The sequence below is a fragment of the Polaromonas sp. UBA4122 genome (genome assembly GCA_002381615.1).
Classification (GTDB): domain Bacteria; phylum Pseudomonadota; class Gammaproteobacteria; order Burkholderiales; family Burkholderiaceae_C; genus Polaromonas.
The window spans coordinates 7,750-56,323 of record DFWY01000082.1 but is presented as its reverse complement, the minus strand read 5'-3'; the positions used below and the strand labels follow the sequence as shown (position 1 = coordinate 56,323).

At 58.8% G+C, this 48,574-nt stretch carries 45 protein-coding genes and 1 pseudogene; 9 read left to right on the top strand and 37 right to left on the bottom strand.

From position 1 onward, the window contains the following. Together B3F77_RS11260 and dsbD are read right to left on the bottom strand one after the other, a co-directional pair. Nucleotides 1-278 (bottom strand): annotated as a pseudogene (locus tag B3F77_RS11260) (TlpA family protein disulfide reductase); the annotation flags it as partial. A 2-nt stretch (nt 279-280) separates the two neighbouring features. Then, on the bottom strand, nt 281-2,068 hold the full coding sequence (dsbD, locus tag B3F77_RS11255) for a protein-disulfide reductase DsbD (protein ID WP_293605043.1): 1,788 nt from the start codon (nt 2,066-2,068) through the stop codon (nt 281-283). Between the two features lie 110 nt (nt 2,069-2,178). Between dsbD and B3F77_RS11250 the strand changes: the two genes are divergently transcribed. Continuing rightward, nucleotides 2,179-2,844 (top strand): response regulator, encoded by a 666-nt coding sequence (locus tag B3F77_RS11250; RefSeq protein ID WP_293605042.1) that lies wholly within the window; start codon nt 2,179-2,181, stop codon nt 2,842-2,844. Beyond that, nucleotides 2,841-4,205 carry an ATP-binding protein gene (locus B3F77_RS11245; RefSeq protein ID WP_293605041.1) on the top strand — a complete coding sequence of 455 codons (1,365 nt, stop codon included), beginning with the start codon at nt 2,841-2,843 and terminating at the stop codon, nt 4,203-4,205. The genes B3F77_RS11250 and B3F77_RS11245 overlap by 4 nt, the downstream gene beginning before the upstream one ends. 83 nt (nt 4,206-4,288) lie before the next feature. Here the strand turns inward: B3F77_RS11245 and B3F77_RS11240 are convergent, their stop codons facing one another. From B3F77_RS11240 to B3F77_RS11230, 3 genes are all read right to left on the bottom strand, one after another. Beyond that, nucleotides 4,289-4,552 (bottom strand): hypothetical protein, encoded by a 264-nt coding sequence (locus tag B3F77_RS11240; RefSeq protein WP_293605048.1) that lies wholly within the window; start codon nt 4,550-4,552, stop codon nt 4,289-4,291. A 53-nt stretch (nt 4,553-4,605) separates the two neighbouring features. Continuing rightward, the gene (rlmB, locus tag B3F77_RS11235) at nt 4,606-5,355 is read right to left on the bottom strand and encodes a 23S rRNA (guanosine(2251)-2'-O)-methyltransferase RlmB (RefSeq protein ID WP_293605040.1); all 750 of its coding nucleotides are present in this window, start codon (nt 5,353-5,355) and stop codon (nt 4,606-4,608) included. 132 nt (nt 5,356-5,487) lie between these two features. Continuing rightward, a complete protein-coding gene (locus B3F77_RS11230) occupies nt 5,488-6,210 on the bottom strand; it encodes an ABC transporter ATP-binding protein (protein ID WP_293605039.1) in 723 nt (240 codons plus the stop codon). Nucleotides 6,211-6,304: 94 nt separating this feature from the next. On the opposite strand from B3F77_RS11230, the gene B3F77_RS11225 reads away from it, so the two are divergent. Further along, on the top strand, nt 6,305-6,964 hold the full coding sequence (locus B3F77_RS11225) for an arylesterase (protein ID WP_293605038.1): 660 nt from the start codon (nt 6,305-6,307) through the stop codon (nt 6,962-6,964). After that, nucleotides 6,961-8,019 carry a tRNA 2-selenouridine(34) synthase MnmH gene (mnmH, locus tag B3F77_RS11220; RefSeq protein WP_293605037.1) on the top strand — a complete coding sequence of 353 codons (1,059 nt, stop codon included), beginning with the start codon at nt 6,961-6,963 and terminating at the stop codon, nt 8,017-8,019. Before B3F77_RS11225 ends, mnmH begins: the two co-directional genes overlap by 4 nt. Nucleotides 8,020-8,153: 134 nt before the next feature. Here mnmH and B3F77_RS11215 read toward each other — a convergent pair whose 3' ends face one another. From B3F77_RS11215 to B3F77_RS11110, 22 genes are all read right to left on the bottom strand, one after another. After that, nucleotides 8,154-8,399: a hypothetical protein gene (locus tag B3F77_RS11215; protein ID WP_414703000.1), complete on the bottom strand. Its 246-nt coding sequence runs from the start codon at nt 8,397-8,399 to the stop codon at nt 8,154-8,156. After that, nucleotides 8,396-9,580, bottom strand: a complete 1,185-nt coding sequence (locus B3F77_RS11210; RefSeq protein ID WP_293605036.1) for a PLP-dependent transferase — start codon at nt 9,578-9,580, stop codon at nt 8,396-8,398. Before B3F77_RS11210 ends, B3F77_RS11215 begins: the two co-directional genes overlap by 4 nt. 96 nt (nt 9,581-9,676) lie before the next feature. Continuing rightward, nucleotides 9,677-10,201, bottom strand: a complete 525-nt coding sequence (locus tag B3F77_RS11205) for a phosphoribosyltransferase (protein ID WP_293605035.1) — start codon at nt 10,199-10,201, stop codon at nt 9,677-9,679. Nucleotides 10,202-10,279: 78 nt separating this feature from the next. After that, the gene (locus B3F77_RS11200; RefSeq protein ID WP_293605034.1) at nt 10,280-11,620 is read right to left on the bottom strand and encodes an adenylosuccinate synthase; all 1,341 of its coding nucleotides are present in this window, start codon (nt 11,618-11,620) and stop codon (nt 10,280-10,282) included. A 79-nt stretch (nt 11,621-11,699) separates the two neighbouring features. Further along, a complete protein-coding gene (locus tag B3F77_RS11195; RefSeq protein WP_293605033.1) occupies nt 11,700-12,878 on the bottom strand; it encodes an ATP phosphoribosyltransferase regulatory subunit in 1,179 nt (392 codons plus the stop codon). A gap of 141 nt (nt 12,879-13,019) precedes the next feature. Beyond that, on the bottom strand, nt 13,020-13,208 hold the full coding sequence (locus B3F77_RS11190; protein ID WP_293605032.1) for a DUF2065 domain-containing protein: 189 nt from the start codon (nt 13,206-13,208) through the stop codon (nt 13,020-13,022). Nucleotides 13,209-13,214: 6 nt separating this feature from the next. After that, nucleotides 13,215-14,117 carry a protease modulator HflC gene (hflC, locus tag B3F77_RS11185; RefSeq protein ID WP_293605031.1) on the bottom strand — a complete coding sequence of 301 codons (903 nt, stop codon included), beginning with the start codon at nt 14,115-14,117 and terminating at the stop codon, nt 13,215-13,217. A gap of 11 nt (nt 14,118-14,128) precedes the next feature. Then, on the bottom strand, nt 14,129-15,550 hold the full coding sequence (gene hflK / locus B3F77_RS11180; protein WP_293605030.1) for an FtsH protease activity modulator HflK: 1,422 nt from the start codon (nt 15,548-15,550) through the stop codon (nt 14,129-14,131). 56 nt (nt 15,551-15,606) lie between these two features. After that, nucleotides 15,607-16,767 (bottom strand): GTPase HflX, encoded by a 1,161-nt coding sequence (gene hflX, locus B3F77_RS11175; RefSeq protein ID WP_293605029.1) that lies wholly within the window; start codon nt 16,765-16,767, stop codon nt 15,607-15,609. Nucleotides 16,768-16,774: 7 nt separating this feature from the next. After that, nucleotides 16,775-17,053 carry an RNA chaperone Hfq gene (gene hfq / locus B3F77_RS11170; RefSeq protein WP_293605028.1) on the bottom strand — a complete coding sequence of 93 codons (279 nt, stop codon included), beginning with the start codon at nt 17,051-17,053 and terminating at the stop codon, nt 16,775-16,777. A 50-nt stretch (nt 17,054-17,103) separates the two neighbouring features. Next, the gene (gene der, locus B3F77_RS11165) at nt 17,104-18,447 is read right to left on the bottom strand and encodes a ribosome biogenesis GTPase Der (protein WP_293605027.1); all 1,344 of its coding nucleotides are present in this window, start codon (nt 18,445-18,447) and stop codon (nt 17,104-17,106) included. A gap of 26 nt (nt 18,448-18,473) precedes the next feature. Beyond that, the gene (gene bamB / locus B3F77_RS11160) at nt 18,474-19,619 is read right to left on the bottom strand and encodes an outer membrane protein assembly factor BamB (RefSeq protein WP_293605026.1); all 1,146 of its coding nucleotides are present in this window, start codon (nt 19,617-19,619) and stop codon (nt 18,474-18,476) included. Further along, nucleotides 19,616-20,311 (bottom strand): YfgM family protein, encoded by a 696-nt coding sequence (locus B3F77_RS11155; RefSeq protein ID WP_293605025.1) that lies wholly within the window; start codon nt 20,309-20,311, stop codon nt 19,616-19,618. The genes bamB and B3F77_RS11155 overlap by 4 nt, the downstream gene beginning before the upstream one ends. A gap of 83 nt (nt 20,312-20,394) precedes the next feature. Further along, a complete protein-coding gene (gene hisS / locus B3F77_RS11150; protein ID WP_293605024.1) occupies nt 20,395-21,753 on the bottom strand; it encodes a histidine--tRNA ligase in 1,359 nt (452 codons plus the stop codon). A 13-nt stretch (nt 21,754-21,766) separates the two neighbouring features. Next, the gene (gene ispG, locus B3F77_RS11145) at nt 21,767-23,041 is read right to left on the bottom strand and encodes a flavodoxin-dependent (E)-4-hydroxy-3-methylbut-2-enyl-diphosphate synthase (RefSeq protein WP_293605023.1); all 1,275 of its coding nucleotides are present in this window, start codon (nt 23,039-23,041) and stop codon (nt 21,767-21,769) included. Beyond that, the gene (locus B3F77_RS11140) at nt 23,041-24,048 is read right to left on the bottom strand and encodes a helix-turn-helix domain-containing protein (protein WP_293605022.1); all 1,008 of its coding nucleotides are present in this window, start codon (nt 24,046-24,048) and stop codon (nt 23,041-23,043) included. Before B3F77_RS11140 ends, ispG begins: the two co-directional genes overlap by 1 nt. Next, on the bottom strand, nt 24,041-24,850 hold the full coding sequence (gene pilW, locus B3F77_RS11135; RefSeq protein ID WP_293605021.1) for a type IV pilus biogenesis/stability protein PilW: 810 nt from the start codon (nt 24,848-24,850) through the stop codon (nt 24,041-24,043). The genes B3F77_RS11140 and pilW overlap by 8 nt, the downstream gene beginning before the upstream one ends. Then, complete coding sequence (gene rlmN, locus B3F77_RS11130) at nt 24,847-26,004, bottom strand: 23S rRNA (adenine(2503)-C(2))-methyltransferase RlmN (protein ID WP_293605020.1); 1,158 nt, start codon at nt 26,002-26,004, stop codon at nt 24,847-24,849. The genes pilW and rlmN overlap by 4 nt, the downstream gene beginning before the upstream one ends. Before the next feature lie 79 nt (nt 26,005-26,083). Continuing rightward, nucleotides 26,084-26,509, bottom strand: coding sequence for a nucleoside-diphosphate kinase (ndk, locus tag B3F77_RS11125; protein WP_293605019.1), 426 nt, complete (start codon nt 26,507-26,509; stop codon nt 26,084-26,086). A 118-nt stretch (nt 26,510-26,627) separates the two neighbouring features. Beyond that, nucleotides 26,628-28,232 carry a pseudouridine synthase gene (locus tag B3F77_RS11120; protein ID WP_293605018.1) on the bottom strand — a complete coding sequence of 535 codons (1,605 nt, stop codon included), beginning with the start codon at nt 28,230-28,232 and terminating at the stop codon, nt 26,628-26,630. A gap of 4 nt (nt 28,233-28,236) precedes the next feature. Further along, entirely contained in the window at nt 28,237-28,977 is a 741-nt protein-coding gene (gene scpB / locus B3F77_RS11115) for an SMC-Scp complex subunit ScpB (protein ID WP_293605046.1), read from the bottom strand. 113 nt (nt 28,978-29,090) lie between these two features. Then, nucleotides 29,091-30,125, bottom strand: coding sequence for an RluA family pseudouridine synthase (locus B3F77_RS11110; protein WP_293605017.1), 1,035 nt, complete (start codon nt 30,123-30,125; stop codon nt 29,091-29,093). A 17-nt stretch (nt 30,126-30,142) separates the two neighbouring features. On the opposite strand from B3F77_RS11110, the gene B3F77_RS11105 reads away from it, so the two are divergent. Continuing rightward, a complete protein-coding gene (locus tag B3F77_RS11105; RefSeq protein WP_293605016.1) occupies nt 30,143-30,967 on the top strand; it encodes an outer membrane protein assembly factor BamD in 825 nt (274 codons plus the stop codon). Here the strand turns inward: B3F77_RS11105 and B3F77_RS11100 are convergent. Beyond that, nucleotides 30,930-32,936 carry an ATP-dependent DNA helicase gene (locus B3F77_RS11100; protein WP_293605015.1) on the bottom strand — a complete coding sequence of 669 codons (2,007 nt, stop codon included), beginning with the start codon at nt 32,934-32,936 and terminating at the stop codon, nt 30,930-30,932. The two genes, B3F77_RS11105 and B3F77_RS11100, sit on opposite strands and share 38 nt — an antisense overlap. Then, nucleotides 32,936-33,139 (bottom strand): DUF465 domain-containing protein, encoded by a 204-nt coding sequence (locus tag B3F77_RS11095; protein ID WP_293605014.1) that lies wholly within the window; start codon nt 33,137-33,139, stop codon nt 32,936-32,938. Before B3F77_RS11095 ends, B3F77_RS11100 begins: the two co-directional genes overlap by 1 nt. A gap of 86 nt (nt 33,140-33,225) precedes the next feature. Here B3F77_RS11095 and B3F77_RS11090 point away from each other — a divergent pair, with 86 nt between their 5' ends. After that, the gene (locus tag B3F77_RS11090) at nt 33,226-33,984 is read left to right on the top strand and encodes a PP2C family protein-serine/threonine phosphatase (RefSeq protein ID WP_293605013.1); all 759 of its coding nucleotides are present in this window, start codon (nt 33,226-33,228) and stop codon (nt 33,982-33,984) included. 11 nt (nt 33,985-33,995) lie between these two features. Here B3F77_RS11090 and B3F77_RS11085 read toward each other — a convergent pair whose 3' ends face one another. The 7 genes from B3F77_RS11085 to B3F77_RS11055 form a co-directional block, all read right to left on the bottom strand. Further along, nucleotides 33,996-34,415, bottom strand: coding sequence for a hypothetical protein (locus tag B3F77_RS11085; protein WP_293605012.1), 420 nt, complete (start codon nt 34,413-34,415; stop codon nt 33,996-33,998). Nucleotides 34,416-34,651: 236 nt separating this feature from the next. Further along, the gene (gene zapE / locus B3F77_RS11080; RefSeq protein WP_293605045.1) at nt 34,652-35,728 is read right to left on the bottom strand and encodes a cell division protein ZapE; all 1,077 of its coding nucleotides are present in this window, start codon (nt 35,726-35,728) and stop codon (nt 34,652-34,654) included. A 46-nt stretch (nt 35,729-35,774) separates the two neighbouring features. After that, complete coding sequence (gene lpdA / locus B3F77_RS11075; RefSeq protein WP_293605011.1) at nt 35,775-37,202, bottom strand: dihydrolipoyl dehydrogenase; 1,428 nt, start codon at nt 37,200-37,202, stop codon at nt 35,775-35,777. Nucleotides 37,203-37,265: 63 nt separating this feature from the next. Beyond that, nucleotides 37,266-38,543 (bottom strand): 2-oxoglutarate dehydrogenase complex dihydrolipoyllysine-residue succinyltransferase, encoded by a 1,278-nt coding sequence (odhB, locus tag B3F77_RS11070; RefSeq protein ID WP_293605010.1) that lies wholly within the window; start codon nt 38,541-38,543, stop codon nt 37,266-37,268. 48 nt (nt 38,544-38,591) lie between these two features. Beyond that, the gene (locus B3F77_RS11065) at nt 38,592-41,492 is read right to left on the bottom strand and encodes a 2-oxoglutarate dehydrogenase E1 component (protein ID WP_293605009.1); all 2,901 of its coding nucleotides are present in this window, start codon (nt 41,490-41,492) and stop codon (nt 38,592-38,594) included. Nucleotides 41,493-41,696: 204 nt separating this feature from the next. Continuing rightward, nucleotides 41,697-43,622: a propionate--CoA ligase gene (locus B3F77_RS11060; protein WP_293605008.1), complete on the bottom strand. Its 1,926-nt coding sequence runs from the start codon at nt 43,620-43,622 to the stop codon at nt 41,697-41,699. 38 nt (nt 43,623-43,660) lie between these two features. Continuing rightward, nucleotides 43,661-44,641, bottom strand: a complete 981-nt coding sequence (locus tag B3F77_RS11055; RefSeq protein ID WP_293605007.1) for an MDR family oxidoreductase — start codon at nt 44,639-44,641, stop codon at nt 43,661-43,663. A gap of 402 nt (nt 44,642-45,043) precedes the next feature. Between B3F77_RS11055 and B3F77_RS11050 the strand changes: the two genes are divergently transcribed. Then, a complete protein-coding gene (locus tag B3F77_RS11050; RefSeq protein WP_293605006.1) occupies nt 45,044-46,777 on the top strand; it encodes an ABC transporter ATP-binding protein/permease in 1,734 nt (577 codons plus the stop codon). A gap of 155 nt (nt 46,778-46,932) precedes the next feature. On the opposite strand, the gene B3F77_RS11045 is transcribed toward B3F77_RS11050, so the two are convergent. Further along, a complete protein-coding gene (locus B3F77_RS11045) occupies nt 46,933-47,556 on the bottom strand; it encodes an isochorismatase family protein (RefSeq protein ID WP_293605005.1) in 624 nt (207 codons plus the stop codon). A 124-nt stretch (nt 47,557-47,680) separates the two neighbouring features. Here B3F77_RS11045 and B3F77_RS20770 point away from each other — a divergent pair, with 124 nt between their 5' ends. Together B3F77_RS20770 and B3F77_RS11035 are read left to right on the top strand one after the other, a co-directional pair. After that, a complete protein-coding gene (locus tag B3F77_RS20770) occupies nt 47,681-47,899 on the top strand; it encodes a hypothetical protein (RefSeq protein ID WP_349678409.1) in 219 nt (72 codons plus the stop codon). 394 nt (nt 47,900-48,293) lie between these two features. Next, a partial coding sequence (locus B3F77_RS11035; RefSeq protein WP_293605044.1) for a redoxin family protein occupies nt 48,294-48,574 on the top strand: 281 nt, incomplete at its 3' end.

Here is a 48,574-nt window from a genome sequence, read left to right as displayed (position 1 = left end):
AACGCCGCCACCATCCCGGCCCAGGGTGTGAAACCACCGTCGCGGATATCGAGAATGGACCACAGAGAGTTGCGGTAGGTGTCGAACCAGATGGCCACGAAGGCGATGCGTGCCACCAGCAACGCCACGAGCAGCATGTCGGACAGGATATGGCCTATGCCACCCGTTTGCTGGCGACGCCCGACCAGGTGGCCCGCCCCCAGCGCAACAAGCAGAGCAATCATCAGTACCAATTGGCTGATCGGTATGGCAAAGGGACCCAGATTCACTGTCAGCATGATCAACCTCCCTGCCTTGCCCGCGCCAGGCGGGAAAGGAATTCGTCGGCTCTGAGTTCACCGATGACGCGCTCGGCACGACGTTCCTTGCCGTCCGGGCCGATCAGCAGCATGGTCGGCGGCCCGAGAATCTGGTGGACACTCATCAGCGCCCGATCGTCCGCATTATTGGCGGTCATATCCGGGCGCAGTAACTGCATGTTGGCCAGCGCCTGCTGCACACGCGGGTCGGCAAAAACCTCGCGCTCGATCATTTTGCATGAGACGCACCAGTCCGCATAGAAATCCACCAGCGTCCACTGGCCGCGCTGCCCGGCCTCGGCGACACGTGCGTCGAGCGCTTGCTGTGTCTTGACCGATGCGAAGCGGGCCATGAAATCTTTCGCTACAGCAGCCTGAGCGGGCGCGGCGCCTCCCGCAACGAAGGCCAGCGGCTGGAAGGGGTCCTGTGCGCCACCGGCCGCACCCACCACCATGGCCCCGCCCCACAGGCCAAGCAGCAGCGCCAGATAGCGCGACATCAAACGCCCGGCGTCGACATCGACCTTCTTGGCCAATGCCAGCAGGCCGAGTGCGATGGCCAGCAGCCAGGCTCCCCACAGTCCCAGCGTCAAAGCTGGCGGCAGCACCCGTGCCACAAACAGAATCGCGGTGCCAAGCAGGATAAAACCAAACATCACCTTGACCCGGTTCATCCAGCAGCCAGGTCGCGGCAGCAGCCGTGCTCCGAGCGTGCCCACCAGCAGCAGCGGCACCCCCATGCCCAGCCCCATGGACAAGAGCGCCAGGCCACCGGTCAGCACATCGCCGGTCTTGGCGATATAGAGCAGCGCACCGGCCAACGGTGCCGTCATGCAAGGGCCCACCAGCAGCGCCGACAGAACGCCCATCGCAGCAGCCCCTGCCACGGTGCCGCCGCGCTGGCCCTGGCTGGCGCTGTTCAGGCGGTTGCGCAGCACAGCGGGCAATTGCAGCTCGTAAAATCCGAACATGGACAGCGCCAGCACCACGAACATCAGGCCGAAACTACCGAGCACCCAGGGGTTCTGCAGCGTCGCCTGCAGATTGGCGCCAGCCAGCGCCGCGCCAGCGCCCAGTACTGCGTAGGTCAGCGCCATCGGCAGCACGAAGGCCAGCGAGAGGATAAAACCGCGCTTGGGGGTTGCCCCGCTGCCCGCGATCAGGCTGGACAGAATCGGCAGCATCGGCAGCACGCAGGGCGTGAACGTCATCAGCAGCCCCAAGCCGAAGAACACGACAAGCATCCAGCCCAGATTGACGCGTGAGAGGCGATCAGCCAGGTCCTGATCATCGCCGAATGCGCCAATCCCTGCTTGACTCGCGTTGGCAGCGGCCACGCCCGGGTTGGTGCTCGGCGTTGCGGTAACGTCGGCTAAATTCACTCGCCGGGTTTGCGGCGGGTAGCAAAGACCCGCATCGGCGCATCCTTGCCAACCAATAGTCAGTGCCTGGGCATCAGGCGCCGTGACCAGTACCGCTACCTTGTCGTGATAGACCTCGCTTTCGCCGAAGGTCTCATCGGTCTTGAGTGTGCCGGCAGGCCACCTTACTTGTTGCACACTACCGACGGGATCCCCTTCGACCTTCATTTGCTTGCGATAGAGGTAGTATCCCCTGCTGATCTCCCAGTTCAGACGCAGCTGACCATCGGCCTGCTTGATAATGTTCAGGCGAAAAGCCTGTTCCGGCTGCAGAAAATCCTGCTGGGCATGCGCCGGCAGCGCCCACCACATTGTCAACATCACGATCGACCACAACAAACGCAGCATAAGCGCCTCTAAATCAAATGAAGCGCACATCTTTGCGTGGCCAGATTAAGGCTGCGTTAACGGTGAGACAATTTAAGGCCTAAATACTAGCCGGCAAGGTCGGACAGACTATGCGCGTGTTACTGATTGAAGACGACGAACTGATTGCCCACGGCATCCTGGCCGGTCTGCGTGCGCACGGCCTGACGGTAGATGGTGTGGCTACCGCAGCGCAGGCCGAGGCCACGCTGTCGATGGTGCATTGCGATGTGGTGATTCTTGATCTTGGACTGCCCGACGAGGATGGAATGAGCCTGTTGCATCGCTTGCGGGCGGACGGCATGGCCCTGCCTGTGCTGGTGTTGACCGCGCGCGACGCAGTGGAGGATCGCGTTGCCGGGCTGCGTGCCGGTGCGGACGACTATCTGCTCAAGCCCTTCGATCTCAACGAATTGGTCGCGCGTCTGCACGCCCTGCTGCGCCGCGCCGCCGGGCGCAGCGTGAATGTCATTGAGCATGGCCCATTGCGCCTGGACCCGGCAAGCGGGGAAGTCTCGCTGCACGGACGGACCGTCGTTTTATCGCGCCGCGAATTGGCCCTGCTGGCCGCACTGCTGCAGGCGCGCGGACGCATCCTGAGCGCCGACCAGCTCAAAGACAGCCTTTACAGTTTTAGTGAGGAGATCGAAAGCAATGCACTCAATGTGCATATCCATCATCTGCGGCGCAAACTGGGTACCGACATTATCGAGACGGTACGCGGCGTGGGCTACCGTTTCAGCATGGTGAGCGCATGAGTCTGCGACTACGCTTGTTGCTGATGATAGGCGTATCGCTATTACTGCTGTGGGGCGGGGTAGCGCTCTGGATGCTGCGTGATCTGGACAATGAAATGCGCCGCACCCTGGATCAGCGCCTCGCGATGTCGGCGCAAATGGTGGCCGGGCTGATGTCGCAAAACCCTGCCGCGTGGGATGGCAGCACAGGAAAAGCGGGCGCATCGACGTTGACCATGCCCCCTGAGGGAAAAGGATTGGCCTGCCAGGTCAGATCTCTGCGCGGCGAGGTGTTCGCGAGCACCCCAGGCGCAACGCCCGAGACCATGATGACAACGGCCCTCGGTTTTGCCGACCGCGAAATCAAGGGCGAGCGCTGGCGCAGCTATACCTTTGAAGCACACGGTTTGCGCGTAACCACGGCCGATCGCCTGGCGGAGCGAAACACGCTGCAGCGCGATGTGATGGTTGCCGCTGCAGTTCCCTTTATCGTTGCCCTGATCGGCAGCCTGATGGTGCTGTGGCTCGGGGTGAGAAGCGGTTTGCTGCCGCTGGAACGCCTGCGGCAGGCGCTGGCAAGCCGGGCACCGGATGCACTGACCCCGATTCCCAGCACCCCCATGTCCCGCGACTTGCTACCGCTGGTCAATACGCTGAACCAGTTGCTGCATCGGATGAGCGTGACCATCAGCCGTGAACGTCGCTTTACCAGCGATGCTGCCCATGAATTGCGAACACCGCTTACCGCGATCAAGACCCACCTGCAAATCGTGCGCATCACACGCGGCAAGGAGGCCGAAGTGGCATTGGATTACGCAGAAGAAGGGGTGGCACGACTGCAGCGCACGCTGATGCAGCTGCTGACACTGTCGCAAGTGGAAGGTCCCTTTTCCTGGGATGACGGGTGTATCACCCATGCCGACGAAGTAGCCCGCCTGGCGATATGCGATGCGACACCCAATGCGCTCGGTCGCATCGTACTGGACAGCGACGGCAACCCTGCCGAGCTGGTGCTGCCCCAAGCCCTCGCAGTCACTGCGTTGCGTAACCTGCTCGACAACGCCCTGCGTCACTCCCCAGCAGAAAACAGCGTCAGGCTGGAACTACGGTCCTCGAAGGACGCAATCTGTTTCAGCGTGTGCGACAGCGGGCCGGGACTCAGCGCCGAGGAGTTGGCTCTGGCTACGCATCGCTTCTGGCGGCGCGGCTCAGCTCGAGGCAGCGGGCTGGGGCTGTCCATCGTAGTCGCCATCACCGAGCGTTTCGGTGGATCTCTCGAATTGGTGCAGCGCCCTGAGGGCGGGCTGGAAGCAAAATTGACGCTGCCAAGTATTCACGGCAGGCCAACACGACCTGTTCAGCCGCTCGAAAAAAAACAATAACAGGCACAAATTCGGAGGCAAGCCTTTGGAGGTTTAGTCCACTTTAGTGCTGCAAATCCCCCTGCCACGCTACATCGTATTTTCTAGCGCGGATTTTCAAAAAAGATGTAGTTCGAGCCGAAGTCGCTGACTTCGAAATACATTTTTTTCTCGTCCGGATCGGCGATCATGTTGAAGTTTTCTTCCAGCACGCCATAACCAAAGCGGTAGGAGTGTGGCTTTCCATCGTCAGTGCCCATGGCGGTGCTGAGCTTGTCGATCTTGATGAAGCGGCGCACCAGCTTGTCGCCTGCATAAAACTCCAGCACACCGTTGCTACCGGTCCAGTTCTGGATGTCACGGCTGATTTTGTTTTTCTGCTCCTGGGTTCAGGATGCCAGCACCACGACAGCACCAAGCTTCAGCGGCGCTGCCGCAGGGCTTCATACAGGCAGACGCCGCTGGCGACCGAGACGTTGAGGCTTTCCACCGCGCCATGCATCGGGATGCTCACCAGTTCGTCGCAGGTTTTGCGGGTGAACTGGCGCATGCCCTCGCCTTCAGCGCCCAGCACCAGCGCCACCGGGCCTTTGAGGTCCACGTCGTAAATCGTTTTGGGTGCATCGTCGCTGGTACCTATGCACCAGATAGCGCGCTCCTTGAGCTCGCCCAGGGTGCGGGCCAGGTTGGTCACCATGAAATAGGGCACGGTCTCGGCCGCCCCGCTGGCGACCTTGGCCACGGTGGCGTTGATGCCTGCCGCGTGGTCCTTGGGCGCAATCACGGCATGAGCGCCCGCACCGTCGGCCACCCGCAGGCAGGCGCCCAGGTTGTGCGGATCGGTCACACCGTCGAGCACCAGCAGCAGCGGTTGCTCGGTGCCGGCCACTTCCAACTGCTCCAGCAGCTCATCGAGCGACTTGACCTGGGCCACCGCATCCACGCGGGCAACCACGCCCTGATGGCCGTGGCTGCCGCACATTTTGGCCAGGCGCAGGCCGTCGGACTCAATCAGCCGCACACCGGCTTCGCGGGTACGGTCGGTGAACTGGCGCATGCGGGCGTCGCGACGCGAGGCGTCATAAAAAACTTCCAGCACCGACTTGGGGGCAGTTTTAAGACGCACACCCACGGCATGAAAGCCAAAAAGAACTTTAGGGGAAGAAGACATTCTGGGATTATCACTGCTGGCGTCACGGTGGCGGCTCATCAGTGGTACGGGATGACCCGGACCGCATTGCCACCAACTATGTTTTTGATAGCTGCTTGCTCCCGCCATATATAGGCAAAAGTCATTTTTATCTCAAGAATCACTGATTTTCCCGGCCTCGATGGTGATGCGCCGCTGGCAGCGCGCAGCAATCGCCGGATCGTGTGTGACCAGCACCAGCGTGGTACCCAATTCCTGGTTGAGCTCAAACATCAGCGTCATCACGGTTTCGCCGGTGGCAAAGTCCAGGCTGCCTGTCGGCTCATCGGCCAGTAGCACGGCAGGCTGCACCACAAAGGCCCGAGCCAACGCCACGCGCTGCTGCTCGCCGCCCGACAGCACTTTGGGGTAATGGCCCAGCCGCTCGCCCAAACCCACCCGTTTGAGCATGTCGGTCGCCAGCGAGCGGGCGCCTTTAGCACCCGACAATTCCAGCGGCAGCATGACGTTTTCCAGCGCCGTCAAATTGCCCATGAGCTGAAAGCTCTGGAACACAAACCCGACTTTCTGGGCACGCAAGGCGGCACGGTCATCTTCGCTGAGGGCAAACAGGTCAACCCCCGCCAGCCGCACCGTGCCCTGGGTCGGCGTATCCAGCCCGGCAATGATGGACAGCAGCGTGCTTTTACCGGAGCCGGACGCGCCCACAATGGCAACGGTTTCGCGTGCTGCAAGCGCAAAGTTAATATCGCGCAAAATGGTCAGGGTACCGGTGGAGTCGGTCACCGACTTGAAAACATGCTCAACGGAAATAATTGGAGAGCTTGGGGGCGTTGAAGAAGCATCGCTAACGACAGAAACCACGGGTTCAAACATGTCAGCCTTATCAGAAAACTTGAAATTTACGCTTCCAGACTGTAGCAAGCTTGGCCCTGCCACGCGAAACCGCTGGGTAAGACCATTCGGCGCGATGCTGATCGCTGCGTTGCTGGGCGCGCCGTGGCTCGCCCCGGCACAGGCTCAGGCGCAAATCCTGCCTGCCGCGACCAAAGCCAAAAACCCCGCCAACACCATTCTGGTCCTTGGTGATTCGCTGAGCGCCGAATACGGCCTCAAGCGCGGCACCGGCTGGGTGGCTTTGCTGGAAAAGCAGTTGGCCAGCGAAAAGAAAAACACGAAGCTCGCCCAGGTGATCAACGCCAGCATCAGCGGCGAGACCACCTCCGGTGGGCGCTCACGCCTGCCAGCCCTGCTGACGCAGCACCGGCCCACCACGGTAGTGATCGAGTTGGGCGGCAACGACGCGCTGCGCGGTTTGCCCCTGGACATGACGGAGAGCAACCTGAGCGCCATGACGCAGGCTTCCAAAAAGGCAGGTGCCAAAGTGCTGCTGGTCGGGATGCAGGTGCCGCCCAACTACGGCGACGCTTATGGCACCGGCTTTGCAAACCTCTTTCCCAAAGTGGCCAAGGCCGAACGGGTGGCGCTGGTGCCCTTCCTTCTCAAAGGCATTGCCGATGTGGAAGACTCGGCCGCCCACTTCCAGGCTGATCGCATTCATCCCAACGAGCCGTCACAAGCCAGCATGCTGGCCAATGTGTGGCCGGAATTAAGGAAACTTCTCAAGTGAGCCTTGACCGCATTTCCGCTGAGGACGCACTCAGCAAACTGAGCAGTTTTTCCGACGTGATTGACACCAGATCCGAGGGCGAATACGCCGAAGACCACCTCCCCGGTGCCGTGAACTGGCCCAGCCTGCATGATGATGAGCGAAAAATCGTCGGTACCCAGTACAAGCAGATCAACGCGTTCGAAGCCAAAAAACTGGGCGCGGCGCTGGTGGCCAAAAACATCGCCGCGCATATTCAGCGCGACGTGCTGGACAAGCCCCGAGAATGGCAGCCGCTGGTGTATTGCTGGCGCGGCGGCAAGCGCAGCGGCTCGCTGGCGCTGATCCTCGACCAGATCGGTTTCAGGGTCACGCTGGTTGACGGTGGCTACAAGGCCTTCAGGGCCGCCCTGGTGGCCGATTTACCGCAGCTCGCTGCGCGGCACAGCTACCAGGTCGTTTGCGGCACCACCGGCTCGGGCAAGACCCGGCTGCTGCAGGCGCTGGCGGCAGAGGGCGCGCAGGTGCTGGACCTGGAGGCGCTGGCCCATCACCGCAGCTCGGTGCTGGGCATGATTCCGGGTGTGCCGCAGCCCAGCCAGAAAGCCTTTGACAGCCGCATCTGGGCCACCTTGCGCAGCTTCAACCCGGCACGTCCCGTCTATATTGAAAGCGAAAGCAAAAAAGTCGGCAATGTGGCCGTGCCCGAAGGACTGATCGCGGCCATGCGCATTAGCCCTTGCCTGCAGTTGGAGTTGCCCGAAGACGAACGAGTCGCGCTGCTGCTGGAAGATTACGATTTTTTTGTCAAGGACATTGCATTTTTCTGCGACCGGCTGGGTGCCCTGACCGAAGCACGCGGCAAGGCCACCGTGCAGGACTGGCAGGCGCGCGCGAGCAGCGGTGACGTGGTTTCAGTCGTTCACGAATTGCTGGTGAAGCACTACGACCCGGTCTACCTGCAGTCGATGCGGCGCAACTTTGAGCAGTACGAAACGGCCCGGGTGATTTCGCCACGCGACCATACGGTGGCAGCCATGGCAGCGCTGGCGCAAACCCTGCTGGCAAATCCCTGAAGCAAAAACCCGACATCACCAATGAACAGTGAGGTCGGGTTGGATGGCGGGCTACTTGCTATTAAATTAATAGCATGTTACGCGCGTTGTTAAAGGGCTAAACCCTTTTGTCTTATGTATAAATATCCGCCATTTCAGGATGCTGACTCGGTCGGCGGCAATCCTGTCTGAGTGTCAGCGGGGGTGCCGGGCGTGTCGGCACTGTCATCGGCCACCTCATCCGGCTTGCCTTCGACTTTGCGCTTGAGTTTGTCTTCTTTCTTACGTTTTTTCGCAAGCTCTTTCTGGCGCTTTTCGTAGGAATAATTGGGAGTTGCCACTGCATGCTTTCGTGAATAATTAGCCCTTACTGTACTGCATTGCCAGCAGGCCTTGGTCAAGCCTCGTCCAGCGCCTGGGCCAAGTCTGCCTGAAGGTCGGCAACGGCCTCAAGGCCGATTGAAAAACGCACCAGCATGCCCTTATGCGGCCAGGTTGGCCCGCGCATCGACGCCATGTTGTACGGAATCACCAGGCTGACCGGGCCGCCCCAGCTGTAGCCCAGCTTGAACAACTTGAGCCTGTCGCAGAAATGCTCCACCTGGGCCACGCTGTAGCGCTCGTGAAACACCACGCTGAACAGGCCGGCAGCCTGGCCGGTGCGGCACACCGCTTTCCAGTGTGCATGGCCGGGCGAATCCTCTAGCGCAGGATGGAGCACCTGTGCAATTTCCGGCCGCGACTGGAACCACCGGGCCAGCTCGCGACCGGTGCGGTCATGGGCCGCGTAGCGCAGCGCAATGCTCGGCAGCGAGCGCAGCACGGTTTCAGCGTCGTTGGCGCCCACGCCCACACCCATGCGCATGTGCGTGCCCTGGATACGCGCATGCAGGGCCTCATCGCGCGTGATGATGCTACCCATCAAAACGTCGCCGCCGCCGCTCGGGTATTTGGTCAGGGCCTGGACGGAAATATCCACCCCCACACCGCCCTGGGCGTCCATGTCGAAGGCGTTGAACGCGAGGCCCGCGCCCCAGGTGTTGTCCAGGGCGCAGATAAGCCCGCGGGTACGGCAGATGCGCACCATCTCCGCCAGGTCAGGGAACTCCATCGACACCGAGCCTGGCGCTTCCAGCCACACCAGCCGGGTCTTGCTGCTGATCTTCGAGGCCAGATCAGCGGGACTCATGGCATCGTAGAGCTGGTGGCTGATGCCCCAAGCGAGCAACTCACCCTCGGCCAGCGCCTTGCTAGGGCCGTAAACGTTGTCCGGAATCAGCACCTCGTCGCCCGTTTTGAGCAGTGCCATATCCACCAGCGCAATGGCACTCAAGCCGCTGGAGGCCAGCACGCACTGCAGGCCGCCCTCCAGCATGCAGAGGCGCTCTTCCAGCATGAAGGTGGTCGGCGTGCCATGCAGACCATAGGTGTAGCCCGATTTATTTCGCCAGTCGCGGGTGTGCATGGTCGCGACATTGGGAAAGATGACGGTGGACGCCTTGAACACGCCCGGCTGCGGTGCAGCAAATTCCGCGGGGGGTTGGTAGGGGTGGTGGATCAGATCGGTGGTTTTTTCGCTCATGACCCAATGGTAGCAAGTGGCAGTCGCCCTGCTCTTTCCGGAGTGGCGCGCTCGGGCAGATTACGCCTTAATTTTTTTGCCGGGCGGACCGAAAAATCAAACCGTCCACTTGGCCTTGAGCTGCTCCGGGCGCAGGCTGTCATAGCTCTCAAACGGCTGGTGAATCCAGGGATTGGTAGGCAGCAACTCCACCGAATAGTCGGCCTGGAAGCCTGACACGCCCTTGGTCCAGATCACCGCGCTGCGCAGCTCGGTAATGGGCTTGTAGTTGTTACGCAGTTGATGAATCACCGCGTTCAAGGTATGTCCCGAATCAGCCAGGTCGTCCACCAGCAGGACTTTACCGGCAATCTCACCCTTGGGTGTAGTGATGAAGCGCGCGATGTCGAGGTTGCCCTGCACCGTGCCGGAATCGGCGCGGTAGGAGCTGGTTGACATGATGGCCAGCGGCTTGTCAAAAATGCGCGAAAGAATGTCACCCGGACGCATGCCGCCGCGCGCGAGGCACAAAATGGTGTCGAACTTCCAATCGGACTGGTGAATCTTGATCGCCAGTTTTTCAATCAGGTTGTGGTACTCGTCATAGCTGACATAGAGATGTTTGCCGTCTTCGGTCAACATGAGGTTGCTCCTGATTTTATAGCTTGTTACGCTAGTCCAGCATGGGCTAGACACATTTTTTACTAAAATTTAGGCAACTCAGACGGCGTAGGGATTACGCAGGAGAATGGTGTGGTCCCGGTCTGGACTGGTCGAAATCATGTGGATAGGCACGCCCGTGACCGCTTCAATCCGCCGGAGGTAATGCTGCGCCGCAGCGGGCAAGTGCTCGTATTGCGTGACGCCCACCGTACTTTGGCTCCAGCCCGGCAGCGTTTCGTAAATCGGCTTGCAGCGGGCGATGTCATCGGCGCCCATGGGCAGGATGTCGGTGATGCGGCCGTCCAGTTCATAACCGGTGCACAGCTTCAATTCATCAATACCATCGAGCACGTCGAGCTTGGTGATACACAGACCCGATAGGCCATTGACCTGGGCCGAGCGCTTGAGCAAGGCCCCATCAAACCAGCCGCAGCGGCGACTGCGTCCCGTGGTCACCCCTGTTTCAGCGCCCACAGTGCTGAGGTGATAGCCGACGGTTCCCGGTTGTTCCCAGTCCAGTTCGGTCGGGAACGGCCCGCCACCGACGCGCGTGCAGTAGGCCTTGGTAATGCCCAGAATGTAGTGCAACATGCCCGGACCCACACCCGAACCGGCGGCGGCATTGCCGGCCACGCAGTTGCTGGAGGTCACAAACGGGTAGGTGCCGTGGTCCACGTCGAGCAAGGTGCCCTGCGCGCCCTCAAACAGCAAGTTGGCGCCGCCCTGGTTCGCATCGTTGAGTTCGCGTGAGACGTCGGCCATCATGGGCTTGAGCAGTTCGGCGTGCCGCATGGCTTCGGCATACACCGTGTCAAAGTCAATCGCTGGCGCGTGCAGATAGCCGGTCAGCACAAAGTTGTGCAGGTCCAGCAGTTCGCGCAGCTTGGTGGCAAAGCGCTCAGGGTATTTGAGGTCCTGCACACGCAAGGCGCGACGGGCAATTTTGTCTTCGTAGGCTGGGCCGATGCCGCGGCCGGTCGTGCCAATCTTCGCGGTTCCACCCTTTTCTCGGTAAGCCTCGCGGGCAATGTCGAGCGCTGTGTGGAACGGCAGAATCAGCGGACAGGCTTCGCTGATGCGCAGGCGTGAGCGCACTTCCACACCGGCCTTCTCAAGCCCTTCAATTTCCTCGAACAGTTTGGCTGCCGACAGCACCACCCCGTTGCCAATATAGCATTTGACGCCCGGGTGCATGATGCCGCTGGGGATCAGGTGCAAGGCCGTCTTGATGCCGTTGATCACCAGCGTATGGCCGGCATTGTGGCCACCTTGAAAGCGCACCACTCCCTGCGACATTTCAGTCAGCCAGTCGACCAGCTTGCCCTTGCCTTCGTCGCCCCACTGGGTGCCCACGACCACGACATTGCGACCCACAGCTGCGGTTTGTTTGTTTGTCATCTTCAGTTTCTCGTTAAGGTTCGATGGGATAAAGCCGGCCTGGGGGTCTGGCTCTTCTTGCAGCTTTTTGCGTAGCTCTTCATGCGGCTTTTTTCAGGGGTTGGACCAGCCATTGACCGGCAGCCTTTACCAGCTCACGGTCGCAGTCAAATTCATTGACTTTATGCTCGTGACCAGGCAGTACACAGGCCACGGTCTCGCCGCCGACGCGCAGGCGGGTGATGGCTGCGCGCAGGCCTGCATCTTCCCCCCAGGGCGCGCAAATGGCGGCCTTCAAGGGTCGGGGCGGCAGTACGCGGACCAGTTCCTTTAAATCCAGGCTGAAACCAACGGCCGGACGGTTGCGGCCAAACACCGCACCGACCTCGTCGTAACGGCCGCCACGGGCCAGCTCAGCGCCTTGCCCGTAAATGGCGAAGCGGGTACCACTGTAATAGGCGTAACCGCTCAGGTCCGCCAGGTCAAAGCTGACCTTGACATCGCCCACATGGGATGCGAGCCATTTCAAATTTTGTAGCGCATCGCGCACACCCGGCGCAGGCGGCAGGATTTTTTCAGCTTCGGCCAGGACTTTGTTATCGCCGTAGAGCTGTAACAGCGCTTTCAGACCTTCGCGCGCTGCCGAAGAAATGCCGCCATTGAGATGGGCTGTGAGGCTGTCGAGCTCGCTCGCGTCCTTGGCCGCCAGTGCGGCATGAATGAGCGCCAGGGTTGAGGCACTGATGGTCGCGCCTTTGAGCAGGCTGCTGACGATGCGGACGTCCGCCATGTCAACAGCCAATTCGGTCACGCCGGCAGCTCTCAGGCCTTCCAGCGCGAGCAGCTGGACTTCGAGATCGGCTTCCAGCCCGGCATGGCCGTAAATTTCCGCGCCGAACTGCAAGGGCTCACGCGTGGCGTGCGGGCGGTCTGCACGGGTATGCAGCACGGGGCCGCAGTAGCAAAGACGGGCCACGCCGCTGCGGTTCAGCAGGTGCGCGTCAATACGGGCAACTTGTGGCGTGGTGTCCGCACGCAAGCCCAGGGTGCGGCCTGACAGCTGGTCGACCAGCTTGAAGGTCTGCAGGTCCAGCGCTTCGCCGGTACCGGTAAGCAGCGACTCCAGGTGCTCCAGCAAGGGCGGCATGACCAGTTCGTAGCCATAGCTGCGGGCGGTATCCAGAAACTGGCGGCGCAGCTCTTCGATATGACGCGCCTCGGAGGGCAGGACATCGGCAATTTGATCGGGCAATTGCCATGATGACGAGCAGGCGGACATTGTAATTTTCGTGAGCTATTAAAAACCGGATTTTACCGGGCTTGGGGCCGCTTTTTGAGCTGCCGGCGGCAGGATGCGGGAGTCAGACGCAAATACGGGTGTCAGCCGTGGCTTGTGAGTGACACTTCAGTGGCGTGCAATTCACGCCAGCACCGCCAGCAAGATCACGCCAGCCGCGATGCTGCAGAGTCCGAAAAAGCGGATCTGCCCGCTGCTTAAGCGGAGAATCTGTTCAAACATCCGGCGCCACCCCGCAGGCGAGATAAGCGGTAACAGCCCTTCAATCACCAGCATGAGGGCCAGCGCTTGCCAGAGCGTATTGCCGTCCATGGCAATCTATTTTTTAGCAGGCGCTGTCGTGCCATTACCGGATCCGCGCATGGTCTTGAAGAAGTCGGATGATGGATCGAGCACCATCACGTCGCTCTTCTTGTTGAAGCTGGCCTTGTAGGCATCCAGACTGCGGTAGAACTGGGCAAACTGGGGATCCCGGCCAAACGATTCAGCGTAGACGCGGGCTGCTTCGGCATCACCCTCGCCTTTGATCTTCTGGGCCTCGCGGTAGGCATTGGCAATGGTGACTTCGCGCTGCCGGTCGGCGTCGGCGCGGATTTTCTCTCCTTCAGCGGCACCGGTGGAGCGCAACTCGTTGGCAACCCGCTTGCGCTCTGCTTCCATGCGGCGGTAGACAGATTCCGTGATCGCCGCCACGTAGTCCACGCGGGTGATCCGAACGTCGACCACATCAACGCCCCATGGTTTCGCGCCACGGACCGCCTGCAGCACTTGCGCTTTCACGTCGGCCATCAGGGCCTCCCGCTTGGTGGACAACAGATCTTTGACGGTACGCTTGTTGATCTCTTCCTGGAACGCGTTGCGCACAACCCGATTGAGCTGATTGGCGCCGGCCCTCTCGTCGAGGCCGACATTACGGATGTATTCAGACGGCTCGGTGACACGCCAGCGCACATACCAGTCAATGACGACACGCTGCTTCTCGGCGGTCAGCACCGGCTCTGCATCGGTACTGTCAAGCGTCAGCAGCCGCTTGTCGATGTAAGAAACGTTCTGAAACGGTGGTGGTAGCTTGACATGAAGGCCTGGCTCGGTGATCACTTCCTTGATCTGGCCCAGCGCATACACGACGCCGAACTGCCTCTGGTCGACCACAAACAGCGTGGAACTGAGCAGCGCCAGCGCCACCAACAACGAAGAAACAATAAATCCAACTCTATTCACTTTTGTCTTCCTTAGCGGGTTTCGCGGTCGCGGGTGCGGGAAGCATCGCGCGCGCGGGCATCCAGAGGCTGGCCGCTTGCGGGCTGGGACGATGGCCCTGCGGGAGAGGTGTCTGCACTACCAGGGAGAAGCGAACTGTCGGCCCCGGCTGCAGCACCGCCCTGCGCAGTCATCTGCATGATTTTGTCGAGGGGCAGATACAGCAGATTGGATCCCTGGCGTGACTCCACCAGTACCTTGGTGACATTCGCATAGACCTGCTGCATGGTGTCGATATACATCCGATCGCGGGTCACTTGCGGTGCCTTCTGATACTCGGTCAATACCGAGCGGAAACGCTGAGCATCACCTTGGGCTTGCGCGACGATGCGCGCCTTGTAGGCGTCCGACTCTTCCTTCAGCCGCGAAGCTGAACCCACCGCGCGTGGAATGACGTCGTTGGCATAGGCCTGCGCTTCGTTCTTGGCACGCTCGCGCTCCTGGCCGGCCTTGAGCACATCATCAAACGCCGCCTGTACCTGCTCTGGCGGGCGCACGCCGCTTTGCTGGAGATTGATGCCGACGACTTCCACGCCGACTTTGTATCGGTCCAGAATGGTCTGCATCAGGACACGCACGCGTGGGGCGATCTGGTCGCGCTCCTCGGCCAGCGCCGAGTCCATCTTCATTTTGCCGACCACTTCACGCACGGCCGTCTCGGCAGCCTGAACCACCGCGCTGGCGGGGTCCTTGCTCTCGAACAGATACGCACGCGCGTCATTTAAACGGTATTGAACGGCAAACTTGATTTCAACGATGTTCTCGTCTTCGGTGAGCATGGCCGACTCTCGCAACCCCGTTGCCTTGACAATGTTGTCACGACCCACGTCGACCGAGCGAATCTGGGTCACCACCACCACTTCGTGACGCTGTATAGGGTAAGGCAAACGCCAGTTGAAACCGGCACCTACCGTCGATTGGTATTTGCCGAACTGGGTAATGACCGCCTGCTGTCCCTCTTGGACGATGAAGAAGCCCGTGCCCAGCCAGATCAGCACGGCTATGCTGGCAATCAGCCCAACGCCGATGCCAGCACTTTTCATATCAGGCTGAAATCCACCACCAGTGCCGCCGTTGTTACCGCCGCTACCGAAGCCGCCCCGTTTGCCCCCATTTTTTCCACCGCCAAACAGGCCGCCCAGCTTGCGATTGAAATCGCGCCAGAGCTCGTCCAGATCAGGCGGGCCCTGATGAGAGCCTTGGCCCTGCGGGCGATTGGCCGGCTTGGGTGGCTGCTTGTCCTCGCGAGGGACCTCCGGTTTGGCTTCGTCAGACGACGATTTGTCGTCATCCCGACCCCAACGCGGATCATTGAGGTTGAACATGCCGTTGACGCGTTGTTTGAGCCGGCTTGGCAAGGTCGTCAACGTCTGCAGCACGGGGTTCAGATTCATGGGATGAAACTCACTTTTTTTATTACACCGACATTGTGCCTAATGAAATTGCCAGATCAGGCAACGTCCTCTGCTATTTGGGGGATTTCCTCTGTCGGTACGCTTGCCGCATGGCTGGCCAGAAGCTCGCGCAACAGCGGCAGGCCCTCACCCGTCTGAGCACTGACAAATACCCGTTCTACGCTCCGGCTTGAGCCCTCAAATGCATCCCTGAGTTCGAATATATCGCTTAAATGCAGGGGCAGGCTGCCTTTTTCAATAGCATCCAACTTGTTGAACACGAGGATCTGCGGCACGTCAGCAGCTCCAATCTCGGACAGAACACGTTGCACCTGTTCAATTTGCTCCAGATAGTCGGGATTAGACCCATCCACCACATGCAGCAGCAGGTCCGCATCAGCCGCCTCTTGCAGCGTGGCGGCAAAAGCATCGATCAGTCCGTGCGGGAGATCCCGGATAAAGCCAACCGTGTCAGACAAGGACGCCGGGCGCGCTGCATCGCCCAGGTAAAGCTGCCTGGTCGTCGTGTCAAGCGTGGCAAAAAGCTGGTCAGCCGCGTAAGCGCGTGCCTTGACCAACGCATTGAACAGTGTGGATTTGCCGGCATTGGTGTAGCCCACCAGTGAGATCGTGAAGGAGTTGCGCCGTTCCCGCTGTTTCCGCTGCGTTTGCCGCTGCTTCTTGACTTTGCCCAGGCGCTCCTTGGTGCGTTTGATGGCTTCGCTGATCATGCGTTTGTCGAGTTCGATCTGCTTTTCGCCGGGACCGCCGCGCACACCCGCGCCGCCAGTCTGCCGCTCAAGATGGGACCAGCGCCGCACGAGCCGTGTTGACATGTACTGCAGCCGGGCCAACTCGACCTGAAGCTTTCCCTCGTGGCTGTGGGCCCGCTGGGCAAAAATCTCCAGAATCAGCAAAGTCCGGTCATTAACGGGTAGCCCCAGATGCCGCTCCAGATTGCGTTGCTGGGCCGGGCTGAGCGACTGGTCGAACAGGATTTCGGACGCACCCGTGTCGAGGGCTAGCATTTTGATTTCGTCAGCTTTACCCGAGCCGATGAACAGCGCCGCATCAGGGGCCTTGCGTTTGCATGTCACGCGCGCCACGGGCTGCAGGCCTGCGGTTTGCGCGAGCAAACCCAATTCCTGCAGACTGGCATCAAAATTCGGGAAGCCTAGATCAACCCCTACAAGAAGGGCGAGAGGTCGTGTTTTCACCGGCGCATCATACGAGCTCAGCTGGCGGGCTTTCTTCGGAATCGCCGGTCGAAAAACTCACAGCACGACCTGGAACGATGGTGGAAATCGCATGCTTGTAGACCATTTGAGTCACCGTATTGCGAAGCAAAACCACATATTGATCGAAGGACTCGATCTGGCCCTGCAATTTAATCCCGTTGACGAGATAAATCGATACAGGGACATGCTCGCGACGCAGGGTGTTGAGAAATGGGTCCTGAAGCAGCTGACTTTTGTTGTTGCTCACGATATTTTCCGTGTTCAAAAATTAAGAGACCACAACCATACCACAGCCACTCTGTTCGGCGTGTAGTCCTATGTTGATTCCTTGCCCGCAAAGGGGTTCTCCGAGCTTTTCATCTGGATGCGCAACGGCGTGCCAACCAGGTCGAACGCCTTGCGGAAACGCCCTTCCAGATAACGCTTGTACGACTCGGTGACATGTTCCAGCGAGTTGCCGTGAATGATGATGATCGGTGGGTTCATGCCGCCCTGGTGGGCATACCGCAGCTTGGGCCGGAAGATACCCAAACGCTGGGGTTGCTGAAACTGCACGGCTTCGAGCAGCAGCCGTGTCAGCATCGGGGTAGACATCTTGCGGTTGGCCGATGCGTGGGCCTGAACAATGGATTTCCAGACAGGGGCCAATCCCTGGCGCTTGATCGCCGATATCCGATGAATTGAAGCAAATTTCAAGAAACCCAGCCGGGTCTCAATGGAGCGCTCCAGGAGTTCACGCTGGTAAGCGTCAACCGCATCCCATTTATTGATGGCCAGCACCACTGCCCGACCACTTTCAAGAATGTAGCCTGCGATGTGTGCATCCTGATCGGTAACGCCTTGCGTGGCGTCCAGCAGCAGCAGGACAACGTTCGCACTTTCTATGGCTTGCAAGGTCTTGACGACAGAGAACTTCTCAATCGCCTCGAAAACCTTGCCCTTGCGACGCAACCCGGCGGTATCAATCAGCTCAAACTTTTGTCCGGCACGCTCAAAAGGTATGGAGATCGCGTCACGGGTGGTTCCGGGCAAATCGAACGCCACCAGACGCTCTTCTCCCAGCCAGGTATTGATCAGCGTGGATTTACCGACGTTGGGACGGCCCGCCACGGTAAGCCTGATGACCGACGGATCCTGCGGTTCAGCGTCTTCGTCTTGGTCCGGCAGCTTGAGCGGGGCAAGCGCAAGATCCACCAGCGTGCGCATGCCCTGCCCATGGGACGCGGAAACCGGCAGCACTTCGCCCAAGCCAAGTTCGAAAAATTCGGAAAACTGCACACCCTCTGTCATGCCCTCGGCCTTGTTGGCCGTCAGCACAGTCGGCTTGCCCAGCTTGCGCAGATACTTGGCAATATCATGGTCTTGCGCGCTAATGCCGGCCCGTGCGTCGACCACGAAAACTACCACGTCAGCTTCGGCGACAGCCTGCCGCGTCTGCTTGGCCATTTCCTTGTAAATGCCGGTAGTGGCATCGGGCTCGAAACCACCGGTGTCGATGACGATGTACTCGTGGGTTCCCAAACTTCCTTTGCCGTAATGACGGTCACGCGTCAGCCCGGCCAAGTCAGCCACGATCGCATCCCGCGTCTTGGTCAGCCGGTTAAAAATCGTCGACTTGCCCACATTCGGGCGGCCGACTAACGCAATGACAGGTTTCATAAATCAGGTTTCTGGCAGGACTGCGCTTATTCAGGCTGAAAGCCGTAAATGCCGCCGTTATGGGTGACCGCAATGAGCGTATTGCCCGCCAGCACAGGGGCTGCGGCGATGGCCGAGCCGTCAGTAGGCAAGCGGTTGAGCAGGGAGCCATCTTCACGCGACAGCAGGTGAATAAAACCGGTGAAATCGCCAATAGCCACGGAACGCCCGACCACCAGCGGAGCCGTCAGGCTCCGGTAACGCAAACGGTCTGTAGACCAGGCACGCTCGCCGTCGGTGCGTCGCCATGCAATGACTGTACCGTCGGCTTCCGTGCCGAACAACAGACGATCATCGCCATGGATACCTTGCACGCCGTTGGCGGGTTTGGTCCAGAGCAGGCTGCCGCGAACTGCGTTGACGCAGCCTACGCTGGCCTGAAAAGCCCGCGCGCACACATTGTCGCCGTCCCTGCTGACGCGCCCTACCAGATCGACAAGCCGCTCCACATCATTGATCCCGCGTGGTGAGGCAATGGGCGCTTCCCAGCGAATGCTGCCGTTGGAAGGATTGAGGCCCGCCAGCCGACCGGCCAGGCCAACCACCAGGGTATCGCCGACAGCCAGCATCACGCCGGACTGGCGCAGCACCAAAGGCTCGTTGGGCCGCTGCTGTGCCCACAGCTTGCGACCCGTCTGTCCGTCAAAGGCATTGACCGACCGGTCGGCTGCCAGGACGAATACCCGCGCACCGGCCACAAAAGGCGCGGTAAATGCCTGGGCGTTGAGCTTCTGACGCCAAAGTTCATGGCCATCCTGCAACGCGACAACTTCGTTTGCTTTCGTCACCACCGCCACGACTTTTCCATCACTTCCAACGCCTGCAGCGATGGGCATGTTGAGAGCAACGCGCCAAACGTCATGGCCGGTTTGAGCATCCAACACCGCCACGGTGCCGTCGCTGCTCGCAACGGCTACGCTATTGCCGGATACATTCACTTCCAGCGGGAAGTTCACTTGCCCAATGCGGGTGGTCCAGCTTTGACGGGCGGCTACCAAGGCGGTCACCGGCTGCAATTCCGCGGGTTGGAGTTTGCTCGCACCACCAAAGCAACCACTCAGAATCGCTGCAAAAATGATAGCTACTGGCGCACGTGCAGAAAGGGCTAGAGGCCTAATAGACTTATAAATCATTGCTTCACCTCAGCATTGAATGCGGCAGTGGTCGGCTTGACTTGCCCTGCGGTTGGATCGACGCCCAGCGCATTGAGCTTGACCTCAACCAAGCGCCGGTACTCGGTGCGCTCGTCAAGGCCTTTGTATGCTTTTTCGTATTCCGCTTTGGCTTCGCCTTTTTTGCCCTGGGCAGCCAGAATGTCGCCGCGTCGGTCAGCAGCCAGCGCAGCAAAATCTTTCGGAAAAGAACCAGAGACTTGCTGCAGAGCCTCGTCATAGGCTTTCTTTTCCAGCAGGAGCCCAGCAAGGCGCAATTTGGCGATGGCCTGATAGCCTTCATCGGAGGCTTTCTCGGCAACCCAGTTCAAGGCAGCGCGAGAAGCATCCAGATTGCCTTTGTCGTAATAGGCCCTGGCGGCCAGCAGGCCGGCTTGCTGGGCATAAGTGGTTCGGCCGAAACGGTCTTTCATGTCAGCCAGCGACCGGTCAATCCTTGTCGGGTCGCCCGACTGCACAGCGCGCTCGACCTCGTCATACATCACCGATGCCTGTGCAGCCTGGTTACGCTGCCAGTACTGGTAGCCGTTCCAGGCAGCAAAGGCACCTAAAACGACAATCAGCGCCCAGGTAATGAGGTCGCCGTACTGCTTCCAGAAGTGCTTGATCTCATCAAGTTGTTCCTGCTCTTCCAAATCGAGGTGTTTTGCCATAAAAGTCTGCTTGTTCTGCGCGATAAGGGCGCGGATTGAATTGGGGTGATTGTAGAGGGCGGAGACGGGTGCTTTAACGGTGCTTAGCCGCGCAGGGTGTGGGCCCATGCGGTCACATCGTTTAGCGACTGAAGCGTTTGGGCCTGCGCGCCCTCGGCTTTCCCTCCCCGCAAGGGTTTGACAGCGACGCTCCCTTGGGCGAGCTCGGTGGCACCAAAAATCAGCGCAAAACTCGCGCCGCTGCCGTCGGCCCTCTTGAACTGCGACTTCATGCTGCCCATGCCTTCGGCGCTGACACCGGCGTGCATCTGTACGCTCACCCCCGCCGCACGCAAAGCCTGCAGCGTTCGCAGAGCGACCGGCAGGGCAGAAGCTTCAGGAATCACCGCGTAGGCATCTGGCACAGGCGGTGCAATGGCCTCCCCCTGTTCCTTGACAAGTTCCAATACACGCTCGACCCCCAGAGCCCATCCGACAGCCGGCGCCGCTTTGCCACCAATCCGCTCAATCAGGTAGTCGTAACGGCCGCCAGCGCAAATAGTGCCTTGCGCGCCCAGCCTGTCGGTCACAAACTCGAACACCGTGAGGTTGTAATAATCCAGCCCGCGCACCAGGCGATGATTAAGTGTCCAGGGGACACTGTTGGCATCGAGGATGGCTTTCAGACCGTCAAAATGCGCCAGCGACTGGGGGCCCAGAAAGTCAATCAGTCGGGGCGCACTTTCAACCACGGCCTTCATTGCTGGATTTTTGGTATCCAGAATACGCAGCGGGTTGCTATGCAGGCGTCTATGCGCCTCCTCGTCCATTTCGTCTGCATGCTGCTCGAAATGAGCGATAAGTTGTGTACGGTGCTGGGCGCGCTCTTCAGGTTGACCCAGGCTGTTGATTTCCAGGCGCCAGTCGCTCAGGCCGAGTTCCTTCCATAGCGCAGCGGCCAGCAGAATCAACTCCGCGTCAACCTCGGGACCGGCAAAGCCCAAGGCTTCGGCACCAATCTGGTGGAACTGGCGGAAACGGCCACGCTGCGGCCGCTCACGACGGAACATGGGGCCCATGTAATAAAGGCGCTTGCCACCGTCGTAGAGCAGGTTGTGCTCCGTGACCGCGCGAACTACGCTTGCCGTATTTTCCGGGCGCATGGTCAGGTCATCGTGGTCGCCATGCTTGTCCGAGCGGTCTTCGAAAGAATACATTTCCTTTTCGACGATGTCGGTGACCTCCCCGATACCCCGCACAAACAGCTGTGTGTGCTCAAGAATGGGCGTGCGGATGTTGCGGTAGGCATAGCGCCCCATCAGGGAGCGCACCTTGTCTTCAAGCCATTCCCAGCGTGCCGAGTCCGGCGGCAGGATGTCGTTCATACCTTTGACCGCGGTCAATCTTTCCGTTTTAGCCAAAGGCGATTTCGCCGCCCGGCCGACAGTCATTTTTTCAAGCATGGGTCAGTAAGTATTAGGCAACTTCAGCGACGGTTTGCGTGCCAAAGCGTTTTTCAATGTAGCTTTCAACGATGACCTGAAACTCCTGCGCAATGTTCTCACCACGCAAGGTCAGTCTTTTTTCGCCATCAATAAATACCGGAGCAGCCGGTGCTTCGCCAGAACCGGGCAGACTGATGCCTATGTCGGCATGCTTGCTTTCACCCGGGCCATTGACGATACAGCCCATCACGGCGACCTTGAGCCCTTCGACGCCCGGGTATTGCGCACGCCAGACCGGCATCTGTGCGCGCAAAAAGTCGTCGATCTGCTTGGTCAGTTCCTGAAAAGTTGTGCTGGTGGTACGGCCGCACCCAGGGCACGCCGTCACACTGGGTACAAAGGTGCGCAAGCCCAGTGCCTGGATAATTTCGGAAGCAATCACTACTTCCTGAGTACGCGCCTCCCCTGGCTGGGGAGTCAAAGAAACGCGAATAGTGTCGCCAATACCTTCCTGCAGCAAAATGGACAGAGCCGTTGCAGATGCCACCGTGCCCCTGGTTCCCATGCCGGCTTCGGTCAACCCAAGGTGAAGTGCGTAGTCGCTGCGTTGAGCCAATTCACGGTACACCGAGATCAGGTCCTGAACGCCGCTGACCTTGCAGGACAAGATGATCTGGTTGCGGCGCATGCCCATGTGCTCGGCACGCCGGGCAGAATCGATCGCCGAGGTAATCAGCGCCTCGTACATGACCTGTTTGGCGTCCCAAGGGGTGGCACGCGCACTGTTGTCGTCCATCAGGCTGGCCAACAACTCCTGGTCAAGGCTGCCCCAATTCACCCCAATACGCACGGGTTTGTTCCAGCGCATGGCCACTTCAATCATTTGGCCGAACTGCCTGTCGCGCTTGTCGCCCTTGCCCACATTACCAGGGTTGATCCGGTATTTGGACAGCGCTTCGGCACAGGCTGGATAATCAGTCAGCAGGCGGTGGCCGTTGTAGTGAAAGTCACCAATCAGCGGCACATCGATGCCCATGCGGTCCAGTTGCTCCCGTATGTGCGGTACAGCCTCGGCCGCCTCGGGCGTATTGACGGTGATGCGAACCATTTCTGAGCCAGCCAGAGCCAACTCCTTGACTTGAATGGCGGTACCAATGGCATCCACCGTGTCCGTGTTGGTCATGGACTGAACACGGACCGGAGCATCGCCACCTACAGTTACGACACGGGAGCCCCAGACAACCTGAGCCTGAATGGAACGCCGTGCTTTCGGACAAGCCGACTCTATGGGAATACAGGGCTGCACTATTTCACCTCAAATCGGGCCACGTTATCTCTGGCTACTGCAATCAGGTCAAGTGCCTGTCCGCGCACTTGAACCTGAACCGCATCAGCCCTGCCGACCACAGCGGCCAGCGGCAACGCGCCGGATGCACTGGCGCGCTCTCCGGCGGTCAGGATGCGGCGCAGCAAGACTGAGCCTTTCGCGTCGGTCACCTCAACCCAGGATTCACCTTTCGCGCGGAAGGTCACGATGTCGGCGGATGCCGCGGTTGAATTTGCCAAAGTTAGTGCAGGTACAGGAACAGAGACTGACGCCTGGGTTGATACAGGTGCTGCGGACGTGACAGACCCGGTGGACGGCAAGCCCGCTGTAGTGGCAGCAGTGGCGACTGCTACGGGTTTGCTGGCTTGCTGCGTTGATGCCACAGACTTGGTACGGTCCGCCAAGCCTACACCCGCCATGACCACTGTTGCAGGCATCAGTTTAAGGGACTCGCCGCTAGGGGGTGATCCGTCTGCAACAAGGTGGCCTGACGCGGCGTCCTGCTTGATGGGGGGCAGGAAAATCAATACCAGCGCGCCCAGCAAGAAGGCAAGGCCGACGAGAACGGCGGGCCGCGAAACCCGCGACCCTAGAGACGGCCGCTGACCGTCACCCGACGAACGAAACGGCGTGTTGATGCCTGCGCCTTGGGATGTCAGCTTGGGGGCGCTGCTTGGAGGCAGCCGTTCAAGCACATGGACCGCGTCTAGCTTCAAGGTTCGACATACGCTGGAGGCCAGCGCTCGCACGAAAACAGCATCGGGCAATAGGTCAAACTGGTCATGCTCCAGCGCTTCCAGTTTTTTTACAGGAATCTTGAGCAACCCCGCCAATGCTGCGATATGCATACCTGCCGCCTCCCTCGCACCGCGAAGCAATGCACCTGCTGTGGGTGCCGACCCGGTCGTGTTTTGGCGGCTGCTGAAGCCGGAAGCAGCAGTCTCTGCATCAGAGTGTCCAGCCAGCACGGGATCAAGGTCACTCATCAAATGAACCTTTTTCGTAGGAAGCGGCCTCAGGGGACTGCGCAAAACGTTTTTTTAGCTGCTCGGCCAATTGCAACATCGCCTCCCGATTGTTCAGCTTTCGCTCGGTCTTGATACCCAGCCAGAGGGTTTGAGCATTGGCTAATTCACTGTTGTTCAGACGGCGGATATAAAACAGTGCTCGCGTCAACTCACCGCGCTCGTAAAGAAGATTGGCCAGGTTGTACCCGGTGACAGGGTTGCCCGCATCAAGCTCATAAGAGTGCATCAGGCTTTGCTCAGCCTCGGCACGCTGACCTGCGCGAACCTGGCACACACCTTGAGTCATCAGCGTTTTGGCTTTTCCGCTGTAGGTGGGATTGGCCGCAGCCTGCGAAAAAAACTTGAATGATTCGTTGTAGCGGCCTTGCTGGCAAAGAAGCCACCCATAGTTGTGCGCTACGTCTGCATCGCGCGAATTCAGCGCGAGCGCACGGCGAAAACTGTCTTCTGCCAGCGGAATGTCGTTGAGCCGCATGTACACCAGCCCGCGCAGGTTGAAAGCGTCCACAAAAGTTGGATCTGTGGCCAGCGATTGCTTGATTTCATCAAGCGCAACTTTGGTCTGCCCCTGTTCGAAATAACCAGTGGCCAGCTCAAGCCGCAGCCGGGCGCGCCGACGTTGATCGGGTTCATCCGACTCGGTGACGATGTCATTTCGGTTACCCGATGCCCCTGAGGTGCCTGGTTGATTAGCGCACCCCGCCAGCAACATAGCAACCCAGCAGGCTGACATCCAGATCACATTGGCGACAAACCTCATACATCCATCCCCTTGACCACAACCACCTTGATGCCCCCGAGCATACCTTGCCGTTGCGCTGCCATGCGCCGGTCCACGCCGGTCCGGTCCTGAACATCACCAGCCAGCTGCCCGCAGGCTGCGTCAATATCATCGCCGCGGGTTTTCCGGACGGTAGTCACGATGCCCGCATCCATCAGGATTTTTGCGAATGATGCAACCTGCGACATATCCGAACGCCTCAGGCCAGAGACCGGAAATGGATTGAACGGAATCAGGTTGAATTTGCACGACAGGCCGTGTGCAAAATACGTTTGCATCAGGGACACCAGCTGGCGCGCGTGCTCAGGCTGGTCGTTAACCCCGTCAAGCATGCAGTATTCAAACGTGATGAAGTCGCGTGGCGCCGCCGCCTGGTAGCGGGTGCAGGCCTCCAGCAACTCCGCGATTGGGTATTTTTTGTTCAGCGGAACGAGGTTGTCTCGCAGCGCATCCTGTGGTGCGTGCAGCGACACAGCAAGCGCCACAGGGCAATCCTCGGCCAGCCGATCCATCATGGGCACGACGCCGGAGGTCGACACCGTCACCCGTCGGCGGGACAAACCATAGCCATGGTCATCCAGCATGACTCTCAATGCTGGCACTAGTTGCGAATAGTTCTGCAAGGGCTCGCCCATGCCCATCATGACCACGTTAGAAATCACGCGCTCTTGCCGGTTTTGCCTGTCCAGATGCTGACGCAGGAAGTGCTCTGCGAACCACAACTGGGAGACAATTTCCCCGGTGGTGAGATTGCGGCTAAAACCCTGATGCCCGGTCGAACAAAACCGGCAACCCACGGCACAACCGACCTGGGATGAAATGCACAAGGTTCCGCGATCAGCTTCGGGGATGAAGACGGTCTCAATGACATCGCCTGCCCCAACATCAAACAACCATTTGATGGTGCCGTCAGCCGACTCGTGGCGGGACGCCACCTTCGGTCCTTGAACATGGGCCGAGCCTGCAAGCTTTTCGCGCAAAGACTTTGCCAGATCTGTCATTTGCTCAAAATCGGTCGCACCTTTTTGATGAATCCAGCGAAACAGCTGTGTGGCGCGAAAGCGCTTTTCGCCGAGCTGCTCGCAAAAGGCGGTCAGACCATCAAGATCGTAGCCAAGCAGGTTGGCCGTCATCGCAGCGCGCGATAAGCTGGGCCGCCCCAAGCAAGCGACGACCCTGATAAAGGGAAGCAAAGCATGGGGACGAGCATGATTAATGAGAGTAAACGTTCATGCCGGGGAAGAAGAACGCGATCTCAGCTTGGGCAGTTTCGACGGCGTCAGAGCCATGCACGGCATTGGCATCAATGCTGTCGGCGAAATCGGCGCGAATGGTGCCGGCAGCAGCCTTCTTCGGGTCGGTAGCACCCATCAGATCGCGGTTCTTCAGGACGGCACCTTCACCCTCCAGCGACTGGATCATCACCGGGCCGGAAATCATGAACGAAACCAGATCCTTGAAGAAAGGACGCTCTTTGTGCACTGCGTAGAAAGCTTCGGCTTCCCTCTGCGACAAGTGAACCATCTTGGCTGCGACGACCTTCAGGCCAGCGGCTTCAAAACGTGCATAGATTTGACCAATCACATTTTTTGCCACCGCGTCGGGTTTGATAATGGAGAGAGTGCGTTCGATCGCCATGAATTTTCCTTAACCTTGGATTTTTAAATTATTCAAAAATTGAATAAAGCCTATGATTTTAACCTGTGGACTCATGAGTTCAGAGCACCCCCTGCGAAATGGAGTGCTTCTGAGACATTCAGCGATTTCCGCTGCGGTTTCCACCGCCTCGATTACCGCCTCCGCGGTTCCCACCGCTATTGCCACCACCACGACGCTGGTCACCACCACCGCCCATACCGCCTGCGTTGCCACCGCCGCCACTGCGCCGTTGCCCCTGGTCTTGCCGCTGCCTTGTGAAGGTATCCGCACCGATATAGCCAAACGACGTTTTCATGGGATCAGGCTGTGCGCCGCCGGTACCTTTGTCGCTCCGGTCTCCACGTTCATCGCGCCGCTTTGGCCCCTGCGAGCCACCATTGCCCGTCGGCTGCCCAGACCGGGAGCCGGCTCCGACATTGCCGCCCTGGCTACGTCCTTTTCCGCCGCGACGCCTGTTGCCTCTGGGCGCGGAATCCATCCTGTTCATGGGCGGTTGCAGATCATTCGGCTCCTGCTCGGCCCCGGCTTGGGGCAATGCATCGGGTTGGCCAGCATCGGTGACCTGAGGCCGACCACGGGCGCCGCGCGAACGATCATTTCCGCGTGGGCCCTGGCCCCGACGACGCTCATCACCGCCCTCACCCGGGGGGAAGGTCTGTTTGGGCGCTCCTCGCGGATCGGCGCGAGATTCGGAACGAGTCACCGCGCTGGTCAGCGCCCAGATATCACGCTCGTCGAGTTCAACGAATGCACCCCGCTTAAGCCCACGCGGCAAAAGCATGGCACCGTATCGGATCCGAATAAGCCGGCTTACTGCATGGCCCACCGCTTCAAACATGCGCCGAACCTCGCGGTTACGCCCCTCAGAAATGGTGACCCGGTACCAGCAATTGGCCCCCTCACCGCCGCCAGCCTCGATCGAGCTGAACTGCGCCACGCCGTCATCGAGCGTCACGCCCTCGAGCAGGCGTTTTTTCTCCTCATTATTCAGGGCACCCAACACACGCACGGCGTATTCGCGCTCAAGCCCAAACCGCGGATGCATCAGCTTATTGGCCAACTCGCCAGAACTCGTCAGAAGCAGCAGGCCTTCGGTATTCAGGTCAAGACGCCCGACGGACTGCCATTTACCCTGAAACAGCTTGGGCAGCCGCCGGAACACGGTCGGCCGGTTTTGCGGATCGTCGTGCGTTACGACCTCCCCGATGGGCTTGTGGTACGCAATAACGCGGGGAGGTGGCGGCTCAATACGCACCCGAATGGGCTTGCCATTCACCTTGACGGTATCGCCAAACTGGATGCGCTGCCCAATGTGGGCGGGCTCGGCATTGACCGAAATGCGCCCTTCAAGAATCAACTGCTCCATTTCCAGCCTGGAACCCAACCCGGCTTGCGCCAGTACTTTGTGCAACTTGGGGGTTTCGGGCTGCGGCATCAATACCCGTTTTGGCAACTCAAGCGCCACATCGTCTTCGTCTGCGTCAAATTGACCGGTCACCACGTCTTCAAACCGGATGGTGGTTGCCGGAGCCACTGGAACGCGTCGTTCGACAGCAGGTTTTGGCATGGAGGACTCCTCCAGTTCGCCAGCAGCTATCAAATCAGGAGCTTCCCGCGCAGTCTGCTCAGGCGCTACGGCCTTATTTGGCTCTTTGTCAGGCGTAGCCAGGATTTCGGAAACCGGTTGGTCTTGCTGATTCATGCTTTTACATTCCTGCGTGAGAATTACTGGCTTCTTGATCATGGGAATCGTGTTCAGAAGGCTTGCCGGCATCCGGCGCCGAGTCTTCCTGAATTTCTGGCGTGCCGGGGTATGATTCCAGCCCAGCGATTTCGCTGTCGGCGGATTCCAATGAAGCAGCCAGCTCCGCCGGATGCATCGGTACGGGTTCCGCAATACCAAACTCGATTTGTTCAAGCATTGAAACCTGACCTGAGGTGCTGTCCATCACAGGAAGCTGGTCCAGGGATTCGACGCCCAAATCATCCAAAAACTGCCTGGTGGTTGCGTAAAGCGCGGGCCGGCCTACGGTTTCCCGGTGACCGATCACCTCCACCCAACCACGATCCTCCAATTGCTTGAGAAGCAGGCTGTTGATCGTGACGCCGCGTATATCTTCCATGTCGCCGCGCGTTACCGGCTGGCGGTACGCGATGATTGCAAGCGTTTCCAGGGTCGCCCGACTGTAGCGGGGAGGTTTTTCAGGATGGAGCCTGTCCAGGTATTCGCGCATTTGCGGCCGACTTTGAAAGCGCCAGCCCGTAGCCACATGAACGAGTTCCACACCACGTCCTGACCAGTCGTTTTGCAGGTCTTCAAGCACCAGCTTGAGGCTGTCGGCAGTCAGTACCCCGTTAAACAAGACACCCATTTCGCGTAAAGGCAGCGGTTGCTGCGCGCAAATAAGGGCTGTTTCGAGGACGCGCTTCGCATCCGTCGTATTCATGATTGTGGTCGTTCCGAAAAAAGGCGGGAAAAAGGCCAGGACAAGCGCATGTCCTCGCATTGCATCCATGCGCGGTCTCCTAGTTAGGGGCGCCATGTGCGGGTAGTCGAAAACTACGAAGTTTGATTGTATATCAGGCCCAAATCCACGATGGCCGCTTGCAAGTCAGCGGGCGGCTGCGACCTGAACTCCAGCATGGCACCCGTGACGGGATGCTCAAACGCCAGCCGACATGCGTGCAGTGCTTGCCGGTTCAAGCCGCCCGCAACCGCCCCCCCATAAAGCCCATCAGACACCAAGGGATGACCCAGAAACGCCATGTGAACCCGGATTTGATGGGTGCGGCCGGTATGCAGCTTGCACTTCACCAAGCAGTGCCGTTCTCCGCTTTGCAGCAGCGATACCACCGTAGAAGCCGCCTTGCCGGAATTTTTTTCGAGATCAACCACCGCCATACGCAGGCGGTTACGGGGATCACGGCCTATCGCCGCGTCCACTTGGCGGGTTCGCGCGCCCTGCCATGCGCCATGTGCCAGTGCGATATATTCCCTGTGCACGTTTCGGGCTGCGATCAGGTCTACCAGCTGGTCCATCACCTTTCGCTGGCGGGCCACCACCATCAGCCCGCTGGTGTCTTTGTCAAGGCGGTGTACGATACCGGCACGCGGTAAAAAGGAGGCATGAGGGTCATACGCCAACAATCCATTGAGCAAGGTGCCACTCCAGTTACCGGGCGCTGGATGCACGACCAGCCCAGCAGGCTTGTTGATCACCAATAAATACGGGTCTTCAAACACAATTTCCAGCGCCATGGCTTCAGGCTTGAATGCCTGACTTTGCGGCGTAGGCCGCAACTCAATGGTGAGTTCATCCCCTGCCTTGACCTTGGTGGATGTTTTGGTCACCGCCAAGCCGCCCAGTTGCACCACCCCGGCCTCGATCAATTGCTGGAGATAGTTGCGGGAGAACTCAGGCACAATGCCAGCCAAGGCCCGGTCAAGACGGCTACCATGGCTCTCGGCAGGAACCATCACCCGCCGCAATTCCATCTCAGCGCTGCTGCCTCCCTCATCCTGAGCTTTGTCTAGCAGGCCATTGGCTGCAACAGCGCTCGATATAATAAATTTGCTTTGTTCAGAATCAGTCATCAAGAAGGTCAATTGCAATGTTTTCCACCAAATTATCGGTTGTTCCAAATGCATTGCCGCTTGTTGCAGCCGTTTGCGCATTGTCTTTTGTAATCGCCGGCTGCTCAAGCACCCCAGCGCCGGATCTCACTGCCTCCTGGAGTCCGAACAAGATTTACGCTGAAGCCAAGGATGAAGCGAACTCCGGCGCCTACGACAAGGCCATTCCCCTTTATGAGAAGCTGGAAGGCCGTGCCGCCGGAACCCCTCTTGCGCAGCAAGCCCAGCTTGAGAAGGCGTATGCCCAGTACAAAGGTGGCGAACAGGCCCAAGCAGCTTCAACACTGGACCGGTTTATGAAGCTACACCCGGCCAGTCCCGGCATGGATTACGCGCTGTACCTCAAAGGCCTAGTGAACTTTAATGACAATCTTGGCATTTTCGGGTTCATCTCGCGCCAGGACTTGTCGGAGCGCGACCAGAAAGCGGCCAAAGAATCGTTTGAATCGTTCAAGGAACTGGTGACCCGCTTCCCGGATTCACGCTATGCGCCGGACTCACGCTTGCGCATGAACTATATCGTGAATTCATTGGCTCAATCGGAAGTCAATGTGGCCAGGTACTACTATTCCCGCGGTGCCTACATCGCCGCCATCAATCGGGCCCAGAGTGCAATTTCCGACTACCGCGACGTTCCGGCGCTCGAAGAAGCCACCTACATTCTTTACAAATCCTACGATGCACTGGGCATGGCCGAACTGCGCGATGACACCCGTCGCATCATGGAAAAGACGTATCCACAAAGCCAGTACATGAGCAAAGGTTTCAAGTCTGCAGACAACCCCTGGTACAAGTTCTGGTAAGACTCTCAAGCCGGTCCATCAACTCTTGCTCCGATATCAGTCTTTGCATCGGAGGAAGCGCTCTCAGCAAACGCCGCCCGTAGCCCATGGAAACCAGGCGGCTGTCACATACCACCAATATGCCCTGATCGGTTTCCCGGCGTATCAAGCGCCCGGCCCCTTGTTTGAGTGCCACGGCAGCCTCGGGCAGAAAATAGTCGTTAAACGCACTGCGCCCCTGTGACTCCAACAGCTTCGAGCGGGCTTCGGCCAAAGGATCGTTCGGCGGAGGAAAAGGCAGCTTGTCGATGATGACCAACTGAAGCGCATCACCGGGCACATCAATACCCTCCCAGAACGACGCCGATGCAACCAACACGCAGGCTCTGCCACCATTGGTATTCCCTTCCCGAAAGCGCTCAATCAGGACCCGTTTGGGCATGTTCCCCTGAACGAGCACCTCCATATCACCCGAGTACTCGAAAGCGACCTGGAGCGCGTCGCCAATCGCCCGCAAAGCCCGCAACGTGGTGGTCAGCACCATGGTGCGCCCTCCCAATTGCCTCGACCATGCTGCCGCGGACTCTGCGACCTTTGCCGTATGGGAAGGATCGCTGGGCTTGGGAAAGTCTTGCGGAACATACACCGCGGCCTGACGTTCATAGTCGAAAGGGCTGCCGACCCGCAACACTTCGGCATCCGCCAGCCCACAAGGCTGGGTGAACCATGTGAGCTTGTCATCGTCACCGAGCGTTGCAGAGGTAAATATCCAGGATTTCGCAGCATCCCCTGCGGCACCCAACACCTTGCTCTTTACAGCCTTTGAAATATCCAGCGGTGATTCGACAAGCCGCAACTGCGTACCCACATCGACCCAGCGCACACAACCCGGCTCACAGGCGTTGACAAAGTTTTCAGCCCGCTCTGCCAATTCAGTGGCACGCTCATAAAGTCGAACAAAGTCAGGTGCAATCTCGCTGACCCTATCAAGCGCTGCGCATGCCTGCATGCAGGCGGCATGAACCGCTTCCAGTGCCTGCGTCCAGACGACAGCACTCAGGCCATCAGGCGTTTCTCCGGTCCAGCGCAGCTTGGTGCCGGGATACTGCTTGCCGGCACACAAGCGCAGTTCACGGGCCGCCTGCTCGGTGGCGGCAACGACCCCTTGCCAGTCGACCAGACCGCGGGCCAGTTGCAGTCCTGCAGCCAGCATGTCACGGGAAAAGTCCAGCAATTGACCTGTGGTCAGGTTTCTCCCCAGAAATTGCACGCCTGTTTCATTCAACTGGTGCGCTTCATCAAAAATCGCAATGCGCACCGAGGGCAGTAGCTCAGCCACGCCCGACTCGCGAACTGCCAGGTCAGCAAAAAACAGATGATGGTTGATGACCACCACGTCCGCGGCCATAGCCTCTCTGCGGGCAAGGTTCACATGACACGCACGAAAACGCGGGCATTGCGCACCCAGACAGTTCTCCCGCGTCGATGTGACAAAGGGGATCACCGGTGAACGCTCATCCAGCCCAGGGAGTTCCGCCAGATCGCCGGTCCGTGTCACTTGGGACCACTCTTCAATCCTTGCCAGTGCACGCACCGACACGCCATCGGGCAGATGCGCCTCCTGGCGAGCCATTTCCATGCGATGCAGGCATAAATAGCTCGCCCGCCCTTTGAGCAGCGCCGTACGCACCGGCAGCCCAAACGCCTTCACCAAGCGGGGTAAATCGCGGCCAAACAGCTGATCTTGCAACGCTTTGGTCGCGGTAGACAGCAAAACCCGCTCACCACTCAGCAATGCAGGCACCAGATATGAAAATGTCTTACCTACGCCCGTGCTGGCTTCCACCACGAGGGGATAGGCGCCTTCAATGGCACGCGCCACTGCCAAAGCCATCTCGGTCTGGCCGCTACGCGGCACAAAATGCTCCGCCGCGCGCGATAAAACGCCACCCAGGGCAAAAGCCTCTTCCACTTCATACGCTAGATTCATCAGGCAGACTCGGGAGTGTCCAAAGATAATTCAAGCTGCGAGATCTGGTCACGAAGCTGAAGGCGACGTTTTTTGAGACGCCTGAGCAGCAGTTCGTCAATGGGCAGGGTATGCACCGTCATGTCTACCAAGGCATTGCAGTCTGCCTGCTCAATTTTTAGTTCGATCAGCTGCCGTTCCGGGGAATGTAAATTTAAGTCCAAGGTTATTTATCCATGCGCGCTGCTTCATCAGATAATACGTTGATTGCCTCCATAAATCGAGCCCTCGCGGCTTGAACGACTACACAATGTCCAAAGGTTATCGAATCACAGCGTCCACCGGCATCCACAAAGGTGACCGGGACTATCAGCAGGACCAGGTCAACCTGTTAAGTCACCCACGGTTTCCTGGCTGCATGCTGGGCATCGTTGCTGACGGCATGGGTGGCCGTAGCGGCGGGCGCAAAGCGTCTGACCAGGTCATGCTGACAGCCAAACAGCTTTTTGAACGTTATGCGCCGACTACTGATGACGCGCCTTCAATGCTCAAGCAGATCATTGAAGAAGCTCATATTGTCATCAAACTGACTGCCATCTCGGCTGAACAGGAGCCCCACAGCACACTGGCAGCGTTTCTGATCAATCCAGGCGGAGACTGCCACTGGGTGCATACCGGTGACTCCCGGATCTACCACTACCAGGGCAGCAAGCTGGTCCACAGAACGGTGGATCACTCGTATGTGCAAACTCTGGTCGACAAGGGTGAGATTACCGATGACGAGGCCAATGTCCATCCCCAATCGAATATTCTGATGGGTTGTCTGGGAACAGAGGAGGCACCTCCCATCACACAGCACTTCATCCCGCAATTGCGTCCGGATGACATTCTCCTGGCTTGCAGTGATGGACTCTGGCACTATTTCAGTGCCAGCGAAATGGGGTCTGCCCTTTCCATGTTGTCACCTCGCGAAGCGACCGAATTCCTGATCCAGAAAGCCAGATCACGCGCACGGGGCGGCGGTGACAATCTGTCGCTGATAATCGTCAAGCTCGAGCCTTTGAGCTAAGCAGCGCTTACTTACTCGGGCAAGGGCAAGGATTTCGCGGGGGGCTTGACCCGCTTCAGCCGATCGCTTTCGTACTGGGCCCGCCGCTCCTGGGCTTCTTTCTGGCGCACATTGAATTTTTTGGCTTCTTCGGCGGCCGCAGCCTGCTTGTCGGTTCGCGCCTGGGTTTTCCCCTGATTGCCCTTGAGCCTTTCAGCACTTGCCTCGCTATTGGCCTTTTCACTGGACTGGGCTGTGGCCCGCTCATCGCGCTTTTTCTGTTCCCTATCCAGTCGCGACTGGTAATCCTCCATGGCTTTAGCGCGACGATCTGCCGCTTCCTGCTGCCTTTCAGGCGACGATTTTTCCTCGGTTTTCCGGATCTGTTCCGCGCCTCTGATTCTTCGCTCCTCATCGTTGAGCGAAATTTCCTGCCGCCGCAGGTCTGCCATCGCTTCCCGTCGCCTGGAATTGACGTCACCCAGGCAGCTATTGACGGCAAACTTTTTGTAACAGGCTGCGTCTTCCGCTAAAAAATCCGCCTCCAGCCTGGCTCGCTCAGCACTGATTCTTGCACGCTCCGCATCCAGGGTGCCCTGCTGGGCCGCAGGGGGAACCATTTGCACGCCGGTTTGCGCGCCCGCAAGCATACTCAGCGTGGCAAAGAAAAGCAACATGGCAAATTGTTTCATGTCAGTGTCGTATCCACGTTTCTGTGCTCCAAGGCTAGGAATTCCATCGACTGCATTTCGTTGAGCCGCGAAACGGTGCGCGGAAATTCATGTACCAAAGGCCCTTCAATATATAACGCATCGGGTGCCACCGCGGCCGACATAATCAGCTTGACACGCCGGTCATATAAAACATCCACCAGCCAGGTAAAACGCCTGGCTTCGGAGGCCAATCTGACCGGCATGTGGGGTACATCACTCAACAACACGGTATGAAACTGGCTGGCAATCTCCAAGTAGTCGTTTTGCGAGCGCGGCCCGCCACACAAGGTCCTGAAATCAAACCACACCACGCCTCCCGCCTTCCGTCTGGCCTTGATCTGCCGCGATTCAATCTGCAAAACCGGATTTTCATCCTGTGACTCCGCCAGAGATTTAAAAGTTTCCGTCATCTCGGCATCTGCCTCGGGGCCGAGTGGTGTGTGATAAAGGGTTGCCTGCTCCAGCGTACGCCTTCGGTAGTCTGTTCCATTGTCGACACCGATCACCTCCAGCTTGGCCTTCAACATCTCAATGGCGGGAAGAATACGGTCCCGGTGCAGGCCGTTGGGATAAAGATCATCGGGATGAAAATTGGACGTTGTCACAAAACCCACACCGTTGTCAAACAGGGCGGTCAACAGCCGATGAAGAATCATGGCATCGGTAATGTCCGCCACATGGAACTCGTCGAAGCAAATCAGCCGGTAGCGTTTGGCGATACGCTTTGCCAACTCATCGAGTGGGTTCACCGTGCCCTGCAGGTCCTGCAGCTCTCGGTGCACTTCACGCATGAATTCATGAAAATGCAGCCGGGTCTTGCGTTTGAGCGGCACGGCGCCATAAAAGCAATCCATCAGGAAGCTTTTGCCCCGCCCCACCCCCCCGTGCATGTACACGCCACGGGGAACCTCGGGCCGGTTGATCAACTTCTTGAGAGCGTTCGATCTCCTCGCCTTGAACGTCGCCCATTCAGCCGAGCAGCGCTCCAGAGCATCGATGGCACGCAATTGTGCAGGGTCACTGGTGAATCCCCGTGTTGCGAGTTCAGCCATATAGGCTGAGCGCACCAGTTCAGTCACCGATTCTGTACCCGGACAGTCAGAAATTCAGGGAGCGCTTTTCAACTGCCAGCGCCGCCTCTTTCGTGCTTTCGCTCAAGGATGGATGAGCGTGGCAAACGCGGGCAATGTCCTCGCTGCTGGCACGGAATTCCATGGCCACCACGCATTCGGAAATCAGCTCACTGGCGAATGGTCCCACGATGTGAACCCCCAGAATTTCATCGGTTGCAGCATCTGCCAGCATCTTCACCATGCCAGTGGTGTCACCCATGGCACGCGCACGGCCATTGGCCATAAAGGGGAAAGTACCGACCTTGTAGGCGCGCCCAGCCGCTTTCAGTTGCTCTTCAGTTTGGCCGACCCACGCAATTTCGGGATTGGTGTAAATCACCCAGGGGATGGTGTTGAAGTTGACATGACCATGCTGGCCCGCGATGCGCTCAGCCACCGCAACGCCCTCTTCTTCGGCTTTATGCGCCAGCATCGGGCCGCGTACCACGTCACCGACCGCCCATACATTGGGCAAATTGGTTCTGCATTCACCATCGACCACGATGGCGCCGCGCTCATCGAGCTTCAGGCCAACCGCATCGGGTGCGAGACCGATGGTGTTGGCCACCCGGCCAATCGAGACAATCAGTTTGTCGACTTCCAGTGTCTGAGCCTGACCTTTTGCATTGACATAGGCGACGGACACGCCATTTTTGCCGGATTTAATCTCGCCAACCTTTGCGCCGAGTTCAATCTTCAGACCCTGTTTCACGAAAGCTTTGTGGGCTTCCTTGGCGATCTGTTGATCCACCGCACCCAAAAACGTGGGCAGACCTTCCAGAACGGTGACTTCGGCACCAAGACGACGCCAGACTGAACCTATTTCCAGCCCAATCACGCCCGAGCCAATCAGACCGAGCTTCTTGGGTACGGCACCGAGGCGCAGCGCACCTTCGTTCGAAAGAATATTTACTTCATCAAACGGAGTGCCAGGCAATGCACGGGCATTCGACCCCGTGGACACAACGATGTGCTTGCCGGAAATGATTTCCTCTGAAGCGTCTGCAACCTTGATGTCGTAGCTGCCGTCTTTGGCAGCCACAAAGGAGCCACGACCATGGAAGAACGTGACCTTGTTCTTTTTAAATAGGTAAGCAATGCCATCGTTGTTCTGCTTGACGACCATATCCTTGCGGCTCAGCATCTTTGCAACATCAAGACTCAGTCCCTTCACCTCAATGCCGTGCTCGGCAAAGTGGTGACCTGCCTGATCGTAGTTTTCTGAAGATTGCAGCAAGGCTTTGGAAGGAATACAGCCCACATTGGTACAAGTGCCGCCCAGTGCCGGGCCACCCTTGCTGTTCTTCCACTCATCAATACAGGCGACGTTAAAGCCTAACTGAGCTGCGCGAATGGCGGCGATATAGCCGCCAGGACCGCCACCAATGGCGATCACGTCAAATTGTTTAAACATGTTTTTCCAGTGAATTGGAAACAAGGCTGGCAGTCAAGCTGCGCCAGCCCGCCCCGACAAGTATCAAATATCGAACAGCAGACGGGCCGGATCTTCCAGCGCCTCTTTCATGGCCACCAGGCCCAGCACCGCTTCGCGGCCGTCGATGACGCGGTGGTCGTAACTCATGGCAAGGTAGTTCATCGGGCGAACCACAATCTGGCCATTTTCAACGACGGCACGGTCTTTGGTGGCGTGCACGCCCAAAATGGCGGACTGCGGCGGGTTGATGATGGGGGTGGACAGCATGGAGCCAAACACGCCGCCGTTGGAGATGGAGAAGGTACCCCCCGTCATCTCTTCAATGCCCAGCTTGCCGTCACGCGCCTTGGCACCGTATTCAGCGATCTTCTTCTCGATGTCGGCAAAGCTCATCTGGTCGGCATTGCGCAGGATGGGCACAACCAGGCCGCGCGGTGAACCAACAGCAATCCCGATGTCGAAATAGCCGTGGTAAACGATATCGTTGCCGTCCACCGAGGCGTTAAGCACGGGGTATTTTTTCAGCGCATGCACGGCCGCCTTGACGAAAAAGCTCATGAATCCGATTTTGACACCATGCTCTTTTTCAAACTTTTCCTGGAAACGTTTGCGCATTTCCATCACCGGCGCCATGTTGACTTCATTGAAGGTAGTCAGGATGGCGTTGGTCGATTGCGACTGCAGCAGGCGCTCGGCAATACGGGCGCGCAGGCGGCTCATGGGCACGCGCTGCTCGGGACGCTCGCCCAAATCGACGGGCCTGGCAGGCGCTGCTACTTTCGGTAAAGCAGTGATTTGGACGACCGTAGGTATTACAGTGGATGCTATTGATTTAGTAGCACCTGCCGCCGTTGCACCCAGAACATCGCCCTTGGTGACACGGCCATCCTTGCCGGTGCCAGACACAGAACCTGCCACCAGCTTGTTGTCTGCCATCAATTTGGCAGCAGCCGGCATAGCCACACCAGCCATGGATCCGCCTGCTGCCGGGGCAGAAGCAAGCGCAGGCGCCGGTGCCCGAGCAGTAGCAGCAGCAGGCGCGCCGGACGCAAGTGCTGGCGCAGCCGCCCCTGCCTTGCCCTCGGTATCAATTTTCGCGATCACCTGATCCGATACCACCGTGCCACCATCGGGAACGAGCAGCTCGGTCAGCACGCCAGCTGACGGCGCGGGCACTTCCAGCACAACTTTGTCGGTTTCGATTTCAATCAGGATTTCGTCTACGGCAATTGCCTCGCCGACCTTCTTTTTCCACTGCAACATGGTGGCTTCCGCCACAGACTCGGACAGTTGGGGAACTTTGACTTCTACGATAGCCATTTCGATTCTTTCAGGTGTATTCTTGTGTTTCAGGAGTTTGTCGCGACCTTATTTGGTCATGACAAAACCCTTGAGCTTGCCGAAGGCGCCGTCCACCAGCGCTTTTTGCTGTTCCTGATGCAGATGCGAGTAACCCACGGCGGGAGAAGCCGATGCGGCGCGACCTGAGTAGCCTAGTTTCTGGCCTTCGAGCATGTTCTCGTGGATGTAATGCTGCACAAAGAACCAGGCGCCCTGGTTTTGCGGCTCGTCCTGGCACCATACGATGTCGGCGACATTGGGGTACTTTTTCAGCTCGGCCGCAAAAGCCTTGTGCGGGAACGGGTAGAGTTGCTCGATGCGCAAAATCACGGCATCGTCAGCGCCCTTTTCCTCGCGCCTCTTGGCCAAGTCGTAATAGACCTTGCCTGAGCAGGCAATCACGCGCTTGACCTTGTCAGACTTTTTGTTGATCTCTTCCTTGTTCTCCGGAATGACAGTCTGAAAGCTGCCTTTGGTGAACTCGGACAGCGGCGAGGTCGCATCCTTGTTACGCAGCAAGGACTTGGGCGTCATGATCACCAGCGGCTTGCGCAAGTTGCGCACCATCTGGCGACGCAGCACATGGAAGATCTGGCTGGCGGTAGTGGGTTGAACCACCTGAATATTGGTGTCGGCAGACAGCTGCATGAAGCGCTCCAGGCGCGCCGAGCTGTGCTCAGGTCCCTGGCCCTCGTAGCCATGCGGCAGCATCAGCGTGATGCCGTTGACACGGCCCCACTTCACCTCGCCAGAGGCGATGAACTGGTCAATCACGACCTGCGCACCGTTGGCGAAGTCGCCGAACTGGGCCTCCCAGATCACCAGGGTGTTCGGATCATTGGACGCGTAGCCATACTCAAACGCCAGCACAGCTTCTTCGGACAGGATCGAGTCGATCACTACAAACGGGGCCTGGTTCTCGGCGACGTTCTGCAACGGCACATAAGTGCCGGTATCCCACTTCTCGCGGCTCTGATCGTGAATCACGGCATGGCGGTGCGTGAAGGTACCGCGTCCGGAGTCTTCGCCTGACAGACGCACCGGGTAGCCGCTGGCAACCAGTGAGGCAAACGCCATGTGCTCGCCCATTCCCCAGTCCACGGGGACTTCACCGCGGCCCATGGCGGCACGGTCGTCGTATACTTTTTTGACCAGATGGTGAGGTGTCACGCTGGAAGGGATAGCGGTAATTTTGTCGGCCAGACGTTTCCACTCGGCCACGGGTATGGCAGTGTCTGCCGCATCGGTCCACTTCTTGCCCAGATAAGGGATCCAGTCAACCGCGTACTTGCTCTTGAAATTGGTCAGCACAGGGTCAAACGTGCTCTTGCCAGCATCAAGCGCCACGCGCATGGCCTTGACCATACCTTCACCCAGCGTTTCGCCCATGCCTTGCGCCGTCAGCTTGTCGGCATACAGACGGCGCGTGCCAGGGTGCTGCGCGATCTTTTTGTACATCAGCGGCTGGGTCAGCGCGGGCGTGTCCTGCTCGTTATGGCCCAGTTTGCGGAAGCAAATGATGTCGACGACGACATCTTTCTGGAATTCCATGCGGAACTCGAGCGCCAGCTGGGTGGCCAGCACCACGGCCTCCGGGTCATCGCTGTTGACGTGCAGCACAGGCGCTTCAATCATCTTGACCACGTCGGTGCAATACAGCGTGGAACGGCTGTCACGTGGGTCGCTGGTGGTAAAGCCGATCTGGTTGTTGATGACGATGTGCACGGTACCGCCGGTGAAGTAGCCACGGGTTTCAGCCAGCGCCAGTGTTTCCATGACTATGCCCTGTCCGGCAAAAGCGGCGTCGCCATGCACCAGCACCGGCAGCACTTGCAAGCCCTTCGGATCAGCCCGGCGGTCCATGCGGGCGCGCACCGAGCCTTCCACCACGGGGTTCACAATTTCCAGGTGTGAAGGGTTGAATGCCAGCGCCAGATGGACGGGACCGCCTGCGGTCGTCACATCTGAACTGAAACCCTGGTGGTATTTCACGTCACCGCTGGGCAGATCTTCTGGTGCGGTATGGTCAAACTCGGCAAACAGGTCAGCCGGCACTTTGCCCAGGGAATTGACCAGAACATTCAGGCGGCCCCGGTGCGCCATGCCAATGACGATTTCCTGCACGCCGACTTCACCACCGCGCTGGATCAGCTCGTCCATGCTGGCGATAAAGCTTTCACCGCCTTCCAGCGAGAAACGTTTTTGGCCCACATACTTGGTGTGCAAAAAGCGCTCAAGGCCTTCGGCTGCAGTGATCCGCTCCAGGATGTGAAGCTTCTTTTCCGTAGTGAAATTGGGCTTGCTTCGGATGCTCTCGAGCTTTTGCTGCCACCAGCGCTTCTGGTTCTGGTCGGTGGCATACATGTATTCGGCGCCAATCGTGCCGCAATAGGTTTCGCGCAGCGCGTTCATCAGCTCGCGCAAGCTCATGGTTTCTTTGCCGAAGAAGGTGTTGCTCGTGTTAAACACCGTTTCCTGGTCGGCATCAGAAAAACCGTAAAACGAAGGCTCCAACTCAGGAATCTTGTCGCGCTCAGCGCGCTTGAGGGGGTCCAGGTCGGCCCAACGGACACCTACATTGCGATAAGCGGCGATCAGTTGCTGGGTAGCTGTGCGCTTGCGCCCCATTTCCGAGTCGGCGCTGGCGACCACAACCTTGGTCAGGCCCTGTTTTGCGCGCTCGGCAAAGGCGTTGACGACCGGCAGGTGCGGGACGTCCTTGGCGTTGCTGCCATCAACCGCAGGAACATGCTGCAGGGCGTCAAAATACTCGCGCCAGGTGTCAGGCACACTGCCGGGGTTGGCGAGGTAATTTTCGTACATCTCTTCGACATAAGGCGCATTGCCGCCGAAAAGATAGGTGTTGCCTTGGTAGGCTGTGTAAATAGACGCCGGTGCAGATGCAGGCGACTGCGTGCTGGAACTCATATCCGCTGACCTTCGTTTCCCTTGGGGAAACATTAGCTGGTTAATTAACCTTCCGCAACACGGCTGGACCGATTAGCGGATGCGACTGTGACACAGGAAGGGCCTTCAGACAGCTTAGATTGTGCCACCGAAAACAGATTTTCTCTAGTTGAGACAACTTGAGTGTGATCTTGAGCTGCACCCCACTCAAACCGCTCCTTTCCATCACGCGGCGGCTACCCTGTCCCTGATCTGCTCCAACGCTGCCGGATCGTCCATCGTGGTCAAATCTCCGGCATCGCGGCCTTCACACACCGCCTGTATGGCGCGGCGCAGCAGTTTGCCACTGCGGGTCTTGGGCAAGGCTGTCACAAAGCGAACCCTGGCGGGCCGCGCTACCGCGCCCAGATCATCGTCCACGCGCTTCATGATCTCTTTTTCAAGTTTGAGCGACGCTGCGCTGTCCTGCAATAGACCTGCATCCTTGGGCACGACAAAGGCCATGGCTACCTGACCTTTTAGCGCATCGGCCACCCCAACCACCGCCACCTCGGCTACCTGCAGATGTCCGGAAATACTTTCTTCAATCTCGCGCGTGCCCAGCCGGTGGCCCGCCACATTGATCACGTCGTCAGTACGACCGAGAATAAAATAATAGCCGTCTTTGTCACGTATGCCCCAGTCAAAAGTGCTGTAGACCATCTTGCCAGGCACAGTCTTCCAGTAGGTGGCGACGAAGCGCTCGTCGTCTTGCCATACTGTTTGCATGAAGCCGGGGGGCGTGGGGCCTTCCAGCACCACCACGCCTTTTTCGCCAGGCTTGGTCAGCTCCTCGCCGGTGGATTCGTGCAGCAGCTTGACGCGGTAGCCATACATCGGAACACCGGGGCTGCCAAACTTGCTGGCTTTTTCCTCGACACCGTTGGCAATGGTCAAAATCGGCCAGCCGCTTTCGGTTTGCCAGTAGTTGTCGATGATGGGAACATTGAGCCCCTCGCTGATCCAGCGCGCCGTGGGTTCGTCCAGCGGCTCGCCTGCCAGAAACAGTGCGCGCAGGCTGGAAAGATCGTGTTTTTTGAGCAAGGCCGGGTCCTGCTTTTTCAGCACACGCACCGCAGTGGGTGCGCTGAACATCACCGTGACGCGATATTTTTCCACCAGGCTCCACCAAATGGCGCCATCGGGCTTGCCGTCCATGCCTTGCGTCGGCAGGCCTTCGTACAGGATGGTCGCCATGCCGGCAATGAGTGGCCCATAAACGATATAGCTGTGACCCACCACCCAGCCAATGTCGCTGGTTGAGAAATAAGTTTCGCCGGCACGCCCATCAAAGATGTGCTTCATGCTGGCCGCCAGCGCCACGGCATAGCCGCCCGTGTCACGCTGCACGCCTTTGGGCCTGCCCGTGGTTCCACTGGTGTAAATGGTGTAACTGATGTCCGTGGAGTTCATCCACTCACAGGAAACCTGCGCATCAAGATGCGTTTCGCGTAGCTCATTCCACAGGTGGTCGCGCCCCGCCACCATCGCCATGGGCGCCAGCTTGCGGTCGGCCAGCAGCACGGCTTCGGGTTTGTGGCTGGACAGTCGTATTGCCTCGTCCAGCAGCGGCTTGTACGGCACCACCTTGCCACCGCGCGAACCGGCATCGGCACTCACAATCACTTTTGGTGTCGCATCGTCAATGCGCGAGGCCAGCGAGCCGCTGGCAAAACCGCCAAACACCACGCAGTGAATCGCACCCATGCGCGCGCAGGCCAGCATGGCAAATGCCGCTTCGGCAATCATGGGCATATAGATCAATACGCGGTCACCTTTTTGCACACCCAGCGCCCTGAAGCTTGCCGCCATGCGCTGCACTTCCACATGCAGCTCTTTAAAGGTGTAGGTCTTTTCCTGGCCTGTTTCGCTTGAAACACAAATCAGCGCCGCCTGGTCAGCCCGGTCCTTGAGGTGACGGTCCACGGCGTTGTAGCAAAGGTTGGTTTGGCCCCCTTCGAACCAGTGTGCAAACGGTGGGTTGTCATAGTTGCAGACCCGATCAAAGGGTTTGAACCAGTCAATCAGTTTGGCTTGGCTTGCCCAGAAAGCGTCGGGCTTGTCTATGGATTGCCGGTAAAAGTCGGCGTAGGTTGTGGTCGCGTTGCTCATGACTTATCTCCAGTTTTGTTTTTACGACTTGTTCAGATTCAAATCTTGATGACGACACGACCGCGAATCTTGCCCGCCATCAATTCCGCAGCTTTTTCCGCAACGCGGGCCAGGGGGACTTCTTCAACCATGGATTCGAGCTTGACAGGGTCCAGGTCTTGCGCCAGGCGATCCCAGGCAAGTTGGCGGCGCGCGAGTGGCGCCATTACGCTGTCGATACCGGCCAGTGTGATGCCGCGCAGAATAAAAGGCATCACGGTCGTCGGAAAATCCGCGCCTTGCGCCAGCCCGCAGGCCACCACCACACCGCCATAACGGGTTTGCGCGCAGGCATTGGCCAATGTGTGCGAGCCCACGGCATCCACCACCGCGGCCCAGCGCTCTTTTTGCAGCGGTTTACCCGGTGCCGACAGTTCAGACCGGTCCATCACACGGGTAGCACCGAGCTGCTTCAAATAGTTTTCTTCGCTGGCCTTGCCGGTAGCTGCCACCACGGTATAGCCCAGTTTGCTGAGCAAGGCCACTGCCACGCTGCCCACACCGCCGGTGGCGCCCGTCACCAGCACTTCCTCGCTAACGCCGGGCTTGATGCCATGTTGTTCCAGCGCCAGCACGCAAAGCATGGCCGTGTAGCCCGCCGTGCCAATCGCCATGGCCTGACGCGTGGTGAACGCCTGCGGCAACTTCACCAGCCAGTCGCCCTGCAAGCGGGCACGTTCAGCCATCAATCCCCAGCGGGTTTCGCCCAGACCCCAGCCGTTGTGAACAAACCGGTCCCCGGCCTTCCAGGCCGCGTGGGTGGACTCCAGTACCAGGCCCGCCCCATCGATACCGGCCACCATGGGCCAGTTGCGCACCACGGGGCCGCTGTTGGTGATGGCCAGGCCATCCTTGTAGTTCAGGCTTGAATAATCGACCTGGACCAGCACGTCGCCTGCCGGCAATTGGGATTCTTCGATTTCGGTGATGTCGGCCGAAAAGCCGGCGTCGGATTTGCTGAGTTGAAGGGACTTGAACAAGGAATGTCTCCGGGAAGTGACCACAAAAAGTCAGGCAAAAGACGATGAAATGGCGTCTAAAAAGTCGAAACTGAATTCTTAATTATGAACAGCGGTCTTGCTGCAAGCTGACGGCTATTGGCCATGGATGGCGATGCGCTGATGGGTGCTATCAGATCAATAGCTGCTTGCCTCCGTATCTATTGGGCTTGAGGCATTTTTTCCAATAAAGAACCCCGCCCCTTGGTGCGGGGTTCTTTATTTCGATTCCGACCCTAATTAATTTCCCAGAGGAGGTTATCGAGCTATGTTCGACACTGAGCAGACAAGGCATGGCACTGGAGCACGAGTCTGTTTAACTATGCATTCGTTTCCCAGTTGGCAATCCTGAAAGCAAGCCTTACGATGTGCTAACAGATGCAGATGCCAACGACAACAGAAGAAAAACCCGGCTTCAACGCCCGCTTGTGGCGACGCTTCGTCACGATCGCGCGGCCTTACTGGCTCTCGGATGAACGCTGGCGTGCCAGGGGCATGCTGGCCCTGCTGATCCTGTTACTGCTGGGGCAGACCGCCTTCAACGTGCTGTTCAACCAGGAGACGGGCGAATTCACCTCGGCCTTGGCCGCGGGCGATACCGATCGCTTCTGGGCCTCGATCTGGCGCTACACGGCCATCCTCGTGGCAGCGGTGCCCATCTATGCCCTGTACTACTACGTGCGCGACACGCTCGGGCTGCGCTGGCGCCGCTGGCTGACGCACAGCTTTCTGGCACGCTATTTCAGCCAGCGCGCCTATTACCGGCTCAACACCACCGGCATCGATAACCCCGACCAGCGCATCGCCGAAGACATCAACAGCTTCACCCAGCAGTCGCTCTACTTCTCGATGATCGTGCTGGGCTCGGTGATCGACCTGGTCGCCTTTTCCAGCGTGCTGTGGACCATCTCGCAGGGGCTGGTTTACTTCCTGGTCGGCTATGCGATGTTCAGTACCGTATTCACGGGCGCGGTATTCGGCAAGCGGCTAATCGGGTTGAACTTTCGCCAACTGCAGCGCGAGGCAGACTTTCGCTTCAGCCTGGTGCGGGTGCGCGAACACGCTGAGCCGATTGCCTTCCACGACGGCGAGGCGCGCGAGATGTCGGCGCTGCAGCGTGTTTTCGCGGCGGTCTACGCCAACTACCAGCAAGTGCTGCGCTGGCAGTTCAAGCTCAACCTCTTCCAGTACGCCCATAGTTTCCTGACCATCGTGTTGCCCACCGTGATCATTGCAAACGATGTCCTCTCCGGCGATCTGGAGGTCGGCCGGGCGATCCAGGCCGCTGGCGCCTTCGCGGCCATCCTGACCGCACTGACGGTGATTGTTGAGCACTTCGAGGGCCTTAGCCGCTTTTCCGCCGGTGTTGACCGGCTGCATGCGTTCTCGGAAGCCTTGTGTGTTGAGGCTGGCCAGCCCGCCAGCGCCACCGACGACGGGCCCCAGCAGATTTATACCGTGCCTGGCTTTGAGCTCGCCCTTGAGCGGCTGACCGTGCTCACGCCCAACCGGGAGCACCTGCTGGTTCAAGGGCTCACGCTTTCCGTCAAGCCGGGCGAGGGACTGCTGATCGTCGGGCCCAGCGGCACAGGCAAGAGCTCGCTGTTGCGGGTGATTGCCGGGCTGTGGAACACGGGCTCGGGCGAGGTGACTCGCCCGGCCGGCTCGGACATGCTGTTTCTGCCCCAACAGCCCTACCTGCCCCTGGGCGACCTGCGCTGCCAGCTGACCTACCCCCAAACTGAGCGCAACATCTCGGACGAAGAACTGCTGCAGTGGCTTGAGCGGGGGAACTTGCCGACGCTGGCTGAGCGCTTCGGCGGCCTGTGCGCCGAACTGGACTGGGCCAGGGTGCTGTCGGTCGGCGAGCAGCAGCGGCTGGCCTTCGCCAGGGCCTTGCTCGCCAAGCCGCGCTACCTGCTGCTCGACGAGGCCACCAGCGCCCTGGATGCGACCAATGAGGAGTGCCTGTACGGCCAACTTGCCGGCCTGTCGATCACACCGATCAGCGTCAGCCACCATCAGACCCTCCTGAAGCACCACCACCGGGTGCTGGAGCTGCCCGGTAACGGCAGCTGGACGCTACACGAGGCAAGCAGCTACCGTTGGGCATCGTAAACATCTGGGGTATTAGGGTCAGATTCTCATGGCGCGACCTTAAGCGCCCTCGGGATGGCAAAGCGGGTCGTCATTGCGAGCGCAGCGCGGCAATCCACTACCCCAGCCGTCGAATGGGATGCTTAAGGTTCCATGAGAGTCAGAATCCAATTAATTTACTTCACCAACGCCAGCACGTCCTTGAACTCCGGGTGTTCACAGGTGCGCAGCCATTCAAACGCCACCATCTCAGTCGTCACCAGTTCGGCGCCATTGCCGGCCAGCCGGTCAAAGGCGGCATCCCGGTTGCACTCGCTGTGTGAGCTGCAAGCATCGGTCACGACCCACACGTCAAACTCTTCTTCCAGCAGCTCCAGCGCGGTCTGCATCAGGCACACATGCGCTTCGCAACCGGCGATCACGATCATGTTCCGTCCCGCTTCTTCGGGCGGCGCTGCTTTTTGAAGGTGCTTGGGCAGGCTGCGGGCGTTGCCGCCGCCAGTCGCCTTGCGCAGCGGTGGCCGCAGCCAGTCGACCAAGCCATCCGCTACGGCACTGAAATGCATCTTGGCCAGTATTTTGCCACCGGCCGCATCAATCGCCGCCTGCACTTCGGGCACGTTTTGCCCCAGCTTGTCGGGGTTTTGCCGGGTGCCCCACACGGGCACCTCAAGCGCCTGGGCCATGCGGGCCAGGCGCACCGCATTGGCGATCACGAGTTCATTCTCAAAAATGGCGGGCATCAGGCGAACCTGGTAGTCCACCAGCACCAGTTGGGAGTCATCAGCGTCAAGCAACATGTTATTTCCTGAAAGAAAGTTAGGGGCTTCTGAATAAACCAGACGCCCGAGTTGGAGGATTTGTCTTGCCTTTATCCCAGACAGGCTACTCTTTTAATAGCTGACTGCGCCCGTTCCATATGCATTGCAGGCATTTTTTGTACATATTCTGGGGCTGAGCGCGCTACTGGGCGGGCAATTCAGCAAACTTGAGCAGCCGCTTAGCCAGCAAAGTTTCAGCCAGAAAACACACCGTGCCGATTCTGAAGATGGGCCGGTCACCGGTTTCGCCCAGGAACAGCAGAATAATGCTCGTGCCAATCAACATCGCGCAGAAAGTCAACAAGGCAATGCACAGATTTGACCCGCCAGCCGCGGCGCCTCAGTTGCCGCAACTTCGCGTACATCCTGGTGGCCTGAGACGCTTCAACACCCCCGCCTCGCACCCGCTTTTCGGTCGGCAAGAACGCCATCTCCCTCTACGCCAGTCTGGAGGGCTGGCAGCAAAGAGATTGCCTGGAACCGGTGCGCGCGTGCCCGGCGGGTGTACCTGCCAGCGGCCTGCAGGCGCCAGCTTGTGGCATAGGCTTACATCAATGTCGTCGCTGTCCGACACCGTCCGCATGACAGGGCGGGATAATAACTCATAGGAGATGGCCGAAGAGCTTGGAGAAGTAGGCTGACAGATGGCTGACTTTCTGTTCCTGCTGTTCTTCACACCCCCCTCAACCGAAAATTTAAAACCAAAGGAGTTTCCAATGCTGCCCAACAAGGAAGGCCAACGTGTTCCAGATGTCACGTTCAAAACGCGCCAGAACGAGAAATGGGTCGAAGTTAAAAGCTCAGACCTCTTTAATGGGAAAACCGTCGTAGTTTTCTCTTTACCCGGTGCCTACACGCCGACCTGTTCATCGACCCATCTGCCGCGTTTCAACGAACTCGCAAACACTTTCAAGGCCAACGGCATCGACGATGTGGTGTGCCTGTCGGTGAACGATGCCTTTGTGATGAACGAATGGGGCAAGGCGCAGGAAGCCGA

What these genes read in the sequence shown, in the direction of transcription:
- dsbD (WP_293605043.1), bottom strand. Translation starts at nt 2,068, where the DNA reads ATGCTGCGTTTGTTGTGGTCGATCGTGATGTTGACAATGTGGTGGGCG.
- B3F77_RS11250 (WP_293605042.1), top strand. Translation starts at nt 2,179, where the DNA reads ATGCGCGTGTTACTGATTGAAGACGACGAACTGATTGCCCACGGCATC.
- B3F77_RS11245 (WP_293605041.1), top strand. Translation starts at nt 2,841, where the DNA reads ATGAGTCTGCGACTACGCTTGTTGCTGATGATAGGCGTATCGCTATTA.
- rlmB (WP_293605040.1), bottom strand. Translation starts at nt 5,355, where the DNA reads ATGTCTTCTTCCCCTAAAGTTCTTTTTGGCTTTCATGCCGTGGGTGTG.
- B3F77_RS11230 (WP_293605039.1), bottom strand. Translation starts at nt 6,210, where the DNA reads ATGTTTGAACCCGTGGTTTCTGTCGTTAGCGATGCTTCTTCAACGCCC.
- B3F77_RS11225 (WP_293605038.1), top strand. Translation starts at nt 6,305, where the DNA reads ATGCTGATCGCTGCGTTGCTGGGCGCGCCGTGGCTCGCCCCGGCACAG.
- B3F77_RS11210 (WP_293605036.1), bottom strand. Translation starts at nt 9,580, where the DNA reads ATGAGCGAAAAAACCACCGATCTGATCCACCACCCCTACCAACCCCCC.
- B3F77_RS11205 (WP_293605035.1), bottom strand. Translation starts at nt 10,201, where the DNA reads ATGTTGACCGAAGACGGCAAACATCTCTATGTCAGCTATGACGAGTAC.
- B3F77_RS11200 (WP_293605034.1), bottom strand. Translation starts at nt 11,620, where the DNA reads ATGACAAACAAACAAACCGCAGCTGTGGGTCGCAATGTCGTGGTCGTG.
- B3F77_RS11195 (WP_293605033.1), bottom strand. Translation starts at nt 12,878, where the DNA reads ATGTCCGCCTGCTCGTCATCATGGCAATTGCCCGATCAAATTGCCGAT.
- B3F77_RS11190 (WP_293605032.1), bottom strand. Translation starts at nt 13,208, where the DNA reads ATGGACGGCAATACGCTCTGGCAAGCGCTGGCCCTCATGCTGGTGATT.
- hflK (WP_293605030.1), bottom strand. Translation starts at nt 15,550, where the DNA reads ATGAATCTGAACCCCGTGCTGCAGACGTTGACGACCTTGCCAAGCCGG.
- der (WP_293605027.1), bottom strand. Translation starts at nt 18,447, where the DNA reads ATGAAACCTGTCATTGCGTTAGTCGGCCGCCCGAATGTGGGCAAGTCG.
- bamB (WP_293605026.1), bottom strand. Translation starts at nt 19,619, where the DNA reads ATGATTTATAAGTCTATTAGGCCTCTAGCCCTTTCTGCACGTGCGCCA.
- B3F77_RS11155 (WP_293605025.1), bottom strand. Translation starts at nt 20,311, where the DNA reads ATGGCAAAACACCTCGATTTGGAAGAGCAGGAACAACTTGATGAGATC.
- hisS (WP_293605024.1), bottom strand. Translation starts at nt 21,753, where the DNA reads ATGCTTGAAAAAATGACTGTCGGCCGGGCGGCGAAATCGCCTTTGGCT.
- B3F77_RS11140 (WP_293605022.1), bottom strand. Translation starts at nt 24,048, where the DNA reads ATGAGTGACCTTGATCCCGTGCTGGCTGGACACTCTGATGCAGAGACT.
- pilW (WP_293605021.1), bottom strand. Translation starts at nt 24,850, where the DNA reads ATGAGGTTTGTCGCCAATGTGATCTGGATGTCAGCCTGCTGGGTTGCT.
- rlmN (WP_293605020.1), bottom strand. Translation starts at nt 26,004, where the DNA reads ATGACGGCCAACCTGCTTGGCTACGATCTTGATGGTCTGACCGCCTTT.
- ndk (WP_293605019.1), bottom strand. Translation starts at nt 26,509, where the DNA reads ATGGCGATCGAACGCACTCTCTCCATTATCAAACCCGACGCGGTGGCA.
- B3F77_RS11120 (WP_293605018.1), bottom strand. Translation starts at nt 28,232, where the DNA reads ATGAATCAGCAAGACCAACCGGTTTCCGAAATCCTGGCTACGCCTGAC.
- scpB (WP_293605046.1), bottom strand. Translation starts at nt 28,977, where the DNA reads ATGAATACGACGGATGCGAAGCGCGTCCTCGAAACAGCCCTTATTTGC.
- B3F77_RS11110 (WP_293605017.1), bottom strand. Translation starts at nt 30,125, where the DNA reads ATGACTGATTCTGAACAAAGCAAATTTATTATATCGAGCGCTGTTGCA.
- B3F77_RS11105 (WP_293605016.1), top strand. Translation starts at nt 30,143, where the DNA reads ATGTTTTCCACCAAATTATCGGTTGTTCCAAATGCATTGCCGCTTGTT.
- B3F77_RS11100 (WP_293605015.1), bottom strand. Translation starts at nt 32,936, where the DNA reads ATGAATCTAGCGTATGAAGTGGAAGAGGCTTTTGCCCTGGGTGGCGTT.
- B3F77_RS11090 (WP_293605013.1), top strand. Translation starts at nt 33,226, where the DNA reads ATGTCCAAAGGTTATCGAATCACAGCGTCCACCGGCATCCACAAAGGT.
- B3F77_RS11085 (WP_293605012.1), bottom strand. Translation starts at nt 34,415, where the DNA reads ATGGCAGACCTGCGGCGGCAGGAAATTTCGCTCAACGATGAGGAGCGA.
- zapE (WP_293605045.1), bottom strand. Translation starts at nt 35,728, where the DNA reads ATGGCTGAACTCGCAACACGGGGATTCACCAGTGACCCTGCACAATTG.
- lpdA (WP_293605011.1), bottom strand. Translation starts at nt 37,202, where the DNA reads ATGTTTAAACAATTTGACGTGATCGCCATTGGTGGCGGTCCTGGCGGC.
- odhB (WP_293605010.1), bottom strand. Translation starts at nt 38,543, where the DNA reads ATGGCTATCGTAGAAGTCAAAGTTCCCCAACTGTCCGAGTCTGTGGCG.
- B3F77_RS11065 (WP_293605009.1), bottom strand. Translation starts at nt 41,492, where the DNA reads ATGAGTTCCAGCACGCAGTCGCCTGCATCTGCACCGGCGTCTATTTAC.
- B3F77_RS11060 (WP_293605008.1), bottom strand. Translation starts at nt 43,622, where the DNA reads ATGAGCAACGCGACCACAACCTACGCCGACTTTTACCGGCAATCCATA.
- B3F77_RS11050 (WP_293605006.1), top strand. Translation starts at nt 45,044, where the DNA reads ATGCCAACGACAACAGAAGAAAAACCCGGCTTCAACGCCCGCTTGTGG.
- B3F77_RS11045 (WP_293605005.1), bottom strand. Translation starts at nt 47,556, where the DNA reads ATGTTGCTTGACGCTGATGACTCCCAACTGGTGCTGGTGGACTACCAG.